Origin of the sequence: Psychroserpens burtonensis DSM 12212 (assembly GCF_000425305.1) — a bacterium.
Lineage (GTDB): Bacteria > Bacteroidota > Bacteroidia > Flavobacteriales > Flavobacteriaceae > Psychroserpens > Psychroserpens burtonensis.
The window spans coordinates 1-53,708 of the sequence record NZ_AUDE01000030.1 but is presented as its reverse complement, the minus strand read 5'-3'; the positions used below and the strand labels follow the sequence as shown (position 1 = coordinate 53,708).

Annotated in this window: 36 protein-coding genes and 1 pseudogene; 27 read left to right on the top strand and 10 right to left on the bottom strand. The window is 33.0% G+C overall.

Annotation, left to right across the window (positions count from 1 at the left end; genetic code table 11):
- Both H593_RS19280 and H593_RS0113620 read right to left on the bottom strand, forming a co-directional pair.
- A partial coding sequence (locus H593_RS19280; RefSeq protein ID WP_169338368.1) for a M14 family zinc carboxypeptidase occupies window positions 1–3,683 on the bottom strand: 3,683 nt, incomplete at its 3' end.
- Between the two features lie 515 nt (window positions 3,684–4,198).
- Window positions 4,199–4,960 (bottom strand): hypothetical protein, encoded by a 762-nt coding sequence (locus H593_RS0113620; protein ID WP_028872953.1) that lies wholly within the window; start codon window positions 4,958–4,960, stop codon window positions 4,199–4,201.
- Between the two features lie 360 nt (window positions 4,961–5,320).
- Between H593_RS0113620 and H593_RS20845 the strand changes: the two genes are divergently transcribed.
- The 9 genes from H593_RS20845 to H593_RS0113575 all read left to right on the top strand — a co-directional run bounded on the left by H593_RS20845 (window position 5,321) and on the right by H593_RS0113575 (window position 18,155).
- Complete coding sequence (locus H593_RS20845) at window positions 5,321–5,479, top strand: hypothetical protein (RefSeq protein WP_157588861.1); 159 nt, start codon at window positions 5,321–5,323, stop codon at window positions 5,477–5,479.
- A 33-nt stretch (window positions 5,480–5,512) separates the two neighbouring features.
- Entirely contained in the window at window positions 5,513–7,207 is a 1,695-nt protein-coding gene (locus H593_RS0113610) for a tetratricopeptide repeat-containing sensor histidine kinase (RefSeq protein ID WP_157588859.1), read from the top strand.
- Window positions 7,208–7,210: 3 nt separating this feature from the next.
- Window positions 7,211–7,876 (top strand): helix-turn-helix domain-containing protein, encoded by a 666-nt coding sequence (locus H593_RS0113605; RefSeq protein ID WP_028872951.1) that lies wholly within the window; start codon window positions 7,211–7,213, stop codon window positions 7,874–7,876.
- Between the two features lie 200 nt (window positions 7,877–8,076).
- Window positions 8,077–10,707 carry a PKD domain-containing protein gene (locus H593_RS19275; protein WP_028872950.1) on the top strand — a complete coding sequence of 877 codons (2,631 nt, stop codon included), beginning with the start codon at window positions 8,077–8,079 and terminating at the stop codon, window positions 10,705–10,707.
- Window positions 10,655–13,927, top strand: coding sequence for a T9SS type B sorting domain-containing protein (locus tag H593_RS19270; protein WP_051229741.1), 3,273 nt, complete (start codon window positions 10,655–10,657; stop codon window positions 13,925–13,927). Before H593_RS19275 ends, H593_RS19270 begins: the two co-directional genes overlap by 53 nt.
- A gap of 9 nt (window positions 13,928–13,936) precedes the next feature.
- Window positions 13,937–14,938, top strand: a complete 1,002-nt coding sequence (locus tag H593_RS19265) for a PorP/SprF family type IX secretion system membrane protein (protein ID WP_051229740.1) — start codon at window positions 13,937–13,939, stop codon at window positions 14,936–14,938.
- Between the two features lie 512 nt (window positions 14,939–15,450).
- The gene (locus tag H593_RS0113585; protein WP_028872949.1) at window positions 15,451–16,305 is read left to right on the top strand and encodes an endonuclease/exonuclease/phosphatase family protein; all 855 of its coding nucleotides are present in this window, start codon (window positions 15,451–15,453) and stop codon (window positions 16,303–16,305) included.
- 359 nt (window positions 16,306–16,664) lie between these two features.
- Window positions 16,665–17,021: a DUF6567 family protein gene (locus H593_RS0113580; protein WP_028872948.1), complete on the top strand. Its 357-nt coding sequence runs from the start codon at window positions 16,665–16,667 to the stop codon at window positions 17,019–17,021.
- Between the two features lie 249 nt (window positions 17,022–17,270).
- Window positions 17,271–18,155 carry a hypothetical protein gene (locus tag H593_RS0113575; RefSeq protein WP_028872947.1) on the top strand — a complete coding sequence of 295 codons (885 nt, stop codon included), beginning with the start codon at window positions 17,271–17,273 and terminating at the stop codon, window positions 18,153–18,155.
- A gap of 122 nt (window positions 18,156–18,277) precedes the next feature.
- On the opposite strand, the gene H593_RS20560 is transcribed toward H593_RS0113575, so the two are convergent.
- The 6 genes and pseudogenes from H593_RS20560 to merTP all read right to left on the bottom strand — a co-directional run.
- Entirely contained in the window at window positions 18,278–18,469 is a 192-nt protein-coding gene (locus H593_RS20560) for an HIT family protein (RefSeq protein ID WP_245585052.1), read from the bottom strand.
- Entirely contained in the window at window positions 18,465–18,761 is a 297-nt protein-coding gene (locus H593_RS21545) for a DUF6090 family protein (RefSeq protein WP_315969378.1), read from the bottom strand. The genes H593_RS20560 and H593_RS21545 overlap by 5 nt, the downstream gene beginning before the upstream one ends.
- A gap of 45 nt (window positions 18,762–18,806) precedes the next feature.
- Window positions 18,807–19,499 carry a DUF6090 family protein gene (locus H593_RS20155; protein WP_051229739.1) on the bottom strand — a complete coding sequence of 231 codons (693 nt, stop codon included), beginning with the start codon at window positions 19,497–19,499 and terminating at the stop codon, window positions 18,807–18,809.
- Window positions 19,500–19,792: 293 nt separating this feature from the next.
- Window positions 19,793–20,932: a T9SS type A sorting domain-containing protein gene (locus H593_RS19255; protein WP_051229738.1), complete on the bottom strand. Its 1,140-nt coding sequence runs from the start codon at window positions 20,930–20,932 to the stop codon at window positions 19,793–19,795.
- Between the two features lie 143 nt (window positions 20,933–21,075).
- Window positions 21,076–21,282 carry a GDCCVxC domain-containing (seleno)protein gene (locus H593_RS21300; RefSeq protein WP_084142332.1) on the bottom strand — a complete coding sequence of 69 codons (207 nt, stop codon included), beginning with the start codon at window positions 21,280–21,282 and terminating at the stop codon, window positions 21,076–21,078.
- 6 nt (window positions 21,283–21,288) lie between these two features.
- Window positions 21,289–21,778 (bottom strand): annotated as a pseudogene (merTP, locus tag H593_RS19250) (mercuric transport protein MerTP); the annotation flags it as partial.
- 398 nt (window positions 21,779–22,176) lie between these two features.
- On the opposite strand from merTP, the gene H593_RS0113545 reads away from it, so the two are divergent.
- The 14 genes from H593_RS0113545 to xseB all read left to right on the top strand — a co-directional run bounded on the left by H593_RS0113545 (window position 22,177) and on the right by xseB (window position 47,297).
- Entirely contained in the window at window positions 22,177–22,938 is a 762-nt protein-coding gene (locus H593_RS0113545; protein ID WP_028872945.1) for an NYN domain-containing protein, read from the top strand.
- Window positions 22,939–23,079: 141 nt separating this feature from the next.
- Window positions 23,080–23,439 carry a hypothetical protein gene (locus tag H593_RS0113540; protein ID WP_028872944.1) on the top strand — a complete coding sequence of 120 codons (360 nt, stop codon included), beginning with the start codon at window positions 23,080–23,082 and terminating at the stop codon, window positions 23,437–23,439.
- Between the two features lie 1,198 nt (window positions 23,440–24,637).
- On the top strand, window positions 24,638–25,639 hold the full coding sequence (locus tag H593_RS0113530; protein ID WP_028872943.1) for a helix-turn-helix transcriptional regulator: 1,002 nt from the start codon (window positions 24,638–24,640) through the stop codon (window positions 25,637–25,639).
- A gap of 123 nt (window positions 25,640–25,762) precedes the next feature.
- A complete protein-coding gene (locus H593_RS0113525; protein WP_028872942.1) occupies window positions 25,763–28,783 on the top strand; it encodes a hypothetical protein in 3,021 nt (1,006 codons plus the stop codon).
- A gap of 4 nt (window positions 28,784–28,787) precedes the next feature.
- Complete coding sequence (locus tag H593_RS0113520; protein WP_028872941.1) at window positions 28,788–34,706, top strand: DEAD/DEAH box helicase; 5,919 nt, start codon at window positions 28,788–28,790, stop codon at window positions 34,704–34,706.
- 98 nt (window positions 34,707–34,804) lie between these two features.
- On the top strand, window positions 34,805–36,280 hold the full coding sequence (locus H593_RS0113515) for a type I restriction-modification system subunit M (RefSeq protein ID WP_028872940.1): 1,476 nt from the start codon (window positions 34,805–34,807) through the stop codon (window positions 36,278–36,280).
- Window positions 36,277–37,419 (top strand): restriction endonuclease subunit S, encoded by a 1,143-nt coding sequence (locus H593_RS19245; RefSeq protein ID WP_051229737.1) that lies wholly within the window; start codon window positions 36,277–36,279, stop codon window positions 37,417–37,419. The genes H593_RS0113515 and H593_RS19245 overlap by 4 nt, the downstream gene beginning before the upstream one ends.
- Window positions 37,419–38,312 (top strand): SIR2 family protein, encoded by an 894-nt coding sequence (locus tag H593_RS0113505; RefSeq protein WP_028872939.1) that lies wholly within the window; start codon window positions 37,419–37,421, stop codon window positions 38,310–38,312. Before H593_RS19245 ends, H593_RS0113505 begins: the two co-directional genes overlap by 1 nt.
- A gap of 61 nt (window positions 38,313–38,373) precedes the next feature.
- Window positions 38,374–40,641, top strand: a complete 2,268-nt coding sequence (locus H593_RS0113500; RefSeq protein WP_028872938.1) for a GmrSD restriction endonuclease domain-containing protein — start codon at window positions 38,374–38,376, stop codon at window positions 40,639–40,641.
- Between the two features lie 17 nt (window positions 40,642–40,658).
- Window positions 40,659–44,108, top strand: coding sequence for a DEAD/DEAH box helicase family protein (locus tag H593_RS0113495; protein WP_028872937.1), 3,450 nt, complete (start codon window positions 40,659–40,661; stop codon window positions 44,106–44,108).
- A 105-nt stretch (window positions 44,109–44,213) separates the two neighbouring features.
- On the top strand, window positions 44,214–44,651 hold the full coding sequence (locus tag H593_RS0113490) for a hypothetical protein (protein WP_028872936.1): 438 nt from the start codon (window positions 44,214–44,216) through the stop codon (window positions 44,649–44,651).
- A gap of 400 nt (window positions 44,652–45,051) precedes the next feature.
- Complete coding sequence (locus tag H593_RS0113480) at window positions 45,052–45,573, top strand: hypothetical protein (RefSeq protein WP_028872935.1); 522 nt, start codon at window positions 45,052–45,054, stop codon at window positions 45,571–45,573.
- Window positions 45,574–45,714: 141 nt separating this feature from the next.
- Entirely contained in the window at window positions 45,715–47,088 is a 1,374-nt protein-coding gene (xseA, locus tag H593_RS0113475) for an exodeoxyribonuclease VII large subunit (RefSeq protein ID WP_028872934.1), read from the top strand.
- Entirely contained in the window at window positions 47,088–47,297 is a 210-nt protein-coding gene (gene xseB, locus H593_RS0113470; protein WP_028872933.1) for an exodeoxyribonuclease VII small subunit, read from the top strand. The genes xseA and xseB overlap by 1 nt, the downstream gene beginning before the upstream one ends.
- A gap of 600 nt (window positions 47,298–47,897) precedes the next feature.
- Here xseB and H593_RS0113465 read toward each other — a convergent pair.
- Window positions 47,898–48,794, bottom strand: coding sequence for a S1 family peptidase (locus H593_RS0113465; RefSeq protein ID WP_051229736.1), 897 nt, complete (start codon window positions 48,792–48,794; stop codon window positions 47,898–47,900).
- 359 nt (window positions 48,795–49,153) lie between these two features.
- Between H593_RS0113465 and H593_RS0113460 the strand changes: the two genes are divergently transcribed.
- From H593_RS0113460 to H593_RS19235, 4 genes are all read left to right on the top strand, one after another.
- Complete coding sequence (locus tag H593_RS0113460) at window positions 49,154–49,624, top strand: T9SS type A sorting domain-containing protein (protein ID WP_028872931.1); 471 nt, start codon at window positions 49,154–49,156, stop codon at window positions 49,622–49,624.
- A gap of 8 nt (window positions 49,625–49,632) precedes the next feature.
- Entirely contained in the window at window positions 49,633–50,412 is a 780-nt protein-coding gene (locus tag H593_RS20150) for an Lcl C-terminal domain-containing protein (protein WP_028872930.1), read from the top strand.
- 62 nt (window positions 50,413–50,474) lie between these two features.
- Window positions 50,475–50,834, top strand: a complete 360-nt coding sequence (locus H593_RS0113450; protein WP_028872929.1) for a four helix bundle protein — start codon at window positions 50,475–50,477, stop codon at window positions 50,832–50,834.
- A 296-nt stretch (window positions 50,835–51,130) separates the two neighbouring features.
- Window positions 51,131–52,318, top strand: a complete 1,188-nt coding sequence (locus H593_RS19235; protein WP_051229735.1) for an RNA-directed DNA polymerase — start codon at window positions 51,131–51,133, stop codon at window positions 52,316–52,318.
- Window positions 52,319–52,501: 183 nt separating this feature from the next.
- On the opposite strand, the gene H593_RS0113440 is transcribed toward H593_RS19235, so the two are convergent.
- A partial coding sequence (locus H593_RS0113440) for a hypothetical protein (RefSeq protein ID WP_028872928.1) occupies window positions 52,502–53,708 on the bottom strand: 1,207 nt, incomplete at its 5' end.

Genomic DNA, 53,708 nt, shown 5'->3' with positions numbered 1-53,708 from the left:
TTTTCCCAAGTACAAGAGGTTGTGTTGAATTGGTAATCATCCCAACAGTTCGTCGCTGTAGGCTCGGTATCTTGAGTTCCTATATTTTCCCAAGTACAAGATGTGGTGTTGAATTGGTAATCATCCCAACAGTTCGTCGCTGTAGGCTCGGTATCTTGAGTTCCTATATTTTCCCAAGTACAAGATGTGGTGCTGAATTGGTAATCATCCCAGCAATTCGTTGCTGTAGGCTCAGCTTGTAGTGTAACGGTAACACTGGCGATACAAGAATCTATTTGATTATTTGCATCTGTAACTGTTAGTGTCACATCTACAGGAGTGCCAACATTAGAACAGTCAAATGTATCGATATCTATCTCATAGTTTGTGATAGCAACATCATCTGTTGATCCACCGTCTACATCAGTAGCAACAATTGTTGCATTTCCAGAATTATCTAATTGGATATTTATATTTTGGCATACTGCGTTTGGCGGAGCTGAACCAGCATCGTCGGCAGTGATGTTAATATTATCAATGGCAATATCAGAATTCCATCCATTTGTTGCATCAGAACCTGTAATCGCATTGAACCTAAGTTTTATAGTTTGGTTCTTATATGCACTTAAATCTACTGTATTTTGATTCCATATATCACCAAGGTCAGTAGTGTATTCATCAAGCGTTTGGTAAGAGGCGCCATTATCGGTGCTCACTTGTAATCGAAGTGAACCAATGAATTGTCCAAACATATGGTAGCTGTAGGTGAATTGAATATTATCTTTTCCAGTAAGATCAAAGCAAGGGCTAACAAAATTTGCTATTTTACTTGGAAAACCTGCGGCACCTGTAGCTTCAGTATACATATAAAATGTATCACCATCACCGGTACTAGGACCAGTATTCGCTGAAGGTGTTCCTCCGCTATCTCTAGTCCAGTCGATATCATCATCATTTGTTTGAGACCACAAGCCTAAATTTAATTCGAAATCTTCAGAATAAGGGTAGGCTGAGACGGAGTTCCCTGTACATGGTACTGGAGAAGCGGTAGTGAAATTAGTAATTACGGCGTAGCCAGATGTATTTGTATCACATCTCGTTCTTACACGAACATCGTAACCTGTTGAAGGTAGCAGTCCTGTAATTAAATAACTACTTGTTGCAAGATCTGTGATTGTAGTCCAACCTGCTGCTCCAGATCCTGTTTCTCTATATCTCATATCATAGGTAGCAGAAGTAACTTCGTCCCAGTCTACTTGTGCTGTAAGTGTTGTGATGTTTGAAACACTTACATTTGTAGGAACTGTCGTTTGACAAGGGATTTGAATACTAATTATTTTGAAATCGTCAATAAAGAAACCATCACTCGTTGTTGTATAATTTTCATTAACGTTTAAAGCATCTGTTCTAAAGTTAAATCGAATTTTAACATCATTAGAATTTAGTAAACTAGAGTAGGAGTTATCAATAACAATTTCTTCCATAACCCAATTATCTAATCGATCTCCATCATATATCTGTCCAGAACTATTAGCCTGGAAATTTGAATATGCACTACTTTTATTATCATGACCTGTCGTTGCGCTAGTGGCATTTGGTTTTGTGTAATTTCCGCAGAGAGATATCCAATTTGTACCACCATCTGGAGAGCCTAAGATTTCAACAAAGTCATAATTTCTTTCGATATCCCATTTTGTATAAAATTGAACAATGACCTCGCTTGAATTTGAAAAATCAAAGCTGTTCGTTGTGGTTAGCGTTTTGTTTGAATTATTTGAATAGGTTCCTGTACTTATTGAATTTGTCCCAGAATAAGAATCTGAAGTTGTATTAATCCAACCACCAGACTGAGTCCAACCGGTTAAACCATTAGTATCTGGGTTGTGATCAAATAAAGGATTTACGGTTGCAGTTGGCTGATAGAACTTTTCATAGTTCGCTTCATATAATATGCCATCACCATTTGATAGTTTGACATTGTATTCAATTTTTTCGTTAGCACTAATACTAGGGTTTAGACTCAAAGCAGCTGTCACTGTTCTTTGAGTTAGAACCGCCATTCCTGTTTCTGTTGAAGGCGATGTGATACTATTAATATTAGCAGATATTGGAGTCACAGTCACTGTAAAGTCACTTGCCGTTTGACCAATACGTTCAATGCCAAAATCTAAATTAGCAGTGGTACTCGTTATATTACTTTGCGTTAAATCATGTAGTTTAGCATATTTACCACCATAATAAGCAGTACCTAAAGAAATTCTCATGGATTGTTTTGCGATGGGTACAATGGTTGACGGTGTTGGCCAAAAACCTTGTCCGCCATGCTCAGGTGTTGTCGCAATGATAGCTTGACCAGAACCAGTTGATCCATTATTATCTGGATTTCCACCCATCATCCAATCATCTGGAAGACCATTTGATTCATAAAAAATAGTAGCTCCATATAAATATCTATTATATCGAGTCATTTCTTCATGCCATTTGTAATATTCATCTTCACGACCAGAACTTAAACTTGGAACGCCACCATAAGGATGAGGAACAGAGTTCGCATACGAGTGATTCCAAACTGCAGATTGGATGTTTCTACTGGTTATGAAATCGACCATAATTTGAGTTTCTGGTTCAGATTCTGGTGATGGACCTCTATATGTTCCTCCAGAAGCATTTCCTGAAGATCCTATGTTATTATAATTCCAGAAATAATCAAAATTCCTATTTAAATCAACACCTCTGTTATATCCAGTACCACCAGTATTTGGTCTTAAGTTTTTTCTTTGAGAACCTCCACCATTTGGATTTAAGGTTTCGTTCCAACGCAATCCGTCAGGATTTACTACAGGAACAAAGTATAGTTCATTATGATCTACTAATTCTTTAATTGCAGGGTCCGTATCATAGTTTTCTATAATGTACCACATAAAATAAATGTTGTTCATTAATGCACTTACTTCTCTTGAATGAATCATTGAGGTAAATAACATTTGGGGTTTTGAACCTTCCGATGATGTGCTTTCATTACCCGTAATTCGGACATACCAGACGGTTTCAGGATTCCAACGCGTTGTGCCTTCTCCAGAATAGGTTGCAGGCCCGTTATTTTGTTGATTTGTGAAATTATTACTTGGATTTCCCCAAGTTTGCTGCCCTTTAGAAGACGCATTTGCTTTAACTGATACAATATCTAAACCGTTACTTTGAGAGAAGGTACGCATATCATCTAATTCGTTTTTCATCTCTTGAAATGTTAAACATCCAGACATTGACCCTAAGTTGAAATTTTGAGGCTCCACGAAATCAATTTCATCACATCCATTATATTGAATGATGTTATCTTGTAACACACTAGAAATTGAGCGTTGAGAAAAGTTTAGAGCACTAGCTTTGGCGGCATTAAGTTGTGCCTTTGCTTTCGGTAAATCTCTAGAAGCTCTATCCACGTAAAACTGAGTAACGTCGTCAATCTCGATATTAAAAGAAATATTGTTTTCTCTTAAACTATTGATTTCTGTTTCAGATAATTCAATGATGAGGTCTTCGCCTTCATGTTTTGAACCACAACTTAAATCAATACCAAGAGAAGCTATAGTGTTAACATTGCGTTGACTAGGGTTGTTAATTTTAATACGCGATTGTTTGTCTTGCGCAAAAGTAGTTTGAACTACTAATAATAGAAGAACAAGTAAGTTGGTAATTTTTCCCATTCGTTTGAGGTTTAATAAATTTATATTCATAATCGGAGCGCAATATATTAATTTATTTGGATTTTTTATCTATAAAGCGCGAAAAAAACCGATGAAATACATTTTTTATGAGTTTAACAAACGCAAATATTGTATAAGTACTTGTAAATCAGTACTTTGTGTTATTTGTTAAAAATTTGAGAAAATAAGCTCAATATGGAATATGTAGGAGAACTATATAGTGAGACGTAAAAAAAACTAATACGAGTTGTTTAGAGTTTTTTAAATCTTATCGAGAACAGGATATAATCCTGTGACCTCTGGGTTGTGAATTTTAGAAAAAACCGTTTTTATATTTTTTAAATAATTGATAATTTGTTATTTAAATTTTTTATGTATTCTTAATCGTGTTCCAAAACGTGTTCAGTTTTTGTTAAAATAGCGTATTCAAATGAAGAATAAATAATCATAAAATCACTTTATTTTATTTTTAAAGTGATAGACGGAGCATAAATACTTTAAATGACCATTTCAAGTTAATCACAGATATATTTATTAATCATATATGCAGTAATAGGTTTAAGTGTTTTTCCTGTTTCTGGATGCAATCCAAGAGCAGTGAAATACTCTAACTCTTTATTTTTATCCTTTCCATACCATATAGTAACACTACTATCTTCATTAAAGAATTTTGTTTCCTCGCATATAGGTGACACTTTTTTAAATAGTGTTATTCGTTCTTCCTTAAATATTTTGAGTTGATGTAATTGATATTTTTCTGTATCAAAGTCAACCTCGACATAATGATCTTCTTGCCATACCATCCATCTTGTCTGATCATTTAATATATAAACTGAAATTATGGCTATAATTGCTAAAATTAGTATTGATAAAGCAACAGATAATAGTTTGTTTTTAGTTAAAAAATCACTAAACCAAGTAAATGATTTTTTGTTTTTGGGTTTAGTTACTACTGTAGATTCTAAATCTTCAGCATCGCTATAATTTGTATTTTGATTTAAAATATAATCTTCATAATTTTTATATCCTAAATATCTGCATAAACCAATGACGACATTTAGTTGTGATATATGAATATCCTCACTTGGTCTCTCAGTGTCTAATGCTTGATTATAGTAATTTTTTAAACTTCTTTCACCAAAAGGAGATTTCATTTCTTCTAAGATGTATTCTGATAAAATCTTAGATAAATAATTATTTGAAGGGTCTTTAATTCCCTTTATCTCTTCATTTTCTTTTGCTTTTTGAAAAGCTTCAATCACTATTCTTTTATGCATTGTGTATTAGGTTTTTGTTTTTTAAGTTAAAGTATTTTGTTGGAAAACTGTTGGAATTTTATTTCTTAATATTTACCATATACTTTCTTACTGCTTACCATCTTCACCAAGCAATTCTTCTTTTATTTGCTTCGGAATCAATTGTAGTTGTGCATTGCTAAAATAACTAAAGTATAAAATTGATCAATACGGAGATCCGTAAAGTAATATGCTAAGCATTAAAAAATGGGAAGCATTGATTAGCTGTTGCTTTACAATTTCCTCCTTCCCGAAATAACTGAAATATTAATCTGAAAGCGTAGGCTTCAACATAACCTGAGATTCCTCAGACAGCCATTCTTTTGCAAAATTTTTAAAATTATGAGAAAATTAGCGTATTTAATAGTACTGCTTTTTATTGGAGCAAACTATACATCCTGCACTCCCGAACAGATAGCAGATGAAATAGCTCCTCAAGCTTGTTGCGATGATGGAGAACATATTCCACCACCACCACCACCACCATCGCCAGGATTATAGTAGAAAGCTAAAAAATAATTCTATTTTTGAGGAATGAAGACCCACAAAGATTCATTCCTCTTTTTTTATTTGTTTATCTGTGCTTTTATGCTGTATGCGCCTAATGCTTTACATGCACAAGAGGCGAAGCCTATAGACAGTTTGACGTATTATAGTAATTTGGTTTTATCTTCTAAAAACAACACTGATCTCAATAATGCATATGTGTTTTTCAAACAACGCAGTGAACAGAGCTTGCAACAAAACGATATTTTAAATGTAATTTATAATTTAAGGTATGTAGCAATGATTCAATTTGATCTGGGATTATTGCAAGAGAGTGAAGCTACCGCAGTATCAGCACTTGGTTTAATTGATAATTTAAAATTAAAGGATGCGATTACTAATGAGCCCAGAGTAGGATTAAATAATCATTTAGGTCGTGTTTATGTCGGTTTAAGTGATTATCCAAGTGCCCTAGAATATTATAATACAGCACTTAATCTACAACAAGATCCTAGCAATCTCAATACTATTTTTAACAATATTGGACTTATTTATTATAAGCAAGCTAATTATCAAGAAGCCTTAGAGGTATTCACTAAAGTGCATCAAACTAATCTTACCTTTAATAATACGTCAAAGATAGCGAGGTCTTTGGGTAATATTGGTGCTACCATGTCAAAAATGAAGCGTTCTGCAGGACTTGATAGTCTTACAAAGTCATTGCAATTAAGAACGTCAATTGATTTCAAGAGTGGCATGTTTGAAAGCTATATAAAATTAGCTGAGTATTACCAAGATAGAGGAGACTTAGTAAGAGCCAATAGGTATGCAAATAAGGCCAATCTATTAGCGGAATCAAAAGGAAATGCTGCTTTAGAATTTGAATCATTATCTTTATTAATGAAGCTTAATCCCAATACTAATGTGCAGCGCTATACACAGCTTGTGGATAGTATTAATGCTTCTCAGTTAAGTATTCAAAACAGTTATGCAGCAAAAAAGTATGGCTTAGAAAAACAAGAACGACTTATAAAAGAAAATGAACTCAAAATGAAAATAATTGAGTTAGACAGTGAAAAACAAAAACAACAAACGACCTCTGCTATATTTGCTGCGATACTGATTTTAATATCCTCGATTTTTACGTTCATCTATATAAGATCCAGATACAAAAAAGAAAAGCTCCAAGAGATCTATAATACAGAATCTCGCATCTCTAAAAAAGTACATGATGAAGTGGCCAATGACGTCTATCATGTCATGACCAAATTACAAAGTAAGGACAAAGCCAATGAAGATGTATTGGATCATTTAGAATTTATTTATACCAAAACAAGAGATATTTCTAAAGAAAATGCTGCGATTCATATTAATGAAGATTTTAACGAACTCATTAAGGATTTACTCATGAGCTACAAGACCACTAATGTTAGTGTTATGACTGTTAATGCGTCTAAAATGGATTGGGATGGAGTTGCAGACCTCAATAAAACAACTATATATAGGGTATTACAAGAATTAATGACCAATATGCGAAAACATAGTGAGGCAACCATAGTCGTTGTTAGTTTTGAGCAATTAAAGGGTAAAATAAACATCCAATATAAAGATAATGGACTAGGCTGTAAACTTTTTAAGAGTAATGGATTGCAAAATGCGGAATCCCGTATAACTTCAATAAATGGTTCTATTATATTTGAATCTCAAATTAATAATGGTTTCAAAGCCATAATGAGTATTTAAACTATGTTTTCAAAAGTATTAATATCAGACGATTTAGGAAGTATCAACCAAGGGGTATTAACCGTATTAGATACTTTGAAAGTTTCAAAATTTGAACAAGTCCAGTACTGTGATGATGCCTATATAAAAATTAAACGAGGCATACTCGATAAAGAACCTTACCAGTTATTAATTACAGATCTCTCTTTTATGCCTGATCATCGCGAACAAAAACTCAGTTCAGGTGAGGAATTAATTAAAGAACTTAGATCTGATTATCCTGAATTAAAAATTATCGTGTATTCTGTTGAGGACCGCCTACAAAAAGTGAGAAGACTTATGCAAATACATAAGGTTAATGCCTATGTCTGTAAAGGGAGAAGAGGCCTAATCGAACTGGCTGATGCTATTGAAAGTGTTTATAATAATAAGACCTTCCTGTCACATCAAATAGCACATGCTTTAAGTCCTAATTCTGATTTGGAAATTGAAGATTATGATATCGAATTGATAAAACATATGGCTAATGGTTTATCACAAGAGGAGATAAGCCACATATTTAAAAAAAACAATACCTCACCTAGTAGTCTAAGTGCTATTGAAAAACGCTTAAATAAATTGCGTATTCAATTTAGAGCTAATAATGCCATACATCTTGTAGCAATAGCTAAAGATTTGGGGTTAATATAGAAACTATTAAAATAATCAGGATCAGGTATTTACTACTTGTTTTGTGATTTTCAATTGCTGCTTTACTAAGAATTAAAAATAGAAATCTAAAGGTTTTATTCGAACGGATATAGATAAATTAAATGCTTTAAATAATTAAACGTCATTGAGTTATGAGGAATAATAAATATATTTATTTAGGAATAACTTTTTTTATTCTAATGAGTTCGGCAATTGCTTCGAATACTATTAAAGTAGCAAGTAATTCACTGGCTCCTCCTCCAACAGTAGATTTTGATTTTGATAATAATACCTGTTCTGGTCAAAGTGTGTCTTTTATATCAATTGTAACTGGTGACGGGGGATTCGAGTATACATGGGATTTTGGAGACGGTTCAACGTCTACTCAACAAAACCCTAATCACACTTTTCAAGCCTTAGGATGTGGAACGCAAAACTTTAATGTAACTCTTACGGTAACTGATATTAACGGACTTTCTGGCACAGATACACAAACCGTTACTATAAGGGAAAGGCCTGATATTAGTTTTGTAGACACTAATCCTGGTGTGGCAGGCGATTTTAATAATTGTGGAAATTCAGATTTAAGCGATGAATTTTTTATAGAGTTAGATAATGAGTCAACTTCACTAGCATGTATTGGTACATATAACATTAATTGGGGTGATGGTGATTCTCAAAGTAATGTCAGTTTTCCAATTTCTCATAACTATATTGGATTTGGCACATATAATATGCAAATAACAGCTATTGGAGATAATGGTTGTACAAATACAATTACATATTCTGTAAAAAACGCTTCTAACCCATCCGGTGGATTAGCTACTCCAGGTGACACCTTAAATTTATGTGCACCAACAGAAGATATACAATTTGTAATTTCAACTTGGGGCGAAAATACATCAGATACAACTTATGAGGTAGATTATGGTGATGGTACAACAGTTCTTTATTCTCAAATAGAACTTGAAGCATCGATATATTATAATGCTTCAAACCCTTCTGCTTCAATTCCTTTTCCGATTCAACCACATTCTTATACAGAAACGAGTTGCCCTGACGAATTTGTCGCTAGGTTATGGATAAGAAATGCGTGCGCTCCAGATCCAAACCCGGCTACTGTTCCAAATATAAGAATTATAATAAGTCCAGACGCAAATTTCACAGCACCAGAAACAAGTTGTGTAAACACAGCTACCCAATTTATTAATATTACAGAACCAGGTTTTGGCTTTAATTGTTCTTCAGACGTAGATTTTATTTGGGACTTTGGTGATGGGTCTGCTCCTTATGAAACATCTACTTATGAAAATGTCAATCATACTTATACAAGCAGCGGGACATATACGGTTACTTTAATTGCCGATAATAATATATGTGACGTTACAGAATATTCTCAAACAATATGTATCGAAGGTCCTTTAAATCCAACATTTACAACCAATAATAACGAGGGTTGTGTACCTTATAATACTGTTTTAAATAATACGACGAACTTAATGGATCAATGTGATATTCCAACTTATGAATGGGTCATCAATTATACGGCAAGTTTTTGCGGAACATCAAGAGGTGCTAATTTTATAAATGGTACAGACTCCAATTCTGTAAATCCAGAAATTGATTTTACAAATCCAGGAACATATGAATTAGTCCTTCAGGCTACAAATTTATGTGGAACAACATCAAGTTTGCCGCAAGAAATTATAGTAAAATCACCTCCACAAGTTACAATAAATGGTATCGACGATTTTTGTGAAACAGCATCAATTATTACGCCATCAGCTACAGTTGACAATTGTGGTCCTAATAATGCTACCTATATTTGGAGCATCAACGTCGGGACTTCACCCACTGACTGGGAATTTATTAATGGTACTGATGAGAATTCACCATTACCTGAAATCAGCTTTTATACGCCTAATACTTATTTTTTAAATTTGGAAGTTACCAACAGTTGTGGCTCAAACACAGATAATGAGGAATTTATTTTTTCTCCAGTACCTTCAATAACAAATGTAGTATTTGAGCAAATCATATGTTCAGGAACTTCCACAGAAGAAATTATTTTCGAATCTAGTTATCCTAATTCAAGTTATGATTGGAGTGGTTCTTCTCCTTCTGGAAATATTTCAGGCATAATTCTTACAGGCACTACAGATAACATTCCATCCCATATTCTTACTTTAAATAGTGGTACTTCAGGCACGGTTGTTTATTCTGTGACTCCTTTTTTAGTAGACAGTTGTCCTGGTGATCCTTTTCAATTTACAATCACTATTAACGAAGGGCCATCAATAGCTACTCAGCCAGTTGGAAGTGCGTATTGTATTGATGGTAGTGCAGATGTATTGACATTTACATTAAACGGTAATTCAACAGGCACAATTAATTATCAATGGTATTATAATACAGATGGAAATACAGATCCAATAGACCCAAACACAGAAGCTGTACCGAGTCCAGAAGGGGAACAAGCCGATTACCAGCCACCAACAGATACATTAGGAACATTCTATTATTTTTGTATCATTAGTTTTAGCGGATCTGGTAGTTGTAGCGAAATAGCTACTATTCCAGTGGCGATAACGGTAACTCCAAATGTAGTTATTAGTAATGAAGAACCTTTAACTCAAATAATTTGTGCAGGTGCGGATGCTGGTGAATTAAGTTTTACGACCAATAGTGGAGGAGCAGGAGTGATTACGCTCAATTGGTTCCTTTCAGATGATAACGTGATAGACGGCACTGATACGCAAGTTGGAACTACTAATACTTATGACACATTTGGCTTCCGATATACCAGTAGGCACAAACGCAATAATTTTTAATCCAGGAGTTTTAAATACATCAGGGACGTATTACTATTATGCAACGGTAGATGTTGATGAGAGTTTAGGGTGTTTAGATGTGTCTAGTGAGATCTTTAGTATTGAAGTTGTAGAAGATCCAGAGGTTACAATAACACCCGTTGATCAAACGATTTGCACCAATATTCCTGCTAATTTATTAGTAGCTCAAGTATCTGGAGGTATAGATATAAATACGGATGGAACAATTGATAACGCAGACTACGAGTTTCAATGGTTTTTAAATAGTAATCCAGTAACAGAGACAAACAATGCGGATGCTGATGTTAGTACTTTTAATCATGATAGTGCCTTACCTGCTGGAGTTTATAATTATTATTGTGAAATAAGTCAACCTAACGGTCTAGATTGTGATGGTACAAGTAATACGGTTACCATAACGGTTAATGAAGGACCGTCAATAGCTGCACAGCCAATTGGTGATGAATATTGTTTAGGAGACACTGTTAATTCACTTGAGGTTGTTATTGCAAATGGTGTGGGAGTTCCTAATTATCAATGGTATTCTAACAATACTAATGATACAGACACTCCAAATCCAGTAGGTACAGATTCTAACATATTAAATATACCAAATACAAATGTTGGATTACTTTATTATTACTGTGTGATTACCTTTTCTAATGGAGGATGTGGCGAATTAGTTTCTGAAATTGTAGCAATTACCATTAATCAAGTCCCAGAAATTAGCAATTATGAAGTGCTTATTTGTAGTAACAATTCGTTCACAGTTATTCCAGATAATACCAATGGAGATGTAGTGCCTTTAAATACCACTTATACCTGGACAATACCAACAATAAATCCTGTTGGAGCAATTACTGGAGCTTCAGAAGAAATGACTCCAGTGAATGAGATTTCACAGTTTTTAGAAAACACAACCATAAATCCAGCTTCAGTAACCTATACTGTAACGCCAATATCAGGTGATTGTGTAGGAGTCGATTTTGAAGTTGTTGTAACTGTAAACCCTTCCATTTTAGTAACAGCAATACCTTTAGATAATGACTGTTTTGAATCGAATAATGCGTCTATTGAAATTACAGTGGTTGGTGGCGTGCCATTCGCAAATGGAAACCTTTATAATATCACATGGACTGGGCCAAATGGATTTTCTAGTACAGATGAAGACATCTTTAATCTTGAGATAGGTACTTATCTTTTAAATATAGAGGATGATGGTGGTTGTCCATATTCAGAAACATTTACGATTTCAGAACCTGAGATTTTAGTTTTTGGAGTTACAGATTTTGACCCACAAACGATCTCATGTTTTGGGGCTAACGATGGTACAATAGGTATTACAGTTGAGGGTGGGACCTCTGCTTACATCTACAGTTGGACTTTAGATGGACTTCCATTTTCTGCTAATGAAGATTTATCAAACCTTGGACCTGGAACTTATGAAATCACAGCTACTGATGTAAATAATTGTGGGCCAATTATACAAAGTTTTTTAATTGAAGAGCCACCGCTTTTAGTAGTTTCTTTAGATGCTCAAACAAATGTGCTTTGTTTTGGAGAGTCTACTGGTGCCATTGCAATCAACGTTGTTGGAGGAAGACCAGATTACATCTATTCTTGGATAGGTCCCAGCGGATTTACAAGTGTCAACCAAAATATTGATAGCTTAATTGCGGGAACATATACTATCACAGTAACCGATGATTCAGGTTGTACAGATTTGCTTGACCTTGAAATCATTCAAAATGATGAAATAACGATAGATATTACCACCACAGAAATTGAATGTTATGGCGATAACGATGCTTCAATTACTATTAACAATATTACAGGAGGTGTTTCACCATATGACATTTCATGGAGTAACTTCGGAACAGGTAATAATCAAACCAATCTTTCAGCAGGCACATATACCATAACGATAACTGATTCTGAAAATTGCTCAAGAGACTTTCCAATAATTATTGAAGAAGCACCCATTTTTTTGATTGATCCTGTAGTCACGCAGATGTCTTGCTCAGGTGAGAATGATGCGAGTATTGTGCTTAATTTTGTTGGCGGAATAGCTCCTGTTACTGTCGTTTGGAATGATGATGCTTCGGCAGGAGTTGAACGTAATAATTTGGCTCCAGGCACGTATTCTGTAACGATAACTGATGGCACTCCTTGTACTATTGAGGATAGTTTTACCATATTTAATATTCTACCATTAGAGGTGTCTGCTAATGTTACTAATGCGCTCGATTGTGATGATACTAATAGTGGTGCTATCAACTTATTGATAGAAGGTGGAACACCACCGTTTTCATTTATCTGGTCTAATGGTGAAACAACAGAAGATTTAGAAAACAGTCCTCCAAATAATTATACCGTATTAGTTACAGATTTTAATGGTTGTGAAATAGAGGGTAGTTGGACGGTCAACAGATTTGAACCTTTGGCTGTTTTAGTTGATACCCAGTCTGAAGTGGATTGTGAGGCACAAATCGTGAACCAAATTTTTGTAGCTATTGCGAGTGGAGGTGTGCCTCCTTTCCAGTTTAACTGGTCAAGCGGAACCGTAAGCGGAACAAACAATGAATTAATGACGACAGATGAAAATGGACTAGTCATCTTAGAAGTTATAGATAGTCTAGGCTGCAGTACTAACTTTAGTTTTAATGTGGAGACTCCTGTTCTTGGAGATCCTGATTTTGATACCTCTTCGTTTGGTTTTATTAATTACGGAGTTTTTGCAATTCAAGATCCTATTCAGTTTACAAATACAGCCACAGGAGATTATGTTAGTGTATTATGGGATTTTGGTGATGGTAGTTTTTCCGCAGAGGAGAACCCTATACATTCCTATTTACAGGTTGGTAATTATGTAGTCACCCAAACAGTGACCTATCCATTTGGTTGTGTGTACACTAAAATAGTGACGCTCATTGTTGAAAAAGGATATCAACTTATTATGCCTGATGCTTTTACGCCTAATGAGGATGGTCTTAATGATTTTTTTGGTCCTGAATATATAGGTCTAGATAAATTAGAACTTAATATATACGATACATGGGGAAGTCTCGTCTATTCTGAGTCTGGTGACGATATTCGAGGTTGGGATGGTAAGATTAATGACGAAGAAGCAGAGAATGGAAATTATTATTACACCTTTTCTGCAAGTACATTCTATGAGGATGTCATTGAAAAACAAGGTGCGTTTGTATTTATCAAATAATTTATTAGAATGAAATTCAAAATAATACTCTTTATAATAGTCTTCGTAAGTGTAAATGCTGCAAAAGCGCAAGATCCCATTTTTTCACAATCTAATTATGTGCAAGAAACTTTAAATCCTGGGTTTTCTGGTTTCGAGGATAATGAAAGAATTTATGCAGGTATGTTGAGTCGTTTACAATGGCCAAGTTTAGACTTAAATTTAACGACACAATATGCATTTGTAAACAAATCTTATGATTACGGTCCAAGTCTTGGTTTTGGCGTAGGAGTTAGTGCTGTGTGGCAGTATGAATCGGCTAATAATTACAATTATATGCAGGTAAATGCTAATTATGCGCATCGAGTCAACTTAAATGGTGGTTGGTTTTTTAGACCAGGGATAGAAGTTGGTGTAGGAAGCAAAAGTAATCGGTTCCGTAATCTAACCTTAGCTGATCAAATAAACATCAATACAGGTGTTATTAATCCTGTGTCTATAGATCCTTTAAGTAATAATACCGCTAATCAATACTTTATAGATTTTTCAACAGGGATTGTATTTGAAAAACAAGAATTTAACGGCACAACCTATTGGTTTGGAGCCTCTGTCAAACACCTAAATAGGCCTAACATTTCATTTGTAGAAGGAGAGAAAGTGCCCTTAAATATATTTTATTCTATACATGGTAATTATCGTTTTCCTTTTATGAATGATTACAGTATCATGATGACCGCTAATTATATGCAACAAGGTCCATATAATCGATTAGATATAGGGTCACTATTTCAAGTAAATGAATTTCTTTTAGGTCTTACGGCAGCCACCAATCCAGCGCGTAATGATGGTAATAGTCATTTATTAACCTCTATAAATGCGTTTATAGGTTTAGAGTATACCGAATTTAGATTTGGTTTGTCCTATGATATGAATACCTCTAAAATTGGAAATACAAGAGGTGTTTATGAGTTTTCTTTAACCTATCTCTCAAGATGTCGCAGATGCAACACAGATCGCAGTAGAAAGCGATAAATAACGAGACTTAAACGCCTATCATAGGACTAGATTAGCCATATTGCAAAACAATAATAGCTCACCCACCAGTCTAAGTGCTATTGAAAAACGCTTAAATAAATTGCGTATGCAATTCAGAGCTAATAATGCCATACATCTTGTAGTAATAGCTAAAGATTTAAGGTTAATTTAAATTACTGTACGGTTTTCCGTAAGGTTTATAGAGCTGTTATGTTTAAATTTAGTAGCTATTAATCAAGTGGTAGCCTGAGTTTTTAGGTTATTATGAAAGGCACGTATGAATACGTGCCTTTTTTTATGGGTTACGGATTCCCGTAAGGATGAGAGTAATAATGGCTTTATGTTCGCAGCTGTAAGTCGGAATAAGCCGAAAACAGACTAAAAACAGAAGTAGGTTTAAAAGTAAGAATATTTATAAATGAAGATGATTACTACTTTAAAACGACAGATCTGCCTTCCAATATGGATAAAATAATTAGTGTTTTTATTAAAAACTAATAGGATATTAAATGATAAAAAAACTCTTTCTTATTATAGTATTGGGCACGCTAAATGGCTTTTCTCAAAATACTAATAAGTTAATTTCTAGTAATTCAGAATCTTTAAAAATCCTCTCCTGGAATATCCAAGATTTAGGGCAGTCAAAAAATGATACTGAAATAGATTTTATTGTAAAAGTTCTTAAAGACTTCGATATCATAGCCATTCAAGAAGTTGTGGCTAAGCATCCAGCGGGTGCTCAAAAAGTAGCCCAAATTGTTGATGAGCTTAATAGGAAAGGGTTTAAGTGGGATTATAGAATTAGTGATCCTACAAACAGTCCATCGGTATATATGAGCGAGCGTTATGCGTTTATTTGGAAAACATCTAAGGTTAAAATGCTTACTCGTGCCTACTTAGATAAAGAATTAGAAGACTATTGTATTAGGGAACCATTTATTGGTAAGTTTCAATCAAAGCGCAATAGCGAACCATTTTATGTTGTGAACTTTCACTCTAGAACGCACAGTGATCAACCTGAATTAGAAATTATCTATTTTCAAAATTATCAAAAACGATTACATACAGACAACATATTAATTGTAGGTGATTTTAATCTAAGTGAAAATCACAATGTTTGGGATAGTTTATACCAACAAGGCTACAAATCAGCTATTAAGAATTCAAAGACCACATTAAAACAGAAATGTAAAAGAGGCGATTATTTAAGTCATGAAATAGATAATGTTTACTACTCAAAAGGTGTAATGTTTAGTAATGCTGGTGTCATTGACTATATTGAAACTTGCGAAAATTTAAAAGCAGCAAGAATGATATCTGATCATTTACCAGTTTTTTTAGAATTTAGCATTACTGATAATTAGGATTCATGAAATTTATCTTTAATACTTTTTTAAGTCTATCCTTTTGCTTGCTATTCGGAGCTATAACATCTTTTGATTTAGTCGAATCTAAGATCTATATCTGTAAGGGCAAATACAGTAAAAAGTATCATTATTCAGAAAAGTGTCGTGGACTTTCAAACTGTAAAAGTTCAATTGAAAAAGTCACATTAAAGGATGCTAAAAATATAGGAAGATCCCTTTGTGGATGGGAGGATTAATTTTTTATAGCATTTCGGATTTCCATAATGAGTATGTTATACAAAAAAAGAATAGTAGTAAGGTCAAAACAAGCCGAACAAGACCTAAAACGAAGTAGGTGAAAATTTTAAATTAATAAAATGAAGAAAGTAATTTTAATTATGCTCATTGTTGTCGCATTTACATCCTGTAAAACAAGCAGCTTACATCGAGGAGGTTATCATCAATTAAATCAAACTCAAACAGTTTTATCAAGTGATAACTTTATTGTACTTGGCAGCTTTACAGGTACAGCGACTGAAAAAATATTGACAGGAAACATAACGAATAAAGAAGGTATTGTATCTCAAGCTAAATCAAAAATGCTTGCTAATGCAAAAGCGGTAGGCGTTGAATTAGTTGGCAGTAGAGCCCTAGTTAATGTTTGTGTTGATTTAATAGAAACTAAAAAGAGAATATCTGCAACCGTCTCTGCCGAAGTTATTGAATTTAAATAGGAAATTAAGTAGGGCAGTTTTATTTAAATCGTCCTACTTAGTTTTATGTTTACTGACTTATTTTTAGACGACGGAACTAGCCATAAACAAAAACTATTTACTCTTATTATTTATACCTTAAACAATTATGGTATTCTGTAATAAACTCCTTAGAGATTACAATAATTTTCCTTTTGAAATAAAGTGTTTTGTCTTCATTTAAATTAATGATATTTGCTGTAAGTATTCATCAATAATCCGTTTCTTAGTATGCCCCATATTCTTAAAAACAAAAATCTAGAAATTCATATTGATGGTCCCCTCGAAAATTATAAGGGATCAAGATTTGACTGGACAGGTAAAATAGTGAGTGTAAAATTTCAAAATATGCAATTGGCAGGTTTAGAAAGTCCTACTAATGACAATGAGCATTATTTGGGCAAAGGATTTTATAATGAATTCGGTATAGATGATGCACTAGGCTTTGAAGAGACACCTATTGGTGGTTGGTTTCATAAAATAGGAGTGGGTTTATTAAAAAAAGAGGATAACAAATACCATATTAGTAAAACCTATGCGGTGAAACCCGCTGAATTTAAAATCACATCAGAAGCAAATACACTTTTAATCCAATGCACATCAGAAATAATAAATGGCTTTGGCTATATACTAAAAAAAGACATTGAATTAAAAGACGCTGGTTTTACAATTAGATATAGATTAGAAAATACAGGTGAAAAAGATATAATTACAGATGAATATGTTCATAATTTTACAGCTTTTAATAAAGAAGGTACAGGATCAAACTATACATTAAAATTTCCTTTTCAATTACAACCAGCACTATTTGAAGAAACCGTGAATCCTGAAGGAAAAGTAGCCATCGGACAAAATGATATTACATTTAAGAGTGCGCTCAAGCAAGAATTCTTTTTTAGTAACCTTTCGGGTGATGACTCTGTTGATGCTCAATGGGAATTGGAGGATCTTGATTGTAAAATAGGGATTAGTGAAACCGGCAATTTCAAAACAAACAAAGTTAATGTTTGGGGAGCGCCACATGTTTTGTGTCCAGAGTTGTTTTTTAAAATCGCTCTAAAATTTGGCGAAGCAACGGAATGGTCTCGGCAGTATAAGGTTTATAACCTAAGCTAAAATCGCTGGTAACGCTTTGTGTAATTAAGTGCTGTATGTGAGGGGCTTACAAAACACCTTAAGAATTATCTTTGAGCGATTATGGAATCCCATAACAAATTTAATAAAGTGTTGCAGCACGTTTAATAATTCCCTTTTCCTTTTACACAATGTCTTACACCTTCTTTGGAGTTTTCCGTATTTCCTCTGTATCTTGGCATAACATGACAATGAAAATGCAGTACGGATTGTTCGGCGACTCCACCACAATCCATTCCGATATTATAGCCATTTGGATTGAAATTTTCTTCAATAAGTAATTTTGCCTTGTCAATTATATCGGCTAACTTTTTTATTTTTATAATCGTCAGATGTCCAAGGGTTTTTAGAGTCGAAAATCTTTTTTAGGAGGGTGTTTAATTTCATAAAATCATTCACGTTCTCTTGCGATGCTTCGATATCTAACAATAAATTATGCTGAACTTCCTTTAAAGCGATTATTATCGTTTGTTCATTCTTTTTTTGTTCATTCCAGTTATTAATACTCAAAGCAATTAAAATACCTATAACGACAAGTACAATTTCACCAATGGCATATTTAAGATACGTTCCTTTTTTCTTTTCCATAAGGTCTCTTCTAATGTATCTAAAGAATTTAATCATCGTTACTGGTTATTCATTTTTTTTTAATTCTTGCTCTAAATCTGAGACTAAGGCGCTATTCGTGTTACTAAAATTACGCAATCGCTCTAAGGTGCCACCATTGTTATTCTTAAATGAGACTAATTCTCTATATAATTCGTTTTTAAAAGTTGTGCTATTGGGTTCGGTGAGTTCTACATATTCGTTAAGATTAAACGTATTTACAAATCTTATAATACTATTCTTATCATTTAGAATAATTAAAATAGCATCTTCAACATCTTTAATGCTAAAGTTGACTTTGTTCTGTTCATAGTCATAATAGCGCGATATTCTAGTCGTTAATTTGTTATTAGATAATTTTAAACCTTTAGATTTTAATATTTCATACGCATTATTAATAGGGAAATAACGTTCAAAGGATAAATAATTTAGAAAGTCTCGTGATAAGACATCGACGTCTACAGTGTCTTGTTTTAAATAACCAAGCATATTTTTCGCAGATGTATTTGCGTCTTCACGCTTTGCGATAATACCTTCAATTAAAAGCGCATCCTCTTTTAAATTATTTAAAATTTCTTCTAATACATAGAACTCGGTTTCTTTGTCTTTTTGATTTTCATTCCAATTACTTATGGAGAGCGCAATCAAAATCCCGATTACGACAAGCACTATTTCTCCAATGGCGTATTTCACATACGTTCCAGTTTTATTTTTCTCCATAAGGTCTTTTCTAATATGTCTAAAGAATTTAATCATCTGTATTTCCCGAGAAAGCGAGAATCTTATTGGTTGGTCTTAATGAAGCTCAATGTTTGGTGTCTGGTTAGTAGCTATTGTTAAGCAACTAGAATAGTAAAAGGAAACCGAACCTTAAGGGAAACCGTACGATTTTCCAAGTATGCACTTAACAAGCCATTGACGATACACCGTGTTCGCAATAATAGTTGCTATTTCAATAACTGATACACTTAATATATTTATAAAAGCATCCACGATTTTGCATTTAATTATGTTTAATTTTTTACAACTTTTTTTGTTATTGTGCCTTTTGAAGTTGTAATACTTAATAAGTAAACACCCGTATTCAAATTAGTGAGGTTTATGATTCCATTAGTAGGATTTAAGTTTAAATTTATTCCCAGAGTATTGTAAATAATTAGCTCTTTAAGTTCCAACGGATTATTAGTTTCTACAGTAATTACATTACTTGTAGGATTTGGAAAAATACGAATGGTATTTTCTAGATCTTCAAAATCTGGAAGTGATAGCGTATTATCTATATGATTTTGAAAAAATAGCCAGGCTTCTTCACCAGCATTAATATCCATATTTCCCCAAGCTCCAGGCCAATCATGTCCACCACCTACAACTTCATAATACCATACTTCATTATTATTAATACCATTTAAATACTTTACACTATTAATAAAACTTCCGTCAGAGTTATCGGTATTTGGTAATGTTTGTGTATTGTTCGATGTGCATTCATTTTTTTCTACAAAATAATTTACTGTAGAGGGTATACTTGGATAAGCTCCCCATCCATCATTATTATTTGGATCTCCTGATAATGGTGTGACGTTATCTTGAGAACCATGTATTTCAAACAAAGGGATTGGTGGGCTATCATCACAGTCATCTATAATGTCTTGTAGGATCATGCCTGCTACAGGAGCGACTGCTTTAAACGTATTGTAAGCTTGACAAGCAAGCATGTAACACATTTCCCCACCATTAGAAAAGCCAGTGGCAAAAGTATAATCAGGATTCAAATTTTGGGTTATTTGAAGGTGTTCAGCTAATTCGGTTAAAAAACCAACATCATTTACGGTTTCAGTTTGATGAAACGCATATCCGACATTCCAGAACCGATTTCCACCCGAATCTAAAGTCCCTCTTGGATAACAAACTGCAAAACCGTATTGATCGGCTATTTGATTCATTTCAGAATAATTTCTCATACTATTAGCATCACCAGTATAGCCATGCATAACAAAGACTAAAGGCATATTCTCATTTAAATTTGTAGGTTCATAGTATAAATATTGACGGTCAATACCGTCATGTTCGAATGTAATAAATTGTGCTTGAGTGATTAAATGAGAAAATAACATAACTAGTATTAAAATAGACAACTTATACTTTTCTTTCATTTTTGAGGATCTAAAATTAAATGTGCATTTAAAAACATAAATGTAGCAATTCTAATTTGATATTAAAAAGTGAGCGTTTGCCTATTAGTGCTAACGTTATTATCCATTAACTTTATTCTGTTTAGTTTTCGTAATTGACTATTTTAACAACAGCTTTTGTTTTCCTGAATTGGTGGACAAGCTACTGTTCCGAATGAGCAATAAACACAACAATCTCCTTGGTTTGGTTTCATAACCTTTTTGCAATTCTCGCAATTGTAAAAGAATTGACAAGCGTTTGTCGGCATTTGTTCTTCCTTTTGATGTCCACAGTTTGGACAAGTAATTTCTGATTTTAATATGGTTTCCATCTAATTCTATTTTTTATCGTTTACTTTATATCCTGTTGCGTTGATTGCTTTCTCAATTTCCGTTTCATTAGTTTTTGCTCTATCAAATTCAATAATGGCATTTCCTTTTTTCGTACGACGCTTTTGAGTTTACAATTCCGTTTAGTGTATTTACTTCGTGATTAACGTGTTCATTGCAACTCGCACAAGTCATCCCGTGGATTGTAAATGCCGTTGTTTTAATGTCTGATTTGTCAACTGCGATTCTTTGCTTTTCTGTGTTGGGATAAAAAATTCCAGAATAGTAGGGGAATGCCAACATCATAATTGCACATGTGGTTTCAATTCCTAAAAACATTTTTGATTGAATGAATTTCGGTTTTTCGTTCGTCTCACATTCATAGTCAATATCTTTGCGAGGTTTTAGTTTCTGAGACCAAGCAAATCTAAGGATTAAAGTTGTTAGCCCAATTAAATAAAGTCTAAAAGTCTCAATCCAAGAGGCTGTTGAAGCAATAATATCGACCAATAATTTTCTAAAATTGGAGTGGTATCATTTTGAGCTCCATTACTATTTCATTCTTCAATTATAGCATTCTTTAAAATGTTGAATACAAGAGTAACATTAGTAGATTTATAGACCACAGAGATTGATATTTTTTTACTACATTTAATCCTTAATTTAAAAGCATAATCTTAAAATTAAATATCATGGCAAAATCACAAGATTCAAAAAAGAATGTAAAAAAAGAAGCAGCATTATCACCTAAAGAAAAGAAAGCTGCAAAATTGGCTAAAAAATCAAGTCGTAAGTAATGGCTTAAGACACGTATAGTTAAACCACTCCATTAGGAGTGGTTTTTTGCATTAAAGCAATTATCTTTATATTTAATAAATTAATACAATCAAAAACCAATGGATATTAAATTAGCAGTACTTATAGATGGCGATAACATACCGTCGGCTTATGTAAAAGAAATGATGGAAGAAATTGCTAAATATGGTAATCCTACCATTAAGCGTATCTATGGTGATTGGACCAAGCCAAATTTATCAAAATGGAAAAATTTGTTATTAGAAAACGCTATAACACCCATACAGCAATATGGTTATACTACTGGTAAAAATGCGACAGACTCGGCTATGATTATCGATGCTATGGATGTTTTATATTCAGAGAAAGTAGATGGATTTTGTTTAGTCTCTAGTGACAGCGATTTTACACGTTTAGCAACCCGTTTACGAGAGGCAGGCATGAAAGTATATGGGATAGGTGAAAAGAAAACACCGAACCCTTTTATAGTGGCTTGTGATAAATTTATTTATATAGAGATTCTTAAAAATATATCCGAAGAAAGTACGTCTACAGCGTCTACAAAATCATCAGCGCCTAAAAATAATTACGATAACATTACGCAAAAAGAGATTAAGTTTATAGCGTCTACAATAGACGATGTTGCAGATGACGATGGTTGGGCATTTTTGGGTGATGTTGGAAGTTTACTACTTAAAAAACAACCTAATTTTGATTCTAGAAATTATGGTTTTCAAAAACTAACACCTTTAATTAATTCTATTTCTGATTTTGAAATTGAAAGACGTGAGGATCCAAGAGGTCGATTGAAACTGATTTATGTGAAGCTTAATGAAGAGAAAACTAAAGGTAAAAAGAGATAAGCTGCAGCGATTGTGAAGTTTGGTACTTAGCGTGAGATATTAAGCCGTCTTAGTCCTTTAAATTAGAGAAGTATTTTTTAATTACCAACAGCTCAGTGAACCATTATACCTTTAACCAAATCAAAAGAGATCAGATAATAAATGACGATAACAGAACTCACAGGTCACTTCAATATCACAGGACGCAATCAAGATGGAGATACCGCGGCTTACAAAGGCACACTTCAATTAACAGCAGATGACAATAATAGGATTGTAGCAAAATGGTTAATCAATAATAATCAACTGCAGTTAGGAACTGGTTTTTTTAAAGATAATATTTTGGTTATTAATTTTAATTACAAAGGCGATAATGAAACACTCTATAAAGGTGTAGCTGTTTATAAATGTATTACAAAAGATCTTTTAGAAGGCTTTTGGTCAGAGAAACACGGTAATCCTCAGTATTTAGGAGAGGAGCGTTGTTTTAGAATTGGAATACAACGAGAGTTGGCTAACTAAAGGGTCGCTATGTTTTAAACGTTACGAATGGGGTCAATAAGAGTTTTAGTCTCAAAATAGTGATACTCCCTTGTAAAATAAGGATTTATGTGATGTATTGAATACCTGTACTAAACGACCTAGTAAGTCTAGCTTATTGTTTTTTTTGCTAATAAAACCTTAAAGTGTTCGCTGCTAAAGCTTCTAGGTTTATATTGTAAGCAACTAGTAATCAGTGTTATTGTAGTTTTAAAGCTCTAGTAATCATAAAACAACGGTTTAGTGTGAACTAAACCGTTGTTTGTACTTGATTAAGACTATAGCGAGAACGGGGCACGATCCCGTGACCTCTGGGTTATGAATTTCAAAAAGCCAAATATTTAAATTTTAAACTACTAACTATTAGTTAGTTGAAAATCGCTGTGTTCTTAATCGTGTTCCAAAACGTGTTCAGTTTCGTGTTCACTTATTTAGTATCAATTTCTTAATCAAATTTAGAAATAAAAATTGAATTTTCAATTTTAAAAGGTTTAAATTTATTTGAAATCATACTATAAAGGTTATAGAATAATCCTGTTGTAATGGAGATGAATATATGCCAATATAGCCAGAATACACCCTTCTTTTCTAGTACCCTTTCGGGTGATGACATGGTTGACGTCCAATGGGGATTAGAGCATCTTAAATCTAAAATTGAGATTATTAAAACATGCATTTTAAAACAAACAAAGTGAATATTTGGTTAGCACCACATGTGATTTGTCTAGAGTTATTTTTTAAAATCGCTTTAAAATTTGGCGAATCAGTAGAATGGTCTCGTCAGTATAAGATTCATAATCTAAATTAAAACGACTGGTAGAGCTTTGTATAATTAAGGGCTAGTTGTAACGGGTTTATAAAACCGCTTAAGAGGCTTTTTTAAGCGATTACGGTAAACCGTAACAAAACTCTTATATAAAACTGTAATTTCCCTTTATTTAAGATTAAAATACGTTTTCATTTTTAAAGTGATGAGAGATGTCATTAAACAAGTTATACTCTATTTAAATTTTAACTATTGATAACGCATAAATACGTAGAACTACGTATATATAGCTTCTATGAATTTATTAGTTTTATGAACTGTAATAAGTTAGTTATGTTTTGTTATCTCCATTACGAGAATGGGTTATAATATGATAAATAGTAAACTAATATTCCCTGCGAAATTTTTGATTTAATGGCTACAAATAAGCATGCTCAAATAAGATATACGATACTAGACGGTTGTTTTAGCAATTTTAATAGGTTATATGACTACGATGCGCTTTTGAATAAAATTAATACTTTGCTTAATGATATTGGAACAGAAGGTATTCAGTTAAGACAATTACAATACGATATTGAGCATATGAAATCTGACAACGGTTGGGCAATTAATCTCAATGAAGATCTAAAAATTGGTCGTAAAAATGCGTTCCGTTATAAAGACAAAAACTTCTCAATTGCGAATCATCCTTTAAATGTTAATGATAGCGTTCAACTAGAAACCACATTAGCAATTTTATCACGATACAAACACAGAGCTGAGTTTTCATGGTTAGAAGAATTAATCCCAAGAATGGAACAGGCTTTTGATTTAGTTTCAAGCGGAGATAACGGTGTAATTGGTTATCAGGAAAATATAGATTTAAAGGGAAGAGAGTATATCGGTATCTTGTTTAATCTAATCTTAAAGCGAAAACAAACAAAGTTAGTTTACGAGCCATATGGCAAACCAAAACAAGAAGAAATTATATTCCCATATCATTTAAAACAATATAACAACCGATGGTTTTTATTTTGTTACAATAAAAAATATAAATCTATATCGAATTATCCTTTAGACAGAATTGTTTCTTTAGAGGAAATGAGTGAAGATTTTGAGCACAGCACAATAAGTTGGATGGATTACTTTGAAGATATTATAGGAGTAACTAAACCAGAAAAACTTCAATTAGAAAAGATAAGACTTAAGTTTTCAGAAAAGAGATTAAAATATGTGTTAACAAAACCAATTCACGGTACTCAGAAATTAGATACTACAACTACTTCTCAAAATATCATTAAAATTGAGGTAATACCTAACAAAGAACTTTACCAACTATTGTTGTCTTTTGGAGCAGATGTTGAAGTCATTTCTCCTTTAGGAGTTAGACAAGAAATTATATCTAGGATTAATGAAATGAACACTATTTATTAGTATGCACGTGTATTGCATGATTGATTCTAATCTTTGTACTGAATTTTAAAAATAACGTATTATGATGCCACAAATCACATGTCTAAATAATGAAACCTTAATCGATGTTAATAACCATATTATATGAGCTTTTTTCAAAAATTACTTTCTAAAAACAAACTTTCTTCTCATGACGGTGGTCCACTTTGGAAGTATTTCTTAACCGATAAGGATTTTGAAAGACTTGTAATAAACTTACAATATGGAACAGGTATTACAATTGATCCAAGGGATGTTTCCCTTTATTATGCGCAATGGTGGAAAAGGAATTACAATGGTGGAATCCCTAGTAAACTCAATGTCTTTGAATCTTTAGGCGGAAATAGTAGGTTTGTTTTAACCGAGGACGAGTTTTATAAAATGGCACGTAAAGGAGCTCAAATGCTAGGTATCAAGTGGATTAAAAAACAAAATACCCTTTACTTCAAAACATTATTGTTGCAAGGAGGGCTTCCTCTAAAGCATATCTCAGAGAACCAAGGAAAGTATAAGGCTTTCCTAGAAGCTGTCTTAGAAGAGCAGCCAGAAACAATAGAAGATTTTATTTTCAAAACCCACATTATTGACCTCTTGCCAAAATCTAGTCAAAATGATATTATTTATGAAAACTGTCTTGAAATTGTAAAGTCTATTTTGAATAATGATGGTCAATATGAAGAATTACTAGAATCTGAAGAGATTTTAAAACAAATATCAATTTCATTAAAAGTAAAAAGAGCCTCATTAATAAAAAAAACAAGACTGTCTAAGCCTAAGAACTACTGGCTGTTAAGTTCTAAAAATGAAGAGTATAAAATTAGTTTAAGATTAGGGTTAGCAAATACATATTCTAAGGATGCTCTTAGCAATTTTTTAGGGTTTGAAACACTAGAAAGAGAATATCAATTTTTTATGGACGATAATCTTGTATGTGTTTTCCGTAAAATGGCAAATGGTCAATTTAAAACAGACTGGTATAGTCAGGATAACAAAGACTGGGATGTTTCTGCTGGAATGCCTAACACTTATGTGATTAGCAATGATAACAAAACTCAGCTTTCAGATTTCATACAAGCTATCCCAAACTTAGAAGAACCTACTTTATGGACTAGGTTCAACGATAATGAATGGCGTCTTATTAAAGGTTATTCGGCATCAAATAAAGAAGCAGCAGTACTATTTCCTAAACAATGGAAAAGTGACCTCCCTTCCTCTGAAATTTCTTTATATACAAAACAGCTTACTTGTATGCCATTTGAAGGTGAAACTGAAATTTATTCTGAAGATGAAAGACGAGTCTATCGCAGTGGTGTTAATTCTTTCGATTGGATAATAGAAAGTAAAAAACCAAACTGGATGTTAAAAGCCAATTTACCGGTTGTTCAAGGTGCCCCTAAGATTCTCGTTTTTGATGATGAAGGCTATGACATTAATAGAAACCAATTTAAAGTGTTTATTAAGAAGCATAACTCTAGAGACACATGGGAGGATCTCTCTAGATTGAGCTATATTTCTACTGGTTGTTTTGATTTAAAAATTGTGAAAGATGATTTAGTAGCTCACGATATTTTCTTCAATATTGGAAACCTACAAGCCAGATATTCAAATCAATCAATTTATTCGGCAATAATAGAATTCAAGAACCTTGATTATTTTAAATGTAAGTTAGACGAATCAACGTTAATACAAGTCAACGAAGATAACAACTGTTATGTATTAAAAGTAAACACAGAGCATTCAAAAATACCCACTATTGTGAAAGGGTCACTTGGTTATCCCGGTAAAAAGAAGTTATTCTTCGATCTACTTTCACCTTTTCAGGGAATGATCATAACAGATAGAGATGGTCATATTATTGACGAAGAACAACCTTTATCACTTGCTAATCTTTACGGTATGCGTATTCTAAGCACACCCAATAATGAAACGTTACTAAAGATCAAGAACAGCTTAAAATCTGACGTCATAATTACTAAGGAGATAAAGGAATCTACTCAACCAGTAATATCATTTAAAGACGAAATAGTAAGACTATTTTACCTAGCAGATGCTATGAATTATAAAAACACTGTTTGCCTTGAGTTGTCAGAGGGAAGAGATAAGAAAACTTATAAATTCTCAGGGTTTAGTCATACCCTTGAGATTGAGAATCAATTGCAACACAGGGTTAGTCTTTTCGATTCTTTTGACGATCTTGAATTATTTGCTATCCCAGTAAATTGCGCTGCAGATGATATCGAAATAATTCCGCTTTTTCGAAATGACGAATCTTACACTATTCCCTCTAATGAAATCTCAAATCAATTCATTGTAATTTCTTCTAAAAAAGAAGGAAAACAATTAATGCCACGTTTTGTAAATACAGGTGATTTTTTTCTTGGTGTAGATAAATATGAACGTATTGACAATTACCATAAAGAGTTATCAGTTAGAAATTTCAAAGATGATATTTGGAAGCAGATATTGACATATTTCAATATATGTGTTCAGTATGATTTACCTTTTTCAACCTTTGATCAATTGCGTGCGATTTCTAGGAGTTCTGAAGTTGCTTCAAGAGCTTTTTTGTTCTTAGGAATTAATCAATCTGATCCAATAGAATATGTTCATAAAGCGATACCAGAGATGGAAACGGATTTAGGGTTTTGTTTTCACTGGATAGCGAAAATAGATTGGGGGGAATCCATTTCTGAAATAACTGAACGTGTTGGTTATGAGTATTATAATAATATCGCAGAGTTAATTTCTTCATATATGGGTGAAAGTGGCTTGCAAGAGCTGTTCAAGTTTATTAGTGGCGCAAATATAGAACCAGAATCACTATCGCACAGAAATATACTTGACTTAAGGTCCCAATTGGGAACTAGGGTTTTAAATGAGCTTCCTTACAACAGCCCTAAAATAAATCATAATTATGGTATACCAATTGAAGCACATAATCAAGTAAGACTATTATTACAATCGCCTATTGCTGTGGCGGAATCAATATGTGACATACAAAAAGAGTATCCCATATGGGCTGGTGATGAAAAAAGAGAAGTCATAAGGAGAAATATGCAATACAGTCAATATCTCAAACCGAATTTTTACAACAAAACTATTTTACACGCCCTAAATAAAAACTAAGTCCATGAATTTTAAAGAATTTTATATTAAAACCGAAAACAGATTAACTGATGCTATTTTATCGCTTTGGGCAACTGGTGACAAAGAAATGCAAGATTATTTTAAATACTTGTTGACTCAAGAACCGATTATTGCAGAAACAATTTTTCAAAATACATTCCCTTGGAAGGAAGGAAATTATACGTTTGGAGAAACTACAGCTATTTTTAAGAAAGAATTTATAAAAGCATTGGCAACAATTAAAGATCCAGACTTTCAGTTTCCAATAGATAGAAAACCATATAAGCATCAAATAGAAAGTTGGCAAACATTACTAAATCAGAAAAAATCTATCGCAGTAACTACGGGTACAGGCTCTGGTAAAACCGAATGTTTTATGCTTCCTGTATTGCACGATATTCACGAAAACTGTAAAAATAAGGAAGGAGTTAATGCAATATTTTTATATCCGTTAAATGCATTGATTGGTAGTCAAAGAAAACGAATGCATGCATGGTGTTCTGCATTAGATGGAGTTAGATATGCGCTACTAACTGGAGATACTGCAAACAAATCAAATTATAAAGATGATCAGAAGGCTTTTCCTGAACTAATTTCAAGAGATAAAATACGAAAATCACCTCCTCAAATACTGTTTACAAATCCAACAATGTTAGAATATATGCTTGTTAGAAACGCAGATGTTCCAATACTCGAAAAATCCGAAGGAACATTACGGTGGATTTTATTAGATGAAGCACATACCTTAACGGGGTCTAAAGCCGCTGAAATGGCACTACTCATTCGTCGGGTTGTTACTGCATTTTCAGTAAATATAAACGATATTCGTTTTGCGATTACCTCTGCCACAGTAGGGAGTGGAAACACAAATAGTCTCAAGAAATTTATGTCTGATTTGTGTGGGATCAACCAAACACAAATAGTCGTAATTCAGGGAGATAGAGTAAACGATCAAATTGAAGATAAAAACATTCCTGATTTGTCAAATACTTTGACAAAAAACAAAATTATCAAAATAAGAAGTAAGCTCCTAAAGTCAGCTGCCTTAAGCCAATCAGAAATAGGAAAAGTACTTGGAATATCTGATAAGTATAAGCAATTAGCTTCTATGGACTTCTTGGCAGAGCAAAAAATCAGTGATGAAAATTTACTACCAGTAAGAGGACATTTTTTTACCAGAGGTATAGGTGGAGTTTATGCTTGCTCAAATGCAAAATGCGACAAACACAAAGAGCATATTCCTTCAAAAGTAATTGGTACCATGGTCACTGTTGCTGGGAAAAAATGTACCTGCGACCATCCACTGTTGGAATTGATTTCCTGTAGAAGCTGTGGTACAATGATGCTTGAAGGTGAGTTACACAAGGAGAAAAACAATAAAAAAAGCATCCGTAAAGTATTTCAAAAAACTAGTGTGGGCTATGAAGCTTTTCATTTAGAAAATGAAGAGGAACGAAACGAAGAGAATAAAAATAATGTAAATGACTCAGCAGTACGATTTCTAAAAAACAATCTGAATCAACAATTCAAAGATGCCGATTTAGAACCTTGTAGCATTTCAAAGGATAATGAAATAATTGCAGGCGAGGATTTACTAATGCTCGAAGACACAAGATGCCCTTCTTGTGGTAACAACGATAAGAATCCGATTCATTATAGAGTTTCTTCAGCATTCACAAATCGAATCTTGTCCGATATTGTTTTAGACCAAACTCAAGACGCTAAAAAAATCACAAAGAATACACTCTACAAAGGTAAAAAATACATTTCATTTACAGATAGCCGCCAAGGGACTGCAAAAATTGCTGCATTAATTAACATTGATAGTGAAAGTAATTGGATTCGGTACCAATCTTATCATTTTCTATTAAAAAAATTAAGTGATAACCAAGAAACTTCTAGTGTCGAAGAACTTTCGAAAAGGCGAGCATATCAGGTAGCACAACTAGAAATCGCACCACCATTCGCTATAGAAGACATTCAAAAAAATATTGATGAACTCAATAACAGGATAAATAAAGAGGGAGGTCAATCACTTTTTAAAAGTAGAACTACTTGGAAAGAAATTATAAACTTCATAAGTAACAAAGAAGAGTTTAAAACACTTTTTAACAAATCTGCTAAAGGAGAAAATTTCATTATTCAAGGTGACATCTATGCCAAATCACTCCTTTTTGATCAGTTCTCGAAGAGATTGCAAAGGGAAAGATCTTTAGAGAACTTAGGTCTTGTAAACATCGTTTACCCTAGCCTAGAAAATCAAACCTTACCTTCAATAGCTGAAGTACTAAAAATCACAAAAGAGGAGTGGTCTGATTTATTAAAAATTGCAGCAGATTATATAATACGTAAGAACATACATGTTTTCTTTGATGATAAAATGAGAGTATTTACCTCAAAATTTTACCATTCGCAAGCGATACATCCGTCAAACACTGAGATAGCGAATGTCTCCAAATGGCCATTATTCAATCCTAACGCAATTACTCAGCCTCGACTGATCTTACTTATATGTGCAGGTCTTGGTTGGGATACACAAGAAGAGATAACAACAACTCAACAAGATCAATTAAACGATTTGTTGGAAAATATTTGGCGCGTTTTAAGGGGCAAAATTCTTACTCAAGACAAAGAAGGATACAAATTAAATATTGAAGAAAAAACTTTGTTAGAAATTGGAGGTAATCAGTTTTTATGTCCTGTTTCAAATAGATTAATTGACAAATGTTTCAGAGGTTTTTCGCCATGGGTAAAAGGGAATCTTACTCCTGACAATCTTTCTATATATAAAATAGCGAATGATAAAAGCCATCAATTCAAAGCTTTCGAGTACTCATATCACTTAACTTCAGCAAATTTACCCGTAAAAAAAGAGATCGTAGAAGAGTGGTTGGCAGTAAATAGCAATCTAGCTAAAGAAAAGGGGTTATGGAATAACCTTTATGAGAAAATATTTGATTATAATAAACTATACTTAGCAGGTGAGCATTCTGCACAACAAAACAAAAAACGTCTAAAACAATTAGAAGAACAATTCGAAAATGGTGAAATAAATATCTTAAGCTGTTCTACAACCATGGAAATGGGAGTGGATATTGGCGGGATTTCAGCCGTAGTAATGAGCAATGTTCCTCCTATGCCAGCAAACTACCTGCAGCGTGCAGGTCGTGCAGGTAGGCGTGCTGAAAATAAATCATTGGCACTTACATTTTGTGCACCGAATCCAATTGGACTGCGCACAATGAATAACCCGAAATGGGCATTGGAGCACAAAATTGCACCTCCTATTCTAGCATTCGACAGTAAAAAAATCGTTGAACGACATGTAAACTCATTGTTATTTGGTCTATACATACGAGAGGAAATTAATGATTGTAAAGGTCTTAATATTAAGGAGAATATTGAAGTTTTCTTTTTTGAAGGAATACCAACCATTGCAGAAAACTTTTTAAGTTGGTTAGAAAAAACAGAAGTGTCTGAATTTGAGCAAGCTTTGCAAACATTGACGCAGGGCACTCCTTTAAAAACAACTACACCTAAACAACTAGTACTACTTGTAATTGACAACTTTAAAGCAATCGTAGTAAGTTTAAGAACTCAACGTGAGTCGTATGACAAGAAAATGATAGAATTGGCAAAAGAGTTAGGTGAAAACAGTACTGCTTACAAAACAATAAAATACCGTAGAGGACAGTTTCTCCAAAAGTTTGTATTAAATCACTTGGCAGAAGAGAACTTTTTACCCAATGCCGGTTTACCAACAGGTATCATAGATTTTGAAAAAATAACGATTAAGGAATTAAACCAAAGAAATCCAGATAGATTAAAATTAAATCCGAGTTACCCAATTACAAGAGCTTTGACTGAGTTCGCTCCAGGCAACAACATTTTAATTGATGGTTTAAACTATCAGTCTTCCGGTATTGTTATGAAAAACAATCATGGAGCATCTGGGCAAAGAAATGCAATTCAATCATGCACCTCTTGCGGGTATCAAAGAATTTTAGAAGAATCCGACAAAGTAACTGATTCCTGTCCAAAATGCAACACGCAGCATTCTTTCGTGGGAGTAGATCTAGGTACAACAAATAGTAAATTCACAGAACTTGTTGAACCAGTTGGTTTCGCGGTAGATTTATATAAAGACCCCACAAGAGTCGTTTCTGAAAAATCAAAACCTCAATACCTAGAACCTTTATTATTAAATATAGATCCTTGGAACCTAAATCAAACAAGTTATTTAGACTTCAGAACAAGTGAAAAAGAAAAACAAGCTCAAATTTTATTTTACAATACAGGAAATGGAGAAGGCTATAGTTTATGTCTCGATTGTGGAAGAGTAGAGACAAATCACGATAAATTAGAAGGCCACAGCAGACTTAGAGGTGGTAAAAATGATGAAGGAGAAAACATTTGTTCTGCAAACAATGTAAAAGACCATATTATTCTAGGGAGTAGATTCAAAACTGATTTCACAGAAATTCGCTTAACAAATGCCGATGGGTCTTTTGTCAATGATAAAAAACTAGCTTATACTTTAGGGGTAATCTTTACAAAATCTCTCGCTGAATATTTGGCAATTGAAGAATCTGAACTTGGTTTTGGAATAAAAAAATACAAGGGTTATCAAACGATTTTCATATACGACAGTGCAAAAGGTGGTGCTGGTTATGCTTCACAATTCAATTTATTCATAAAAGAAATACTAAAAAATGCCTATGATGTATTAAATGATTGTTCATGTAATCAAACAGCTTGCACCAAATGTTTAATTGATAGAGCTACGCAATGGCACATTGAAGATTTAGATAGTGCTGCTGCAGTATCATGGTTACTAAAGGCAAACACAAATCAGCTGCCCGAGGCACTTAAAAACCATCAATTAACAATTAACACGATATACGGTACTCTTTATGACGAAATAAAAAGTCAAAACTACCATTTCGGTGCAAAAGAAATTAATATTCATATACATTCCTATTGTAGTGAGTGGGAATTGGAAAATTTAGAAAGTCTAGAGTTAATAAAAAGAGACAATTGTAAGGTTAATTTTATTGTTGAAGGGGATATTAAATACACAAACAATCAAGAAAAGTTAACAGTACTATTATTATCTCACAACTATAGGATTAAACAAGGGAACAAAACTGAAATAATCACATATCCTATTCACCTTTCTTTGTTGCTTGAAAATGGCCAGCAAATAAGTTATATATCAAAGGAACCCTATATGAATTTGGAGGATGCTTGGTCAAAAAATGTTCAAGAAAACTTTTACAAAGTTGATGGTATAAAAATAGAAGAATACGCCTCGCTAGCAGTACCAGAATTTAATCAAAGTAATTTATATGAATCTAGACTAACCACAATTCCTGGGAGGCAATGTCAAAGTAATGGCTTGGCTAAATTAATGTTAGAGAACTTAAATGAAACTGACGACTTTCTTGCAAAGATTAAAGGTCAAAGTTTCAAAGTCTCTTATCTTGACAAATTCAACTTGACAGAATTTTCAATGCGTCTACTCTTGCAGTTTGTAAGCCAATTACAAAGTTTGTGTTCTATAGAAGTGGAAACTCTAAATGTTCATTTAACAAGTGACGTTTTTAAAAGTTTCAATTCTCCGTTTTATATCATCCACAATTACAGAAATCTTGACGATTATAAATATGATCTAGAACAACTAGCTCCAGCTTACAATTTTGATGCACAAGTAAACCAAGTATCAAAACTGCCTCATTATAGATATTTAGAATTTAAATCGAAAAACACCTCTTTTAGTATTCGAATAGATGGAGGTATTGCACATGGTTTAAAACCATTAGACAGGTTAGAGTCAGAACACATGTCTTATGACAATCAATTGTTTAAAATAAGAAAAGATGTATCCCATGATATCATTTATAACATTAGTATTGAGAATTAAATAAAACTGATAATAGAAGAAAAAATAAGATCTGGTAGTAATATAAATTAATTAAATTCACACTTTAGTGAAATCAAACAAACCAACAATAAAATTATATGATCACAGGAGAATTAAAGTCACAAGTAGATAAAATATGGGAAGCCTTTTGGACAGGTGGAATCTCGAACCCATTATCTGTTATAGAACAGTTTACCTATTTACTATTTATAAGAAGGTTAGACGAACGCCAGTTATTGGAAGAGAAAAAAGCCAATACGGTTGGAATACCTATCAAAAATGAGATATTCACACCAGAACAGAAAGAATTAAGATGGAGTTCTTTTAAAAACAAAGATCCAGAAGCAATGTTTGAAGTATTTACCAAACCTACAGTTGGTGACATGACAGTTTTTGACCACATGAAACAAGTAGGGGATTCGGCAGGCGTATTTGCAGAGTTTATGAGTAAAGCCTCTTTTATCATTGCCACACCTCGTTTATTAGATCAAGTGGTGCAGTTGATTGACAAAATCAACATGAAAGACAGAGACACCAAAGGAGACCTGTATGAATACATGCTTTCTAAGACGGCCACTGCTGGAACCAACGGACAGTTTAGAACACCAAGACATATTATTAAGATGATGGTAGACATGACACAGCCTAAAAAGGATGATGTTATCTGTGATCCTTCTACCGGTACTGCCGGATTTTTAGTTGCTGCAGGTGAATATTTTAGAGACAACCACGACGATTTTTTCTTAGACAAAGATTTTAGAGAACACTTTAACAATGAAATGTTTAATGGGGTAGAGATCGATTCTACCATGGTGCGTATTGGTGCGATGAACTTACAGTTGCATGGAATTGAAAACCCCAATTTAATAAAGAATGATGCCCTGAGTGAAAGTGCAGGATACCTTAGAAATAAATATTCTTTGGTTTTAGCCAACCCGCCATTTAAAGGAAGCTTGGATTACGATGCCGTTGAGAATTCCATTTTAAAAATGGTAAAATCTAAAAAGACAGAATTACTCTTTTTAGGATTGATGCTCCGCATGCTAAAAACAGGCGGTAGAGCGGCAGTAATTGTGCCAGACGGTGTGTTGTTTGGAAGCTCTAATGCCCACAAGCAAATACGACAAGAACTTATTGAAAACCACAAACTAGATGCCGTAATTTCGATGCCTAGTGGTGTGTTTAAACCTTATGCTGGGGTAAGTACTGCGGTGCTATTTTTTACGAAGACAGTCACAGGTGGCACAGACAACGTTTGGTTTTACGACATGACCGCAGATGGTTTTAGCCTGAATGACCAACGGAATGAGATTAATGACAATGACATTCCAGACCTTTTAAACAGATACCATAACTTAAAAGAGGAAACTACTAGAGCTAGAACAGACAAAAGCTTCTTAGTGCCTTTTGATGAAATTAAAGACAATGACTGGGACTTATCTATAAACAGATACAAGGAAATAGTCTATGAAGAAATTGAATATGCTGCTCCTTCTGAAATTATAAAGGATATTGAAACTCTAGACCAAGAGAGAAACCAAGCGTTGACTGTTTTAAAAGAGATGTTGAGATGATTGTAAAAAATATTTTCAAAATATCTAAAGGTAAGAAAGCCGTTGAGTCAATAGATAAGACCTTGCAAAGGTATATCCAGATTGGAGACTTGCGCTCAGATGACAAAATAAAGTATGCTGAGTCTGATGATAAAAATGTTATTTGTGATGAAAATGATGTGTTGATTGCTTGGGATGGTGCAAATGCAGGGACAATAGGCTACGGTCTTAAAGGTATTATAGGCAGTACTTTAGCTAGACTTTCACCAAAAGTGGATAACATTTATTCTCCATATGCCGGTAGATTTTTACAAAGTCAATTTAGGTATTTAAGAGAAACTTGTACAGGAGCGACAATTCCTCACATTAGCAGACCTACATTGGAAAGTCTTAAAATCCCACTCCCACCACTAGACCAGCAAAAAAAGATAGCAGCCATTTTGGATGCAGCAGATGCCTACAGGCAAAAAACAAAAGCACTCATTACAAAGTATGAGGAACTGACACAAAGCCTTTTTCTGGATATGTTTGGGGATCCTGTGAGGAATCCTATGGGGTGGGATAAATTTACTTTGGATAAATGTTATATCAATAAAAAAGAAGGAACAAAGTGTGGTCCTTTTGGTAGTGCATTAAAAAAACACGAGTATGTTGATTGTGGTATACCAGTATGGACCATGTATAATATAAGACATGGTGGTTTTGATAAAAATAAATGTTTATTTATCACAGTAGATAAATATAATGCTTTAAAAAGTTATGAGACTAAATTAGGAGATATTATAATTTCCAGAGCTGGAACTGTTGGTAAAATGTGCGTTATTACACATAATGAAAAAGCTATAATAAGCACTAATTTAATAAGACTTAGATTAGATTCAAATAAATTACTCCCTATGTATTTTGCGCTATTAATGAATAAGTGGGGAGCAAAAGTTGCACGCTTAAAGACTGGAGCGGAAGGAACTTTTACTCACATGAATACTGGAATATTGAATAGCATAAATCTCCCAATACCACCAATAAGTATTCAAAACCAATTTGCAAACAGAGTTCAAGCTCTAGAAACACAAAAAGTACAAGCACAGGCTAGTTTAGCCCAAGCAGAAGATTTGTTTAACAGTCTATTGCAAAAGGCATTTAAAGGAGAGTTGGTTTAATGGAAAATAAAACCAAAAAAGAGACGGCAAGAAAGACTTATATAAATAAGGTAGCCTATCTTTTTGGTAATGGTATCAATAGATCAAAATTAAATAAAAAAGATAGATATGAATGGGGTAACTTATTAGAAGACTTGAATAAGCAGTTTGCAAATACTCAAATCTCTAATATTAGAAATAAACCATTTCCAATGGTATATGACGAAATTGTAAATTATTCTTTAAGAAACGGAAATAGAAGCGAAGGATATTTAAAGAGTTTTATAAAATCTAAAATTGACCAAATTCAACCGAATTATAGATATAATAACCTTAAAAAAATTAAAAACAGAGAAATTCTAACAACTAATTACGATTATTTAATAGAAAATTCTTTAGAGGATAATTGGAAAAGAAAACCAATTAATAAGTTAGAGTATTATTATAGTATTTATAGATATCAACAAACGTCCAGAACAAAAGTTTGGCATATACATGGCGAGCAAGCCGACTCTAGGTCATTATTACTTGGTTTTAGGCATTACATAAACTATGCTTCCAAGGTGAAAGCAAGAGCTGAATTATTTATCAACGGATTAAAGAATAATACAGAACATTTGAATCCGTCTTGGGTAGATTTATTTTTCACTCACAATATAAATATAGTAGGCTTAGGAATGTCTTATACTGAATACCCACTTTGGTGGCTGCTAGCATATAGAAATCAAAAAATTGTATCTGACCCTAATCTTGATATTAATAATCGGATTACTTTTTTTACTCCATCCTTTGAGGAAAAAGATAATATTGATTTAATAGATATTTTAAAAGCTTACAGTGTTAAATGTAATGTGATTAAAGTAAGTGAAAATGATTATGATGGTTTTTATGAAAAGGTTTTAAAATTTAATTAATAAAATAATATTTTCTGAATATTAACCGGGAATCAAAAAATGTTATTAGCAAAAAAAGAATATGAGCAAACCACTATTTAAAGAAGTTAGTTATTCTCTATCAAAATTAATGGATGATGTAGAAATGGGAGAAATTGGATTACCAGATATCCAGAGACCTTTCGTTTGGAAAAATTCAAAAGTTAGAGATTTATTTGATTCCATGTACCAAGGATACCCTGTTGGGTATTTATTATTTTGGGAAACAGATGCAGAAAAAGGAGTAAAACAAATTGGTTCTCATAAACATCAAAAAGTACCTAACTTATTAATTGTAGATGGCCAACAACGCCTTACATCTTTGTTTGCTGTGCTTAAAGGAATTTCTGTTGTTAGAGAAAATTATGAATTAGAAAAAATAGAAATAGCTTTTAAGCCATTAGAAGGTAAGTTTGAGGTGGCTGATGCGGGTATTAGAAAAAGTCCTGAATGGATTCATAACATAAGTACCTGTTTTCAAAGTGATGCCAGCCAATACGCTATTGTTGGTGAGTACCTAAATAAATTAAAAAAAATTAGAGAAGCAGATGGTAAAGAATTCACTTCTCAAGAACAAAAAACGTGTGAAATAGCTTTTCAGAAATTGTTTGGTATAGGTGCTTTTCCTTTTACCGTATTGCAACTATCTGCAGGGATTGATGAAGAACAGGTCGCAGAAGTTTTTGTAAGAATAAACTCAAAAGGGAAAACGCTAAATCAAGCAGATTTTATACTAACACTAATGTCTGTATTTTGGGAGGATGGTAGAAAAGAGTTAGAAGCTTTTTGCAAGGCAGCAAGGAAACCCGAAAAAGGCAAACCGAGTCCCTATAATTATTTTATAGAGCCAGACCCTGCCCAATTATTAAGAGTGTCTGTAGGAATTGGTTTTAGAAGAGCACGCTTACAATATGCTTATGCCCTATTGCGCGGTAAAGATTTAGAAACTGGCAAGCTTAGCAGTACGCAACGAGAAAAACAATTTGAAATTCTACAGGCTGCCCAAAACAAGACATTAGACCTTCAGAATTGGCACGATTTTTTAAGTATTATTCAAAAAGCAGGATTTCGAAGTGCCTCAATGATTAATTCAAAAGGAACTTTAATTTACACTTATATTCTATATATCATCGGGAAAGAAGACTACAAAGTACCTCATAAAGAATTACAAAGTGCCATTGGACAATGGTTTTTTATGGCAATTATAACTTCTAGATATGTGAGCAGTTCACCTGAGTCTGCTATGGAAAGAGATCTGGCAGATTTTAGAGGGTTCACAAAAGCCGATGAGTTTTTAAACTGGATAAAAAATACTATTAAATCTGAATTAACGACAGATTTTTGGGAGATGACTTTGCCTGCAAGGATGGAGACATCTTCTTCTACATCTCCACATAATAACTGTTACTTGGCAGCTTTACATTTATTAGATGCTAGAGCATTGTTTTCAGAAATTAGAATTTGGGATGCATTAGATCCTACAACGAAAGCTAGAAAGAGTAAAGTTGAAAAACATCATTTATTTCCAAAAAATTATCTAAAAAGTTTCGGATTAACAGGAACTAGAATAACAAATCAAATTGCAAATTTTGCTTTGATTGAGTGGAGAGACAATATTAAAATTTCTGACGCCCCACCATCAGAGTATTTAGAGGAGTTTAAAAAAGACATACCACAGAATAAATTAGATAAAATGTATTATTGGCATGCCTTGCCAAAAAATTGGGAAGACTTAACGTATCAAGAATTTCTTGCTGAGAGAAGAGTTTTGATGGCTTCGTTAACTAGAGATGGTTTTAAACAGCTAGAAAGAGGTGGAGTTGTAGAGGATAAGCCGTCAACTTTAGAACAAATGATTGTTCAGGGTGAGGGTATTTATACAGAGTTTAAGTCTACGCTAAGAGTAAATTTACATACAGGTGAAAAGGACAAACGCATGGAGCATGCTTCCTTAAAAACTATTAACGGGTTTTTAAACTCCAAAGAAGGAGGTACACTTGTAATAGGCGTTTCTGACGATGGTACTGCATTGGGTTTATCAAATGATCTTTTTGAGAATGAGGATAAACTAGAATTACACTTAGGCAATCTAATAAAAGCACAATTAGGGGTCGCCTCCATGTTGCATATTAAAGCACATTTTGAGGATTATCAAAACGCAAGAGTATTATTAGTTGACTGTAAGCCGAGCAAAGTTCCTATCTACCTAATAAATAACGGAGTAGAGGAATTTTATATAAGAGCTGGTGGTTCTTCAGCTAAATTAACACCAAGTCAAATGACTGTATATATTTTACAAAGGTTTAAATAATTAAAAGAGCTTTACTAATGTCAAATTTTCAATTCCTTCAAAAAGAGTGGCCAGCTATTTTTAAAGAAGCAAAAGAAGCCGAACAGCTTACGCTAACGTCACCAAAAGCCTGTGCAATGATTTGCAGAAGTGCTTTAGAGAAAACGATACAATGGCTCTACCAGAATGATGAAGAACTAGAATGGCCTTATGATACAAAACTTGCCAGCTTAATACACCAACAGTGTTTTAGAGAAATCATTAAACCTTCTATGTTTAGAGAGGTAGATTTAATCCGTTTAAACGGGAATGCTGCTGCACATGGTAAATCAATTATCCAAGACCAATCCATCGCCAGTATTAAAAACCTCTTTCGATTTTTAAGTTTCTTAGGAGTATATTACAATGAAGAAGAGATAGAGGTTCCTGCTTTTAGCATGGCGTTAATTCCTGATGGAAGTGAGCAAAAGGAGACTTTAAAAGCCCTTCAGCAATTAGAAAATCAACTAGATTACAGAAGAGAAAAAGACAAAGAAGAACGCGCAAAATTAGAGGAGCAAGCGGCGCAAATAGAATTATTACAAAAGCAGTTAGAGAATCAACAAAAAGTTAATACGCAGCGAAGAGTAGAAAGAGAAAAGGTCAAAGACCCAGACAAAGTAATTCCTGTTTTAATACCAGAAGCGGTTACTAGAAAACTCTATATAGATGTTCTGTTAAAAGATGCAGGTTGGGAAGAACTAACGGAAGGAAGAGAGTTAGAATATGAAGTAAAAGGAATGCCTAAAAGTACCAATCCGTCTGGTATTGGCTATGTAGATTACGTGCTTTGGGGCAAAGATGGCAAACCTTTAGCAGTTGTAGAAGCGAAGAGAACCATGGCAGAAGCCAGAAAAGGAAGACACCAAGCAGAACTCTATGCAGATTGTATAGAACAAATGCATGGGCAACGTCCGGTTATCTTCTACACCAATGGTTTTGAAACTTTTATTTGGGACGATACTTTTTATACCGATAGAGAAATAGAAGGGTTTTACACCCAAGATGAATTGCAACTTCTTATAGATAGAAGAACCACCCGAAAAGACTTAAGAGCCTTTAAGGTAGATTTAGATATAGCAGGAAGAGATTACCAGTTAGAGGCCATAAAAAGAGTTGCTGAAAATTTAGTAGTAGACGGGAAAGATGGTACTCTTAGAGGCGCTAAAAGAGAGAGCTTATTAGTCATGGCAACAGGTAGTGGAAAAACAAGAACTGCTGCAGCAATTGTAGAAATGTTAACTAAATGCAACTGGGCAAAAAGAGTGCTATTTCTAGCCGATAGAAACGCTTTAGTTACCCAAGCTAAAAATGCGTTTAAAGAACATTTACCAGAGCTTTCTGCCATTGATTTAACCAAAGAAAAAGAGGATAGTAGTGCCCGCTTGGTCTTTTCTACCTACCCAACAATCATTAATAAAATAGACAAAGTAAAAACGGTAGACCAACGGTTTTATGGTGTGGGTCATTTCGACCTCATTATTATTGATGAAGCCCACCGTTCTGTGTATCAAAAATACAGTGCCATCTTTGATTATTTTGATGCTATGATCATCGGTTTAACAGCAACGCCAAAAACAGATATAGACCACAATACCTATGGTTTATTTGGCATTGAAGATGACAATCCTACGTTTGCCTATGAATTAAATGTAGCTGTAGATCAAGGCTATTTAGTGCCTCCAAAAGCAGTAAGTGTGCCACTTAAATTCCAAAGAGAAGGCATTAAGTATTCAGAGCTTTCCGATCGAGAAAAAGTAGAATACGAAGAGAAGTTTGGAGACCCAACCAATGAGGAAACTCCAGATGTTATTGGTAGTGCTGCTTTGAACAGATGGTTGTTTAATACGGATACCGTAGATAAGGTGCTAGAACACTTGATGAAGGATGGGATTAAAGTAAGTGGCGGTGATAAATTAGGAAAGACAATTGTTTTTGCCAAGAACCATGCACATGCTGTATTTATAGAGGAAAGATTCAACATAAACTATCCGGAGTATGGAGGGAAGTTTCTTAGAGTAATAGACAACTATGAAACCAAAGCGCAGAGTTTATTAGAGAAATTCACAGATCCTTTAGAAGAGCAAGAACCTCAAATTGCGGTTTCTGTAGACATGATGGATACAGGAGTAGATGCTCCAAGAGTAGTGAATTTAGTATTCTTTAAAATGGTAAAAAGTGCTTCTAAATTTTGGCAAATGATTGGTAGAGGTACCAGATTATGTCCAGATTTATTTGGACCAGGAGATGATAAGAAAGAATTTATGATTTTTGACTATTGTCAGAATTTTGAATTCTTTGATGAATATCCAGACGGCGCGTATGCACAAAGCATGAAGCCTTTACTGCAACAAATATTTGAAGCCAAGCTAAAGGTTTCGCAACTGATAATACATCTGCCAGACAAGACACCTACTGAAGTTGCCGTTAGAGACGCCTACTTAACGGAGTTGCACAAAATAATTCAAAATTTAGATGAAAGTAGATTCGTAGTTCGGAAGCAGTTACGCTATGTAAAAGAATACAGCAATAAATCAAAATGGTTAGACCTTTCAAAAAGTGATCTTCAAGAAGTAAACGCTCATTTATCTCACTTGCAACCCGCATCAAAAGGTGATGACGAGTTGGCACGAAGATTTGATATGCTTGTTTTAGTGTACCAAATAGTATTGCTCACAGGATCTGGTGAAACAGCAAAGTACATGGGTAAAATATACAGCACTGCAACTGCATTAGAAAGGAAAGATAACATACCTCAGGTGGCACTTCATTTGCCATTAATTAAAGAAGCACAAACAGATCATTACTGGGAAACCATCAATATCAAAAAACTAGACGAATTAAGACTGGCTTTAAGAGACTTGATCAAGTATTTAGAAACAGAAACACAAGCACCTGTATATACAAATTTTGAAGACGACCTAGACTATGAAGGCATCGCAGTTCGAGAAATTGTGAGTACTTCTTATGTGAGTTTGCAATCTTATAAAGATAGAGTTGAGAGTTATATTAGAAAAAATAAAAGTCATTTAACCATTAACAAGCTTTCTAACAATGTATCCATCACAAAGATTGAGTTAGATTCTTTAGAAAAGATGTTATTTACAGAGAGTGTTGCTGGGACTAAAGAAGACTTCGTTACACAATATGGTGAAAGACCTTTGGGTGCTTTTATTAGAAGCATTACAGGTTTAGAACCAACCGCCTTAAACAATGCGTTTTCTGAGTTTTTACAAGTCGGGAATTTAAGAGCAGATCAAATGACCTTTGTAAAAACAATTATTTCCTACTTAACAAAAAATGGAACGATTGATAAAGCCATGTTGTACGAACCACCATTCACAGATTTAAATGACCAGGGAATCAGTGGTGTTTTTGACAAGGATGCAGACGTTATAAAGATGGTGAAAATTATAGACATGATTAATGGGAATGCTGAGGTTGGATAGACGCTACGAAGTTCGATGAATACCCATGCAATTAGGTTGCACACACGTAAAATATATTTGCACTATTAATATTAAAAACATAAGATAAGGATAGCAGTAGCAAAGTTGAAAAAAGTTGATCCGAATGCCATTGATTTAAAAGCAATCATACCTAAAACAAAGGGGATTTATTTTTGGTGCACAAAGGATACTGATGAAGTAGTGTATATAGGAACTGGTTCTGGTGTAAACGGTCTTTACAATAGAATTGTAAGACAGCATTTGAATTCTAAGTATATCGAATACAGAGAAGAGAAACAGAGTGTAAAAGATTTCTTCCAACAAGAGCACCCAATTATGAAGGAAGTAAAAGGAGTGTTAAAAGCCGGAATTGATCAAAGTGCTTTTAGAAAAAATATAGGACGTACCTATTGTATAAAACCAGGAGAGGGAACAATTAACTATATAAAAGACAACTTATATTTAAAGTTTCATGAACTTGAGGATAAAGAAGAACTAATACTTTTAGAAAAAGAATTGATACAAAACACCAACCTGTTTTAAATATCAGCCATAAATATAAAATTTCAAATCGTTTATAATTGAGGTTTTTTTAGAAGTTTAAACACAAAATTATTATTCAACCAATAGAGTATTGAAAATAGTTTTGGTAATGAATTTAAGTGGGAAAAATTAGTTAATTATTAGATGAGTCGAATTAAATATGAAATGCTTGATGTAAACTTATTTGATACAAGTTATAGGATTAAAATGGATTATTTTTTGGAAAAATTCCTTCTTAAGTTTGAGAAAGTACTTCAACCATTTATTAAAAAATTAAAATAATATTTAAGTTATTAGAAATAATAATTAAGCAATTAGGTCTTTTACAGGCTCACTTTTAAATTAAATATTTAATAATAGGGTTGAAAAAAGAAGGCAGTCTTAAAATAATCATCAATAAATGTCAGAAAACACACCACCAAAAAAAAGGATAGAATATCGTGGCAAGAATGTCCGTGTTTCTAGAACAGGAGGTATTTCGGCTACTAAAACAATTTTAAAAGGTGGGTATGGCGCTACCATAAATACCAAACACGGTGTTAGACTTCATAAAAGATTGTTTAAAGGTGCTAGAATGGGCTTTCAGCGAGGTAACTTTCAATTTATAGGTAGGTACAATAGTGGGCCTTTTAATTTTAATATTTCAAAAGGGGGTATTAGTACTTCGGTCAAAAATAAAAGAGGTTCTTATAACTTAATGAAGCCTAATTATTCAAGCTTCAAATTAGGAGGTATTCAAGTAAGAGGCAAAAATGCAGCTGTACTGCAATTATTATTTTTAGCATTACACCTTATTGTAAATATATTTAAATTTTTATGGCATGTTTCAATCACCCTATTATGGTTCATATTTTTATCATTAAAATGGTTTGTAGATTTTTTAATTGGTTTTTATAAAGGAACTAAGATCAAAGAAAATTAAGAAATTACAACACTTCACAAACATTTTTTTACTTCATTTTTTTGAATACTTCGACACCTATTATTGTTGGTCATTGTATTTCTTTAAGGGGTAATTCTGCTTTATATTTGCAGAATCATTTAAATCAGTTTTTAAAATAAATTGTCTAACCTACCAACATATTACTCCTTATCAAAAATATTGAATCGTGTAAAAACGATTATAGATAATAATATTGACGGCAAATACTTTTGGCTTAAAGTAGAAATTACAAGTATTAATTTTCATAGATCTGGCCAAACCTATATTGAACTGGCAGAAAACATAAATGGCAAAACCGTTGCAAAATGTAAAGCAATCATTTGGAATCAAAATGTTTCTCAAATTCGAGAAGTATTAGGACAGGATTTTAGTAATATTCTTAAAAAGGGGAACGAGATCTTATGCTATGCAAATATTCAATTTGACACAGCGCATGGCTTAAGCCTCTTAATTACCGATATAAATTTAGAGTTTGCCGTTGGTCAAATCGAAAAGAAACGACAAGAAACTTTAGCTAGGCTTCAAAAGGAAGGAATTATTGACCTAAATAAGCAAATTAAAGTACCCCTAGTAATCTCAAATATTGCGGTAATAGCCTCAGAAAACACTTCTGGTTACCAAGACTTTATCAAAAATATTGAAGACAACCAGTATCAGTACTCATATAATTTAGAAATATTTTCTTCTGCTGTTCAGGGCAATGGCGCTGAATTAGAAATTCTTAGGAAACTTAAAATCATCAATAAAAAAAAGTACGATTGTGTTGTAATTATTAGAGGTGGTGGTTCTAAAATGGATTTAGATGTTTTTAATTCTTATAAAATAGCAAAGCAGATCAGTAAAATGCAAACTGCTGTATTTTCAGGGATTGGTCACGAAACAGATATAACAGTAATAGATTTTGTTGTTAATCAAGCTTTTAAAACACCTACAGAAGTATCAAATTACATCGTAAATAAATCACATGATTTTGAACAAAAGATACTGCGTTCTTATGATTTTATTTATGAAAAGTATCAAAATTTACTAGATAAAAAATTTGGCGAATTAGTTTTAAATACTCAAAGTATTACGAATGCATCAAATGGTTTTACGCGTTTAAGAAGAGGTGCTTTGCATACCCTTATGAATCGCTTAACGGCAAGCGTTAGTCATCTAATTCATGAAGAAAGGAATACCCTTTCATTAATCAATCAAAAACAGTTACAACAAAGTAAAAGAATCCTAAACAATAAGGAAAGGCTCATAAAAAAACAACTTGAAATGCTTGGCTTACGCGTTGCTTATTTAATCAATAATAAAAAAGCGTACCTCTCCAATTCTTTAATACTTCTAGCATCAAGTAGTCCGAAAACAATTCTTAAAAAGGGTTTTATTATACCACGTGTAAATGGGAATCCTTATAAGGGTGAACCCTTAACAAAAGACACCATAATTAAACTAGAATTTAAAGATTCAACTATAGTAACTAAATACGTAAAACAAGAAAATTAATGGAAAATAAACCCACTTCAAAATTAACTTATGAGGATGCATCAAAAGAACTTGAATTAATTCTTGAGAATTTAAGAAATGATGAAGTAAGCATTGATTCCTTAGAAAAAGTAGTTACCAGAGCAGCTACTTTATCAAAATTTTGTCAAGATAAATTAAGAAATACAGAACAGAAAGTACAAGGTATAATTGAAAAATTGGGATTATAATCTATATAAGCGTTGGTTTCTTTTTCAATAGTAATATACGGGGTGTAGAATTCATCATTTTTTGCTTTTGCAAGATTTTTTATGCCCATATTTTATTTAGCGAATTAATGGAAATAGATTCTTTATTTTTTATTGGTTCATAAATTGAATTTCCTTTTTTTTGATTTTCTCTGTAGTAGGTTACTCCATTTTTTTATTGAGCCTTCAGCTCACTTATATCCTAACTACAATTCTTTAATTTCATAATTTGATTAATCACAGCTGAACCATTTACAATAATTTCAACTAGGTCATTTTCAGATAAATTGGACGACTTTCTATCTAGTGATTTTGTCACAAAATTAAGTAACCTTTTTCCCTAATGGTCAATATTGATTTGAATTAAACCTTCCTTCTTTTCAATTAAAGTTAAATTGTTTTGTGTTATTTGTTCTGTAGTTAAGGTCATTTTCTTGTATTGCAGTTAACGTTATGTGTATGGTTAGTTGCGTGGTTAAGTAACTAATTTAGCAAATAAATCACAGATAGAATATTCCGCAGGAATGTTCGTAAGTCAGCAGTGACCTAGCAATTAATTATACACGGTGTTGTAAGTAGTCTTTAATTATTAATCATTTTATCATAAAAGACTTTTTCAAATTCAAATATTTCAGAAGCTTTAATTACATATCCAATATTCATTGGTATTTTGGTTTTTACTTCGGAACTATTTCTATAGTCAATTTCGTTAATTTTTGTGATTTTTCCTTTAACAGAGAATTGCGGACCAGCATATAGAATTCCTAATAAGTAAAGTTTGAGTCCAATTTTTGGTGTATAATTTTTGTCAGTATAAATATCTCTATAAAAATAAATAGGTGAACCACTTGACCCATTAAAAGCAGCGATATCAATTAAAAAAACTCTTTCTCCATTAAAGTCCAAATATGGCGTAGTAGCAGTAATTCCTTTCCGCACAATTGGTAAATTATTTTTAATATCCCATAAACCATTTGGGTATCCAATCATTAAAACATCCTCAATGGATTTTAATTCGCTTCTTTGAATAGAGTCTGAGGGTATCGATTTTTTGTCCATTGTAATATATGATAAATCAATACCTCTTTTCTTAGACTCCGAAAGCATATTCATAATTGGTATTGCAACTAAATCAGTTTTCTTATTTGGATGTTCGTATACAAAGGTAGTGTCGTTCGGAATTGTAATTATCTGTGATTTATCATTATTAGGCTTATTATTTTTCAAAGTCTTGAAGTATAATCTTATGTTCTTGAAGTTATTGACAATATGTTTGTTAGTTATTATTAAAGGTATTTCATAGTTTAAACTGTCGTTTTTTAATGTGTAGAAAAATCCAGTACCAGAACTAATGGAATCAATTTTATTATAAGCTTCGATTCTAATAGTGGTATTGATTAACTGTTCAGATATGTGCAGATTATTTTGAGCAGTTAAGTGAAAACTTATTGTCAAAAAAAATATTAATAGTTTCTTCATTTCGTGATTACTTACAACGTGATTGTGTATGATTAGTGGCGTGTTTCAGCACCTAATTTAGTAAATAATTACCGACCAAGAAAATCAGCGAGGATTTTTGTAAGCAAGCTCGAACTAGCCATTAATTATACACGGTGTTACCATTAGTTATTTATTATTCTACGTGTATTTTTGTAAGTTTTTTAAATTACATTTCATTTATAATCAGTATTATAATATTTTTTTTTAAAAAATTAAATTTGTTTAAGTGTTAAAAAAATTGCGTTAAATGCGTATCATTGTAGTTAACTAACCTAGACGATTTAATTTTCTTCTCATCATTTAGGGTCGAAAAAAGGCAAAATCTTAAAAAAAAACCAATGAAAACAACTGCACTTTTAGTGTGTCTATTATTTGCTACACACTCAATCTATTCACAAGAGACCATTCCAGCGTCTGGAGGAGAATCCACAGGCAGTGGAGGCTCATCCAGCTATTCAGTTGGTCAATTGGTTTACACCACCAACACAGGAGGTGGTTCAGTATCCCAAGGTGTGCAACAAAGTGTAGAACTCTTTACTTTAAGTAATCCAGATTTAACAACAGTAAATTTAACTGCCGTTACCTATCCTAATCCTACTACAGATTATGTAGTACTGGCGATAACAGATGCTACACTATCAGATTTAAGCTATGCCCTTTATGACTTACAAGGCAGAGCAGTTACAAAAGGCCTAACAACCCAATCTAACACGCAAATAGACATGCAAAGTTTGGCAACAGGCACTTATGTGCTTAAAGTAAACCAAAACAACCAAGAGTTAAAAACATTCAAAATCATTAAAAAATAAAATTATAGATGAAAAAATTATACACATTTTTAGTAGCAGGATTACTAGCTGCAACAACATTTGCTCAAACGCCAGAAAAAATGAGTTATCAAGCGGTTGTAAGAGACAGTGGCGATGCTTTAGTAACCAACCTAGCAGTAGGTATGCAAATAAGCATATTACAAACAACAGCAACAGGAACAGCAGTTTACATAGAAACCCAAACGCCAACCACGAATATTAATGGATTGGTAACATTAGAAATAGGAACAGGAAGTGTTGTTAGTGGTGATTTTACAACCATAGATTGGTCAACAGGACTTTATTTTATAAAAACAGAAACCGACCCAACAGGAGGAAGCAGTTACACTATAACAGGCACTAGCCAGTTATTGAGTGTGCCCTATGCTTTGCATGCTAAAACTGTAACACAACCAACCTACAATGTAAACACCTTTTACGCAGAGTTAGGTGGTTATGTTATAGAAATAAATACAGATGGAACGCATGGTTTGGTTGCAGCCATGCAAGACCAAGGCGCATCAAATTGGTATGAAGCAAATGATTTATTGAGCAATGCCGCTAATCATGATGTTAACGGAGCTAAATTTAAAGATTGGCGCTTACCTACCAAAAGAGAATTAAACCTTATGTATGTGCAGAGAACAAATATTGGAGCTACTAGTTACTACTGGAGTTCTACGGAGGACGGTAACGATAACGCGTGGGACCAGAATTTCGCCAATGGTAATCAGGGCGCTAGCAATAAGTACTACACAGACGGCGTGCGTGCAGTTCGAGCTTTTTAATTATTTAGTTATTTATCAATTTAAATAGTGCCGCGCAAGCGGTCGGTTTTTATTTTTTAAAAATGGCATTACATACTGAGTTACCGGTTTACAGAGATACTTATAAACTAGTATTAGAAGTTTTTATAAGCACCAAAAATTTCCCTAAAGAATACAAGTATAGTTTGGGTAGAGATATGGAGCGCGATGTATTGGTGCTAATGCGTTGTATTTACCGTGCCAACAGAGCGCAAGAAAAAACTGCGTTTTTAAACGAGTTTTTAGATAATTTTGAAATATTAAAATTAGAAATTAGGGTTTGTGTAGATTTAAAACTCGTGTCTATAAAAAGGCAGAGTGTTTTAGCAGACCTTATGAACAGTATAGGAAAGCAAGTGGTAGGCTGGAAAAAGAGTACTACAACTAACGCCAGAATTGTGTAAGACCAAGGTTTTACCAAGTGTGCGTTTATTTTGAAAAGGCACCTTAGCTATATAGTATATCATATAGCAAAATAGTGCTCCTTGCCATTCGGTAATGGTTCAAAAATTAAGGTGTTGCATTACTACTGGAGTTCTACGGAGAACGATAACAATAACGCGTGGAAACAGAATTTCAACAATGGTAATCAGAACAACAACAATAAGAACAACACAAACAACGTGCGTGCAGTTCGAGCTTTTCAAACTTTCTTACTAAAAAGGCGGCATTTTTGTCGCCTTTTTTATGCAACAATTTTATGGCAGAAAAACATACAATACCGTTAGAAAATTTGTTTAAAGCCTATTATAGCTGCCGTAAAAACAAACGCAATACTATAAATGCCTTGGCTTTTGAGCTTAATTTAGAAGAAGAATTAATACAGCTAAAAGAAGAGTTAGAAAGTGGCACTTATGCCATTAGTAGCTCCATTGCTTTTGTGGTAGATAAACCTGTAAAACGCGAAATATTTGCCGCTAATTTTAGAGATAGAGTTGTACACCATTTAATTATACAAAAAATGAATACTGTATTTGAGAAGCATTTTATTTACGATAGTTATGCATGCCGTAAAGCAAAAGGCACGCATTTCGGTATTGGCAGAGTTGATGGTTTTATACGTAAATGCTCAAAAAACTATACGCAAGATTGTTATCTGTTAAAGCTAGATATTAAAGGGTTTTTTATGCACATTAATAAAGCTATTTTATTTACTAAAATTGAAACGCTTTTTACTGCAAAATATAATGGAGCAGACAAACAGCTGTATCTAAACCTTTGTAAAACTATTTTGTTTTATGAACCAGTAAACAATGCTATAATAAAAGGTAACTTAAGTAATTGGGATAATTTACCTAAAGATAAAAGTTTGTTTGCTGCCAAAAACGGTTATGGTTTACCCATAGGCAATTTAACCAGTCAGGTATTTGCAAATGTGTATATGAGTGCTTTAGACCATTTTATAAAACACCAATTAAGCGTCAAGTATTACGGCAGGTATGTTGACGATTTTGTATTGGTGCATACTAACAAAGCTTACTTAAAAAGTTTAATCCTTATAATTTCTAAATTTTTAAAAACGGAATTACATTTAAAATTACATCCCAAAAAGATTTATCTACAACATTACAGCAAGGGAGTTAGTTATATTGGAGGTTTTATAAAAACCAACAGAATTTATGTTAGCAAACGTACCAAAGGTAATTTTTACGCAGCAATACTTGAACAAAATAAACTAATAGAGCATACTATAAATCCTAGCAAAGCAGAAAAGCAATTGTTTTTAAGTAGTATGAATTCTTATTTAGGTATTTTAAAACATTTTAAGTCTTATAAATTACGTAAGTATTATATATCAGAAAATCTATCTGAAAAATGGATGGAATATTTCTCAGTGAACACAAGTTTTACAAAATTCACTAAACTAAAAGTCCCTAAAGGTGTATAAAAGCTATGAATTTTTTAGTTTGTCATAGTTCCACGTAATTAATGGTAACGTTGATGTATATGGTTTGTTGCGTGTTTATAGGAATTAATTTAGTAAATAATTACCGACCAAGAAAGTCCACGAGGACTTTCGTAAGTAAGCAATAAGCCAGCAATAAATTATATACGGTGTTGGTAGCAGTGCTTATTTCATATTTGTCTTTGTTTTGAAATCAGAGTTTTTTCCAGTTGAATTTACTTTATTGATAAATTCCTGCATTTCATCTGTTAAGGAAAGGACTTCTTGATTTTTCCAATATTCTGAGTTATAATCTCCTTTGAGGTCAAACATATCTTTATTTAAATTGATATTATTCTTGATTTTTTCAGTATTGACTACGGGAATTGAATAATAAACATAACTCCAATCAAAAATATCTTTTACTTGTTCTTCATAAACTTCTGTTTTTCCTTTTAGAGTTGCTTTATTTAGCTGAATTTTATTTGTCATTTGGTTTCTCTCAAAGCTGGACTTCCAATTGCTTAATATAGTTCTAAATTTTGCATTTTTAACATTCTCAAATTTTGCATTTTCATTGCTGTAAGTTACATCCGCTTCCTTGAAAGTATTGTCTTCATTTAGAATATAATAACCTCTATACAAACTTTTTTCACTATCTATTGGATCTAGAGTGATTCTACTAGAACTCTTGTCTGAAGTAGTTTCGTAACTAATATCAAATTCTTCACGATTAAAAGCAATTCTAATAATATTTGTAAGAAATTCTTGAAAACTGAACAAAGCAAAATCAATCTCTCTATTTTCAATTCCCACTTTTCTGATATTTTCAATTTGTATTTTATAATTCTTTTTAGGCATAGGTTTAGACCTTGTGTCAAATAAAGCTTGTTTTTCTAAAATTCCAGAAAAATCAACAATTTTGTAAAGTTTATTATTTTTTCTAATCACAGCCCTTAAAAAAAACTTCTCTTTATGTGGTTCAAGTGCATAATCTGTCAATACCGTTTTTAGCATTTGAGTGTAAAGTCCATCTTTGCTAATAATAACTTCGTCTAGTTCAAAAGTCAATGGCTTCATAAAAATTGTGTCGTTTGCTTTTAGAAAATTAAAATCAATTTCTAATGTTTCGTAGACAACGCTCTGTATTGAAATTTTGTTAGTTGTTTGTTCAAACTCAAAAACACCAAATTCATTACTAATTGAATAATTTTCAAGACCTTTTATAGTTGCATAAGAAATAGGTTTACCTTCTTCCTTGTCCCACAAAATATTAAAAGATGTTTCCTGTCCAAATATTAAATTTGAACTTGTAAGAAATATCAATAAATAAAATCTAACTATTAGTTGTTCTTTATTCATTCCGTATTGTTTTTTTCGCATTGCTACCAAC

Coding starts and splice junctions, on each gene's coding strand:
- H593_RS0113620 (WP_028872953.1), bottom strand. CDS start 4,960: ATGCATAAAAGAATAGTGATTGAAGCTTTTCAAAAAGCAAAAGAAAAT.
- H593_RS20845 (WP_157588861.1), top strand. CDS start 5,321: ATGAGAAAATTAGCGTATTTAATAGTACTGCTTTTTATTGGAGCAAAC.
- H593_RS0113610 (WP_157588859.1), top strand. CDS start 5,513: ATGAAGACCCACAAAGATTCATTCCTCTTTTTTTATTTGTTTATCTGT.
- H593_RS0113605 (WP_028872951.1), top strand. CDS start 7,211: ATGTTTTCAAAAGTATTAATATCAGACGATTTAGGAAGTATCAACCAA.
- H593_RS19275 (WP_028872950.1), top strand. CDS start 8,077: ATGAGTTCGGCAATTGCTTCGAATACTATTAAAGTAGCAAGTAATTCA.
- H593_RS19270 (WP_051229741.1), top strand. CDS start 10,655: ATGACACATTTGGCTTCCGATATACCAGTAGGCACAAACGCAATAATT.
- H593_RS19265 (WP_051229740.1), top strand. CDS start 13,937: ATGAAATTCAAAATAATACTCTTTATAATAGTCTTCGTAAGTGTAAAT.
- H593_RS0113585 (WP_028872949.1), top strand. CDS start 15,451: ATGATAAAAAAACTCTTTCTTATTATAGTATTGGGCACGCTAAATGGC.
- H593_RS0113580 (WP_028872948.1), top strand. CDS start 16,665: ATGAAGAAAGTAATTTTAATTATGCTCATTGTTGTCGCATTTACATCC.
- H593_RS0113575 (WP_028872947.1), top strand. CDS start 17,271: ATGCCCCATATTCTTAAAAACAAAAATCTAGAAATTCATATTGATGGT.
- H593_RS21545 (WP_315969378.1), bottom strand. CDS start 18,761: ATGGAAAAGAAAAAAGGAACGTATCTTAAATATGCCATTGGTGAAATT.
- H593_RS20155 (WP_051229739.1), bottom strand. CDS start 19,499: ATGGAGAAAAATAAAACTGGAACGTATGTGAAATACGCCATTGGAGAA.
- H593_RS19255 (WP_051229738.1), bottom strand. CDS start 20,932: ATGAAAGAAAAGTATAAGTTGTCTATTTTAATACTAGTTATGTTATTT.
- H593_RS21300 (WP_084142332.1), bottom strand. CDS start 21,282: ATGGAAACCATATTAAAATCAGAAATTACTTGTCCAAACTGTGGACAT.
- H593_RS0113545 (WP_028872945.1), top strand. CDS start 22,177: ATGGATATTAAATTAGCAGTACTTATAGATGGCGATAACATACCGTCG.
- H593_RS0113540 (WP_028872944.1), top strand. CDS start 23,080: ATGACGATAACAGAACTCACAGGTCACTTCAATATCACAGGACGCAAT.
- H593_RS0113530 (WP_028872943.1), top strand. CDS start 24,638: ATGGCTACAAATAAGCATGCTCAAATAAGATATACGATACTAGACGGT.
- H593_RS0113525 (WP_028872942.1), top strand. CDS start 25,763: ATGAGCTTTTTTCAAAAATTACTTTCTAAAAACAAACTTTCTTCTCAT.
- H593_RS0113520 (WP_028872941.1), top strand. CDS start 28,788: ATGAATTTTAAAGAATTTTATATTAAAACCGAAAACAGATTAACTGAT.
- H593_RS0113515 (WP_028872940.1), top strand. CDS start 34,805: ATGATCACAGGAGAATTAAAGTCACAAGTAGATAAAATATGGGAAGCC.
- H593_RS19245 (WP_051229737.1), top strand. CDS start 36,277: ATGATTGTAAAAAATATTTTCAAAATATCTAAAGGTAAGAAAGCCGTT.
- H593_RS0113505 (WP_028872939.1), top strand. CDS start 37,419: ATGGAAAATAAAACCAAAAAAGAGACGGCAAGAAAGACTTATATAAAT.
- H593_RS0113500 (WP_028872938.1), top strand. CDS start 38,374: ATGAGCAAACCACTATTTAAAGAAGTTAGTTATTCTCTATCAAAATTA.
- H593_RS0113495 (WP_028872937.1), top strand. CDS start 40,659: ATGTCAAATTTTCAATTCCTTCAAAAAGAGTGGCCAGCTATTTTTAAA.
- H593_RS0113480 (WP_028872935.1), top strand. CDS start 45,052: ATGTCAGAAAACACACCACCAAAAAAAAGGATAGAATATCGTGGCAAG.
- xseB (WP_028872933.1), top strand. CDS start 47,088: ATGGAAAATAAACCCACTTCAAAATTAACTTATGAGGATGCATCAAAA.
- H593_RS0113465 (WP_051229736.1), bottom strand. CDS start 48,794: ATGAAGAAACTATTAATATTTTTTTTGACAATAAGTTTTCACTTAACT.
- H593_RS0113460 (WP_028872931.1), top strand. CDS start 49,154: ATGAAAACAACTGCACTTTTAGTGTGTCTATTATTTGCTACACACTCA.
- H593_RS20150 (WP_028872930.1), top strand. CDS start 49,633: ATGAAAAAATTATACACATTTTTAGTAGCAGGATTACTAGCTGCAACA.
- H593_RS0113450 (WP_028872929.1), top strand. CDS start 50,475: ATGGCATTACATACTGAGTTACCGGTTTACAGAGATACTTATAAACTA.
- H593_RS19235 (WP_051229735.1), top strand. CDS start 51,131: ATGGCAGAAAAACATACAATACCGTTAGAAAATTTGTTTAAAGCCTAT.